This is a genomic window from Rhodomicrobium sp. R_RK_3 (genome assembly GCF_002198715.1).
Lineage (GTDB): Bacteria > Pseudomonadota > Alphaproteobacteria > Rhizobiales > Rhodomicrobiaceae > R-RK-3.
This window is the reverse complement of the sequence record NZ_MWLK01000001.1, coordinates 55,280-112,516: the sequence shown is the minus strand read 5'-3', so window position 1 is coordinate 112,516 and position 57,237 is coordinate 55,280. Positions and strand designations below refer to the sequence as shown.

Sequence of the window (57,237 nt, the reverse complement as noted above, 5' to 3'; positions counted from 1 at the left end):
TAGCGCCCTGATCCCGGCCGACGCGCCGCTGGCCGCGGGCGGCTACCGCATGGTCTGCGACGCCGCCTGGCGCGTCCGCCGCGTGGAGGTCGCCCTTTTGGGCGCGGATGCGGCGCTCGCCTTCTCGGCCGACGGCGCGGGCAATTGGACCGGCGACGACGGCCGGCCGCTGCCCCATCTGAGCGGCGCCATCGACGTCGACATCACCGCCACGCCGTTCACTAACACTTTGCCGATCCGGCGCTGCGGCTTGGATGTCGGGCAGTCGGTGGAAATCGCCGTGGCCTATGTCAGTTTCCCCGAGCTGCGCCTCACCGCCGACCCGCAGCGCTATACGCGGCTCGATGACCGCCGGTACCGCTTCGAAGCATTGGCGAGCGGGTTCGCGGCGGAGATCGAGGTGGATGCGGACGGGTTGGTCACGGATTATCCGGGGCTGTTCCGCCGGGTGGCTTAGACGGCATTCGAAGCGCCGCCGCTCAAGGCCACTTCACCACCGGCGGCATCGAGCTCAAAATGCTGGCGACATTGCCGCCGGTCTTCAGCCCGAAAATCGTGCCCCGGTCGTAGAGCAAATTGTATTCCACATAGCGGCCGCGCCGGATGAGCTGCTCCTCGCGCTGCGCCTCGGTCCAGGCCGTCGCCATGTTCCGCCGCACGATCTCCGGATAGATCCCCAGAAACGCCCGGCCGACATCCTGCGTGAACGCGAATTCCGCCGGCCAGTCGCCCGTATTCAGGTAGTCGTAAAAAATCCCGCCGATGCCGCGCGGCTCCTTGCGGTGCGGCAAGTAAAAGTAATCGTCGCACCATTTCTTGTACTTCGCGTAGTCCGCCACCGGATGTTTCTCGCAGGCGGCCTGCATCGCCGCGTGGAAGGCGACCGTGTCGGCATCCTCTTGCGTCCGCCGCGCATTCAGCACCGGGGTCAAATCCGCGCCGCCGCCGAACCAGCTTTTCGTCGTAATTACGAAGCGCGTGTTCATGTGAACGGTCGGCACATGCGGGTTGCGCGGATGCACGATCAGCGAAATGCCCGAGGCCCAGAAGCGGGGGTCGGCATCCGCGCCGGGGATCTGACCGCGGAACTCCTTGGAGAATTCACCGTATACGGTCGAAACATGCACGCCGGCCTTCTCGAACAGCCGGCCGTGCAGCATCGACATCACGCCGCCGCCGCCGTCACTGCCGTCCTCGCCGGTGCGCGCCCAGTCCTTGCGCTCGAAGCGCCCGGCCGGCATCTCCGCCATCTGGCCGGCGCCTGCCTCGTCCTCGAGCCGCTCCAGCGCGGCGCAGATGTCGTCGCGCAGCGCCGAGAACCAGACTTTTGCCTTCGCCTTCTCCTGCTCCAGTCCGCTCGCATGGATGTTCAAGTCGGCTGCATCGTTCATCGTCATGGCTCACCTGTTTGACCGCCCGCCGCAAGAGGCGCGAATCCGCCTGTCTGCCGCAGTGCCTCACCCAATACCATCGCCGCCGCGACGGCGACATTGAGCGAGCGCAAACCGGGCTTTATTGGGATGGCGACGCGCGCATCGGCACTCTCATGCACCGATTGCGGCACCCCGGCGCTCTCCCGCCCCGCCAAAAGCACGTCGCCCGTGCGAAACGCGAACTCCGTATACGGCACCGCGCTTGCCGTCGTCATCAGCACCAGCCGCGCACCCCGCGCGCGCCGCTCGCGCTCGAAATCGGCGAAGGCGGCATGGCGGATGATACGCACCGCGTCCAGATAGTCCAGGCCCGCCCGGCGGAGGCTCCGATCGGACATGTCGAAACCGGCCGGGCCGATGACCTCGACCGCGACATCAAGGCATGCCGCCATCCGCAGAATCGTACCCATATTCTGGGGGATGTCGGGCTGGTAGAGCGCAAGTTGCATCAGCGAAATCCTCACCTTCAGGATGCGGCGTATTTGTCACGGCGTTGCGCCGATTTGTCCGGCTCCGCCAACTGGACATCTAGAGGTGGACAATGCCATAAGCGGGTTTTAGATACCGGCTCGCAGAAGAATAAAGCTGAACGACGCAAAACCCGGCGCCAGGGACCATAAAACCCGGCCCGGCTGGGGTGCGTTCGGCAGAGGAAAGGGAACATCATTCATGGCCACGACGCTGGATGAACCTGTAACCAGGCGCGACTTCATTCACATCGCAGCCACGGCCTTCGTCGGGGTCGGTGCCGCCGCCGCGCTCTGGCCTTTGATCGATCAGATGAACCCGGACCAGTCCGCGCTGTCGCTCGCCAGTGTCGAGATCGATCTCGCCCCGGTTCAGACGGGTCAGGCGATCACCGTGATGTGGCGCGGCAAGCCCATTTTCGTGCGCAACCGCACCCCCGAGGAGATCAAGGCGGCGCGGGACGTGCCGCTGGATCAGCTCAAGGACCCGGTCGCGCGCATCATGGGCGTCAACGTCGAGGCACCGGCGACCGACGAGAACATCACCAAGAACGGACATGAGAACTGGCTGATCGCCATCGGCATCTGCACCCATCTCGGCTGCATTCCGAAGGGGCAGAAGACGGGTGACGATCGCGGCGAATTCGGCGGCTGGTTCTGCCCGTGCCACGGCTCGGTCTACGATACGGCCGCCCGTATCCGCAAGGGACCGGCTCCGCGCAATCTGGAAATCCCGCCTTATACATTCACGTCCGACACCAAAATCAAGATCGGCTAAGCCCGCGGGGGCCTTCAATCATGGCACATCAATCGACTTACGAGCCGACGAACGGTTTTACGCGCTGGATGGACAGCCGGCTGCCGGTCATCCGCTTCGCCTATGACACCATTCTGGATTTCCCGACGCCGCGCAATCTGAACTACATGTGGACTTTTGGCGGCATTCTCGCCTTCTGTCTCGGTGTGCAGATCGTCACCGGCATCGTCCTGGCGATGCACTACGCCGCCAACACCGCCGTCGCGTTCGATTCGATCGAGCATCTGATGCGCGACGTGAACTATGGCTGGCTGATGCGCTACACCCATGCGGTCGGCGCCTCGATGTTCTTCCTCGCCGTCTATCTGCACATCTTCCGCGGCCTCTATTACGGCTCCTACAAGGCGCCGCGCGAGGTCTTGTGGATCATCGGCGTGCTGATCTTCCTCGCCATGATGGCGACGGCTTTCATGGGCTACTCGCTGGTCTGGGGCCAGATGAGCTTCTGGGCGGTGACGGTGATCACCAACCTGTTCTCCTCGCTCGACACGGTCATCCCTGGCCTTGGCACGATGCTGGTAGAATGGATTTGGGGCGGCTTCTCGGTGAACAACGCCACGCTCAACCGCCTGTTCAGCCTGCATTACCTGCTGCCCTTCGTGATTGCCGGCCTCGTCGGCCTGCATATCTGGGCGCTGCACGTGCCGGGCAACAATAATCCGACAGGCGTCGACCTGCGTGATCCCGCCAAGGAGACGGTGCCGTTCCACCCTTATTACACGACGAAGGACCTCTTCGCCGTGACGGTATTCGGCGTGCTGTTCGCCTATTTCGTCTTCTACCTGCCGAACTATCTCGGCCACCCGGACAATTACGTCGAAGCCAACCCGTTGCAGACGCCGCCGCATATCGTGCCGGAATGGTATTTGCTGCCCTTCTACGCCATCCTGCGCTCGATCCCGTCGAAGCTCGGCGGCGTGATTGCGATGTTCGGCGCCATTGCCGTGCTGTTCTTCATCCCCTGGCTCGACACCTCGCGCGTCCGCTCGACCCGCTACCGGCCCATCTATAAGTGGTTCTTCTGGCTGCTGGTCATCACCTGTCTTGGCCTCGGCTTCATCGGCGCCAAGCCTCCGGAAGGCGGCTATGTGATCATGGGGCAGATCTTCACCGCCTATTACTTCCTGCACTTCCTGGTTGTCATGCCCGTCGTCGGCATCATTGAGACGCCGAAGGCCCGGCCCCGCAGTGTCGCGGATTCGATCTTCGGTGAGGGCGGCGGCGGGCATACCGGAGCAGGCCGTGTGAACCAGCCCGCGGCGGCAGCCGCTGAAAAGCGCTAGTGAGAGGATAGGATGATGACGCTCTTTTCACAGCGCGGCTGGCGCAAATCCCTGACCCTGTTGGTCGCGGCATCGGCCATCGCCTATGCCGGCCCGAGCCGGGCCGCCGAGGGTGAAGGCAGCCACGGCGCCGAAGCCTCGCGACAGGATTGGACCTTTGGCGGGCTGACCGGCCACTTCGACCGTGCCCAGCTCCGGCGCGGCTATACAGTCTACAAGAATGTCTGCGCGGCCTGCCACGGCATGCGGCTGATGTATTTCCGCAATCTGTCGCAGCCGGGCGGTCCGGAATTCGCCACCGGCAATGTCGAGCAATTCGCCTCCGAAGCCCAGGTTCAAGACGGTCCCGACGACAACGGCGATATGTTCACCCGGCCGGGCAAGCCCTCCGACCGCTTCCCCTCGCCCTACGCGAATGCCAAAGCGGCGGCCGCCGCTCAGAACGGCGCGGTGCCGCCGGATCTGTCGGTGATGGCGAAGGCGCGGGCCGTCGAAAGCTCGGGCGCCTGGTACATGTCGCCCTTCCACTGGATCCGCGACATCGTCACCAATTATCAGGAGGGCGGTCCGGACTATATCTACGCCCTGCTGACCGGCTATGCCGAGCCGCCCGCCGGTTTCAACCTGACGGCGGGGATGAACTACAACAAGGCGTTTCCGGGCCACCAGATCGCCATGCCCCAGCCTTTGACCGACGGTTCGGTGGAATACACCGATGGTACCCCCGGCACGGTCGACAATTATGCGCGGGACGTCACGGCCTTCCTGATGTGGTCGGCCGAGCCCAAGCTGGAAGAGCGCAAGCGCATGGGCCTCAAGGTGCTAATCTATCTGGTGATCCTGGCTGGATTGCTCTATCTTTCGAAGCGCGCTTTGTGGCGGAACGTCAAGCATTAGCGGAGCGTTTCCACGCGGGGACGCGGCGGCGAAAACGGCGTTTTCGTGTCGGCCGCGACCGGAAAATGCCGCAAGCGGCATACAAGTTACGCCAACCGGAAAAGCCCTGTCACGCAGGGCTTTTTTATTGCGTCACCGGCTAAGTTTTGCAACATCGCCTGGGTTTGGGGGAGACAAGGTATGATCAAGTTTTCGTTTCGCGTCACGGCGCTCGGGGGAGCGCTTGCGGCACTCATGCTGATGGCCGGCGCAGGCGTCGCCGAAGAGAAACCCGCAACCAAGGGCAATGTCATCGTGACGCTCGCGGGTAAGATCGCCCATTGGAATCGCGGTTCGGCCAGCACCGAAACCGATCCCGCCTTTAAGGAGCAGAAGATCAGCTTCGAAAAGGCAATGGCGTTTGACGGCGAGACCTTCTCGGGCCTGCCGGTGCATGAGCTCCGCGTGTCGACACCAGGCGGCGACAGCACCTTTGCCGGTCCGCTGCTCGCCGATGTTCTTCGCGCAGCGGGCGCGGATGTCGGCGCGATCAAGCTGACCGCAAGGGACGGCTCGACCGTCGATCTCACTGCCGAAGAAGTGAAGACGAAAGAATGGATTCTGGCGCATCTTGTCGATGGCAAGCCAGTCACAGGCGGCGATTTCGGACCGCTCTGGCTTCTCCACAAGCCGGGCGCGGGCGAGACGCCGTCCAAAGAGGAAATGCAAAGCTGGGTTTCGTCGGTATTCTATATCGAGGTTCTCTAAACCTCGCGGGAGGCGTTTCTCGGCGCTTGTCCCGCGAGCCAACCCTTGCGGGAATTTGCGCATGACGAAAGCGGTTCTTGGCATTATCGGCGGTTCGGGCCTTTACGAGCTGCCGGGGCTTGAGAAGAAGCGGCAGGCGCCGATGGCAACGCCCTGGGGCGAGCCATCGGGCGATCTGTCCTACGGCGAAATCGGCGGTCTGCCGGTGGTTTTCCTGGCCCGTCACGGCCAGGGCCACCGGCTGCCGCCTTCCGCCATCAACTACCGCGCCAATATCGACGCACTGAAGCGCGCCGGCGTCACCGATCTCGTCTCGGTCTCGGCCTGCGGCTCGTTCCGCGAAGAGCTGCCCCCGGGGAGCTTCGTCTTCGTCGACCAGTTCATCGACCGCACCTTTGCCCGTGAGAAGAGCTTCTTCGGGGCGGGCTGCGTTGCCCATGTCGCCATGGCCGACCCGATCAGCCCCGGCCTCGCCGACAAGCTGGAAGCGGCCGCCAAAGCCGAGCGCATACCCTATCAGCGCGGCGGCACCTATCTGGTCATGGAAGGCCCGCAATTTTCGACGCGCGCCGAATCCTTCCTCTACCGGAGCTGGGGCTGCGACGTCATCGGCATGACCAACATGCCCGAGGCCAAGCTCGCCCGCGAGGCCGAGATCTGCTACGCCACCGTCGCCATGGTCACCGATTTCGACTGCTGGCACGACGATCACCGCGATGTCGACATCACCGACATCCTGCGCGTCATGGGCGGCAATTCGGAGAAGGCCGGGCGGCTGATCGCGCATCTGGCGCGTGAGTTTCCGCGTGAGCACGAGCCCTGCCCGATCGGTTCGGACAAGGCGCTGGAATTCGCCATCATCACCGCGCCCGACAAGCGCGACCCAGCGCTTCTCGCCAAGCTCGACGCCGTCGCCGGGCGGGTTCTGAACAAGGCCGGCTGACGCTGGCGATGTACGATACGCGCATAGCTTAAGGTCATGCGCGTACCGACTTCCTGGCGTTGTGGCGCCGCGGGATGACATAGCAGTCTCCGCCGAATTCGATCCCGCTCCAGGCGCAGCACCCGCGCGCTTACGGAAAATCCGGCCTGCGGCCACCCGTATTCTTGCTCTCAACCCGGACAAAGGCTAAGCACGAAGACGACGAGCGATTCAGTTGCGCTCGAGGAGGCGGCTGCTTTGGGGGAATTCCATGAGCCAACGGGTTGAACTCGATCTGAAGGCGCTCGTGCGCTCCATTCCTGACTATCCCAAGCCCGGCATCATGTTCCGCGATGTGACGACGCTGCTGAAACACGCGGCGGGCTTCAACGCCTGCATCGAACGCCTTGCCGAGCCCTATCGCACCGCCGGCATCGAGGCCGTCGCGGGCATCGAGGCGCGCGGCTTCATCCTGGCCGGCGCCGTCGCGGACCGCCTGGGCACGGGCTTCGTTCCGCTGCGCAAGAAGGGCAAGCTGCCTTCCCGCACCATCGGCCAGGAATATCAGCTCGAATACGGGACCGACGTGCTCGAAGTGCATGACGACGCGATCTCGGCTGGAGAGCGCGTGCTCATCGTCGACGACCTGATCGCGACCGGCGGCACGGCCGAGGCCGCGCACAAGCTGGTGACGCGCGTCGGCGGCATCAGCGTGGGCGCCGCCTTCATCATCGACCTTCCCGAACTCGGCGGCATTGCCCGGCTTGAATCGCTCGGCGTCCCCTGCCATGCACTGATCGCCTTCGAGGGCCATTGACTCCCAGCCGGGCTTCGCGGCAGCCGGGAAAACGCGGAGTGGCGGCAGTCCTCGGCGGCCGCCGCCTTTTCGGTCCCCGCCCGAACTCCCTTAAGCCTGTCTCCCGACCCGCCGGAACCATTACCTGCCGGCGATTGTTGCCGGGGCAGATTAAACCTCGCAGCGGGGTGTCTTGACGAATATGTCCCGAGATCATTCACCGGCGCGGACGGTCTTGACCGGCAGGGCTGGCCTCGCCATCTGTTGCCCATCGGTCGCGAGCGAATAAATCGACCGGAGCGGGCCTCCACGCAGCAAACGTGATTGTTAAAGCATCGCCGAACGGTATAGAAGTCCGGCGGTTCGCGAGCGATCGGGCGTTGTGATGTGGCTCGGTTTGCTTGGGAGAGCGCGCCCATTTTTAAGCGGCCTGCCGAACGCTACGGCACCGTCGCACGGCTTCATGTCACGATGATAACACCCATTGCCGCGACGGCGGAAACGCCCGCCAACAGCAAACCCGGCGTCATACCGGTGCCTGTGCCAGCTTCGATGGCGGCGCTGGTCGTCGGCAGCATCGGCGTCGTCTATGGCGATATCGGCACGAGCCCGCTTTACGCCTTCCGTGAGGCCGTGACCGCCGCGCAGCACAGCGGCCTGCATGGGCGCGAAGCCGTACTTGGCGTCCTATCGCTCATCCTGTGGGCGCTGCTGTTGGTCGTCACCGGCAAATATGTTCTGCTGCTGCTGCGGGCCGACAACAAGGGCGAAGGCGGCACCTTCGCGCTGATGGCGCTCGTCCAGTCCAGCGCCGGGCGATATTCCCCGCTGATCCTCGTTCTCGGCCTCGTGGGCGCCTCATTCTTCTATGGCGACTCGGTCATAACGCCCGCAATATCGGTGCTGTCGGCGGTGGAAGGGCTGAAACTGCTGCAGCCCAGCCTTGAGGTGGCGGTGCTGCCGATCTCCATCATCATCCTGATCGGCCTGTTCGCGGTGCAGCCCTACGGCACGGCCAAGGTCGCGGCGCTGTTCGGCCCGATCATGCTGTGCTGGTTCGCCATGCTTGCGATAGGCGGCCTGATCCACATCGCCGACAATTTCGACGTCTTCAACGCCATCAACCCGCTTTACGGCATCCGCTTTCTGGCGACCAACGGGCTGAACGGCATCTGGGTGCTCGGCTTCGTCTTCCTTGCGGTCACCGGCGCCGAGGCGCTTTACGCCGACCTTGGCCATTTCGGCCGCAAGCCGATCCAGACGGCATGGCTCAGCCTGGTGCTGCCGGCGCTCGCCCTTAACTATTTTGGCCAGGGCGCCCTGGTGCTCTCCGACCCGGCGGCGGTCAAGGATAGCTTCTACCACCTGTATCCGAGCTGGGCGCTGTTCCCGGTGCTGCTGCTGGCCACCATGGCGACGGTCATCGCCAGCCAGGCGGTCATCACCGGCACTTTCTCGTTGACCCGGCAGGCGATCCAACTCGGCCTGCTGCCGCGCGTCAACATCCTGCACACTTCGGCGACGATGGCGGGCCAGATCTACATCCCCCGCGTCAACATAATGCTGATGGTCGCCGTCATCCTCGTCACTCTGATGTTCCGCACCTCCAGCAACCTCGCCGCCGCCTACGGCGTGGCGGTGACGGCGGACATGATCATTTCCTCCGTGCTGGCCTTCTTCCTGCTCTGGCGGGTGTGGAAATGGACGCTCTGGCGGGCGGCGATGCTGATGGTGCCGATCGTCATCATGGAGCAGGTGTTCTTCGCCGCCAACGCCGTCAAGCTGTTCGAAGGCGCCTGGCTGCCGCTCGTCATGGCGACCGCCATCGCAACGGTGATGGCGGTCTGGATCCGCGGTTCGCGGGCGCTGACCAAGGCGACGCAGCGCAGTGAGATCGATCTCTGCTGGCTGGTGCGCAAGCTGGAGGCGAGCCCGCCGCACCGCGTCCCCGGCACGGCGATTTTCCTGACCTCGACGGCCAATCTGGCGCCGACCTCGCTCATGCATAACCTGAAGCACAATCGCGTCCTGCATGAGCGCAACGTCATCCTGACCATCGTGACGAAAGACGTGCCGCGTGTGCCCCGCAAGGAGCGCGTCGAGGTCTCCAAGATCGACGACACCTTCACCCGCGTGACGGCGTCCTACGGCTTCATGGAGACGCCGAACGTCCCGAAGATCCTGATGCATTGCAAGCAGCGCGGGCTCGGCATCGAGGCGAACGAGGCCTCCTTCTTCCTGTCCCGCCGCTCCTTGCGCCTCGGCAAGAACGGCCTGCCGCGCTGGCAGAAGCGCCTGTTCATCTGGCTCGCCTCCTCCGCCGAGGATGCCACCTCCTATTTCCAGATCCCCCGCGACCGGGTCATCGAGATCGGCACGCAGGTGGCGATTTAGGCGCGTTATCGGGCAAAACCGCCGTCAGCCATTGCCTCGCGCGGCATCATCCGCTAAGAGCCGGGGATCAGTCCATCCGCCGTGAAGCCCGGGAGCGCCTTCCATGCGCATGAGCCGCTATTTTCTGCCGATCCTGCGCGACGATCCCAAGGAAGCCGAGATCGTTTCGCACCGGCTGATGCTGCGCGCCGGCATGATCCGGCAATCGAGCGCAGGCATCTATTCCTGGCTGCCGCTGGGCCTGCGCGTCCTGAAGAAGATCGAGCAGATCGTGCGCGAGGAACAGGACCGCACCGGCGCCATCGAAGTGCTCATGCCGACCATCCAGTCCGCCGATCTGTGGCGCGAAAGCGGCCGCTACGACGATTACGGCGCCGAGATGCTGCGCATCAAGGACAGGCACGAGCGCGATATGCTGTTCGGCCCGACCAACGAGGAGCAGATCACCCAGATCTTCCGCGACAGCGTCAAGACCTATCGCGACCTGCCGCGCAACCTCTACCACATCCAGTGGAAATTCCGCGACGAGATCCGCCCGCGCTTCGGCGTCATGCGTGGCCGCGAATTCCTGATGAAGGACGCCTATTCCTTCGATTTGACACCCGAGGCGGCGCGGCACTCCTATAACAAAATGTTCGTCGCCTATCTCAGGACCTTCGCCAGGCTCGGACTGAAGGCGATCCCGATGAAAGCCGATACCGGCCCGATCGGCGGCGATCTCAGCCACGAGTTTATCATCCTCGCCGAGACCGGGGAGAGCCAAGTTTATTGCCACCGTGACCTGATCGAAATGGCCGTTCCGGGCGAGGAGACCGATTACGATCAGGATCTCTCCCCGATCATCGCGCAATGGACCAGCCTTTACGCCGCGACCGACGAGATGCACGACGCGGCGCGCTTCGACAAGGAGGTGCCCGAAGCGGCGCGCATGGACGCGCGCGGCATCGAGGTCGGGCACATCTTCTTCTTCGGCAGCAAATATTCGAAGCCGATGAAGGCGCAGGTGCAGGGTCCGGACGGCCAGTGGACGCTGGTCGAGAGCGGCTCCTACGGCATCGGCGTGTCGCGGCTTGCGGGCGCCATCATCGAGGCGAGCCATGACGAGGCGGGCATTATCTGGCCGGCGTCGGTCGCGCCATTCACCATCGGTCTGCTCAATCTGAAGGCGGGCGATGCCGCCACGGACGCGGCTTGCGAGACGCTCTATCGGGGGCTGACCGCCGCCGGCATCGAGGTGCTCTATGACGACACCGACGAGCGCGCGGGCGGCAAGTTCAAGACCATGGACTTGATCGGCCTGCCGTGGCAGGTGGTGGTGGGGCCGAAAGGGCTCGAAAAGGGCGAAATCGAACTGAAGAACCGGGCGACCGGCGAGCGCGAGACGCTGAAGCTCGACACCGCCTTAAAAACGCTTCAAAAGAAGACCTCATTACCGCCGATCACGGCAAGGAAAGCTTAAAAAGTGGCTGAAGTCGCCGAAACGAGGCCGTTCGCGCCTTTCGAATGGATGCTTGCATCGCGCTATCTGCGCGCGCGCCGCAAGGAAGGCTTCATCTCGGTCATCGCCGGCTTCTCTTTCATCGGCATCATGCTGGGGGTCGCGACCCTCATCATCGTGATGTCGGTGATGAACGGCTTCCGCAAGGAGCTGTTCGACAAGATCCTCGGGCTGAACGGCCATGTCCTCGTCCGCCCGCTGGCACGCGACTTCACCGACTATGCCGACATCGCCGAGCGGCTGAAGCGGACGCAAGGCGTGACGCAGGCTTTTCCGATCGTCGAGGGCCAGGCGCTGATGAGCAGCAACCTCGCCTCGAACGGCGTCTTCGTGCGCGGCGTGCGCGAAGAGGATCTGAAGAGCCTCGAGGGCATCGCCTCCAAGGTCATGTACGGCTCGCTCGACGGCTTCGACCTCAGCGGCGGCATCGCCATCGGCACGCGGCTCGCCAATACGCTGAACGTGCGCCTCGGCGACGAGATCACCGTGGTCGCCCCGCGCGGCGCCTCCACCCCCTTCGGCACCACGCCGCGCATAAAACGCTATCCGGTCACGGCGATCTTCGAGATCGGCATGTCGGAATATGACGCGACCATCGCCTTCCTGCCGCTCGATGAGGCGCAGAAATTCTTCAACCTGCCGGGCGCCGCCCATGTCATCGAGGTGCTGGTCGAAAATCCCGACCGCATCGACCAGATGCGGCCGCTGCTCTCGGCCGCGGCCGGCGGCGACATGCTGCTGACCGACTGGAAACAGCGCAACGCCACCTTCTACAACACGTTGCAGGTCGAGCGGAATGTGATGTTCATCATATTGACGCTGATCGTGCTGGTCGCCGCGCTGAACATCGTTTCCGGCATGATCATGCTGGTGAAAGACAAGGGCCGCGACATCGGCATCCTGCGCACCATGGGCGCGAGCCAGGGCGCGGTGATGCGGGTGTTCTTCATCACCGGCGCCAGCATCGGCGTCGTCGGCACGCTGGCGGGCCTTCTGCTCGGGGTGCTGGTCTGCGCCAATATCGAGGAAATCCGTCAGTTCATCTCCTGGCTGACCAATACCAGGATTTTTCCTGGCGAGATCTATTTCCTTTCGCGCATGCCGGCCGAGATCGATACCGGCGAGGTCACCTCGGTGGTTGTGATGGCGCTGTCGCTGTCGATTCTCGCCACGCTTTATCCGTCCTGGCGCGCCGCGCGCCTCGATCCCGTCGAAGCTTTACGATACGAGTAGTGCCGTGGACAAGCGCGTGCGAACCCCTATTCTGCAGCTCATCAATCTCAAGCGCTCCTTCAAGCAGGGCGACCGCGAGATCCATGTGCTCGACGGCGCCTCGGCCGAGCTTTACGAGGGCGAGACCGTCGCGCTGGTGGCCCCGTCCGGCGCGGGCAAGTCGACGCTGCTGCAGGTCGCGGGGCTGCTCGACAAGCCCGACGAAGGCTCGATCATGCTGGGCGGGCGCGACTGCGCCTCGCTGGGCGATGCCGAGCGCACCCGCATCCGGCGCACCGATATCGGTTTCGTCTACCAGTTCCACCACCTGCTGCCCGAATTCACCGCGCTGGAAAACGTCGCCATCCCGCAGATGATCGCCGGTCTGAAGCGCGGCGAGGCGGTGAAGCGGGCGACCGACCTGCTCAGCATTTTCGGCCTGAAGGAGCGGCTGACGCATCGCCCCTCCGAGCTGTCCGGCGGCGAGCAGCAGCGCGTGGCGATCTCGCGCGCGGTGGCCAACGCCCCGCTTGTCCTGCTGGCCGACGAGCCGACCGGCAATCTCGACCCCGAGACCGCCGAGCGGGTGTTCCAGCAATTGCTGCAATTCGTGCGCAAGGCCGGGCTCGCGGCGCTGATCGCCACGCATAATCACGAGCTGGCGCAGCGCATGGACCGCGTGCTGCGGCTCGACGGCGGCAAGCTGATCGAGGAAAAGGCGTTCACGCCGGCGGTCGTGGCGCGGGAAGCGTCGTAGCCGGGCAGAGCCGGGCACCGCATATCGTTTCATCGCACCTCCGGGCAGCACCGAACGGCTCGCCGGGTTTTGCCCGCGAGGCTTTGCTTCACTTCGTTTTCCGCCCCCTTGAGGGACGGCGCGGGCCGCCGTGAGGCTGGTCCTTATATTTTAGTGGCAACCTCCCGGCTGCCCGCGCGCGGCGATATTTTGGCCCATGTCCGCTCTCTTCTCGAAACTGGCCATGCACGCCCGGCTCTTTCTGCACGCGGCGCATCACATGGGGTGTAAGCCCCATGTCACATGACCTATGTCCCGCGCATTCCAGCCAACGGGAGGGTCAGCTCCAGGACCCCTGAGTGCGGGTTCGTTACACCCACCGTGAGGCCGGCCTGCGTTCGCCACCCGGCCAGATCCCTCGCGGATTCCTCAGGCACCGCATTCCTGCCCCAACGTAGGCGAGCCGGTCTCGAGCCCCGCGTCCCTCTGGGGAAGGAACGGGGTGAGTTTACGGGAGGTGGGGAGGGCGGGGATAAGTTTGGCGGGGCCCTAGCAGCATTGCGTATTTTGCCGGGGCAGGGCGCGGCGCAGATTGCGCGGCTGAGTGCCAGGGCGCCCGCAATGCACTTCGTCTATGTCCTCACCAACCGCAAGCACGGCACGCTCTACATCGGCGTGACCAATGATCTGCCCGCGCGGATTGCATCGCACCGTGCAGGATCGGGTTCCGAATTCGTCCGGAAGCACGCTTTGTCTCGGCTCGTCTGCGTCCAGCCCTTCAGCACCGCGGCCGAGGCTATCGCCCAGGAAAAGCGTCTGAAGAAGTGGCATCGGAGTTGGAAAATCCACCTGATCGAGGCCGACAATCCCGAGTGGCGCGACCTCTACGAGACGCTGATGTGTTGAGCCTTCAAGCTTTATTCCGTCGCCCCGGCCGTAAGAGCCGGGGCCCACTCGCATATCCTCTTGCCGCAGCGATCGCGGATCAGCCATTGGGTCCCGGCTCACCGCTTCGCGGCGTCCGGGACGACGGGAGGGGGTAGCCCGTCTCATGAAAACGCTGAGATGTGAACAATGTGAATCCCCTTACTCCGTTGCCTCGGCCGAGAGAGCCGGGGCCCACTCGCCTAACGGCTGGCGAAGCGGCAGCGGAGACGGGATTGGGTCCCGGCTCACGCTTCGCGGCGTCCGGGACGACGGGTTGGCAGATGGGCCGATCACAATGAGGCGCTACGAGGTGGAGTACAGGTGTGTCCTACTCCCCGTCGCCCCGGCCGTCAGAGTTGGGGCCTACTCGCATCTCCGCTTGCCGCAGTGCTCGCGGATCGATGATTGGGTCCCGGCTCGCCGCTTCGCGGCGTCCGGGACGACGAGATGATGACAAGGTTTATCCGCCGCGCCACCCCCGTCACACTCCCCATTGAATAACCCGCACATCCCCCTTTAATATCCGGCCCTGGGCCTTCAAGCTTGCACCTCACGATTCGATGAGGGCGAAACGGCAATGGCGGCAACACCCGGCTTCATACATTTGCGCCTCCACTCGGCCTATTCGCTGCTGGAGGGGGCGCTGCCCGTCAAGGCGCTGGCCAAGCTCGCCGCCAAGGACGCCCAGCCCGCGCTCGCCGTCACCGACCGCAACAATTTGTTCGGCGCGCTCGAGATCGCCGAAACCCTCGTCGGCGCGGGCATCCAGCCGATCACCGGCTGCACCCTCTCGATCGCCGCCGCCGATCCCGAGCCCGACGCCGCGCGCAAGAACGGGCAGGCCCCCGGCATCCAGCTCGCCGGCTCCATCGCCCTGCTGGTCAAGGACCAGGAGGGCTACAAAAACCTGCTCAGCCTCACCAGCGCCGCCTTCATCGACCATCCGGACGACACCCAGATCCACGTCACCTGGGACGAGATCGCCCGCCATAACCAGGGCCTGATCGCCCTGACCGGCGGCCCGGACGGCCCCATCGACAGCCTCCTGCGCGAGGACAACCACGCCGCCGCCCGCACCCAGCTCGAGGCGATGCACGCGCTCTTCGGCAACCGCCTCTACATCGAGATCCAGCGCCACGGCACGGCCGAGGAAAAGCGCGTCGAGGCCGAGCTGCTGAAGCTCGCCTACGCCCTCAACATCCCGCTCGCGGCAACCAATCAGTGCTACTTCCCCGCCCGCGAGGATTTTGAGGCGCACGAGGCCCTGATCTGCATCGCGGAGGGCCGCTACATCTCCGAGGACGAGCGGCGCAAGCTGACGCCGGAGCATTATTTCAAGTCGCGCGCGGAAATGATGGCGCTGTTCGCCGACCTGCCGGAGGCGCTGGACAACACCATCGAGATCGCCCGCCGCTGCGCCTTCCGGCCAAAAATGCGCAGCCCGATCCTGCCGCAATTCACCGCGACCGACGGCGACAAGGATGACGCCAACGCCGCCGAGACCGCCGAGCTGTGCCGGCAGGCGCGCGAGGGCCTCGCCGAGCGGCTGCGCGTCGTGGGCCTCGCCGAGGGCGCGAGCGAGGAGGACTACCGGACCCGGCTCGAATTCGAGCTGAACGTCATCGCCACGATGAAATTCTCCGGCTACTTCCTCATCGTCTCGGACTTCATCAAATGGGCCAAGGCGCACGGCATTCCGGTCGGGCCGGGGCGCGGCTCGGGCGCGGGTTCCGTCGCGGCATGGTCGCTCTCGATCACCGATCTCGACCCCTTGCGCTTCGGCCTGCTGTTCGAGCGCTTCCTCAATCCCGAGCGCGTCTCGATGCCGGATTTCGACATCGACTTCTGCCAGGACCGGCGCGACGAAGTCATCCGCTATGTGCAGGAGAAATACGGCCAGCGCCGCGTCGCCCAGATCATCACCTTCGGCAAGCTGCAGGCCCGCGCCGTGCTGCGCGACGTCGGCCGCGTGCTGCAAATGCCCTACGGCCAGGTCGACCGGCTCTGCAAGCTGGTGCCGAACAATCCCGCCAATCCGGTGACGCTCGCCGAGGCCATCGAGGGCGAGCCGCAGCTCCAGGACCAGCGCGACAGCGATCCGGTGGTCAAGCGCCTCTTGGAGATCGCGCAGAAGCTGGAAGGCCTCTACCGGCACGCCTCGACCCACGCGGCGGGCGTCGTCATCGGCGACCGGCCGCTGATCGAACTCGTCCCGCTCTACCGCGACCCGCGCTCGACGCTCCCCGTCACCCAGTTCAACATGAAATGGGTGGAGCCGGCCGGCCTCGTCAAATTCGACTTCCTGGGCCTCAAGACGCTGACCGTCATCCAGAAGGCGCTGGCGCTGATCAAACAGCGCGGCATCGAGCTGGATCTGGCGACGCTCGGCCTCGACGATACCAAAACCTACGAACTTCTGGCCAAGGGCGACACGGTCGGCGTGTTCCAGCTGGAATCGACGGGCATGCGCGAAAGCCTGCGCAAGCTAAAGCCCGACCGTTTCGGCGACATCATCGCCATGGTCTCGCTCTACCGCCCCGGCCCAATGGACAACATCCCGACCTATATCAACCGCAAATACGGGCTCGAAAAGGTCGATTACATGCACCCGCTGATCCAGCCGGTGCTGGAGGAGACCTACGGCGTCATCATCTACCAGGAGCAGGTGATGCAGATCGCGCAGCGGCTGTCGAGCTACTCGCTCGGCGAAGCCGACCTGCTGCGCCGCGCCATGGGCAAGAAGATCAAGGCGGAGATGGACAAGCAGAAGGCGCGCTTCATGGAGGGCGCCATCAAGAACGGCGTCGACAAGGGCCGCGCCGACTACATCTTCGAAATGGTGGCCAAATTCGCCGGCTACGGCTTCAACAAGTCCCACGCCGCCGCCTATGCGCTGCTCGCCTATCACACCGCCTTCCTGAAGGCCAATTACCCCGTCGAGTTCCTGGCCGCCACCATGACCTACGACATGGGCAATACCGACAAGCTGTATTTGTTCGCCCAGGAGGCGCGGCGCAACAAGATCAAGGTGCTGCCGCCTTCGGTGAATTCATCCGGCGGCGAATTCCTGCCCGAGGACGGCGCCATCCGCTATTCGCTGGCGGCCTTGAAGAATATCGGGCGCGGCGCGGTCGAGCAGATCGCCGCCGAGCGGGCAGGGCAGGGCGGCTACCGGACGCTCGCCGACTTCGCCGAGCGGCTGAACCCGAAAGTGCTGAACAAGCGCGCGCTGGAAACGCTGGCGGCGGCCGGCGTCTTCGACGCGCTGGAGCCCAACCGCGCCCGCGTCTACGCCAATATCGAGCAGATCCTCTCCTTCTCCGGCCGCCTGGCCACCGATCGCGCCTCGGGCCAGTCCAGCCTGTTCGGCGGCGGCGGCCTGGAGCTGGCGACGGCGTCCAGCCTGCAACTGCGCGAGGTGCCGCGCTGGGACCTGATGGAAACGCTCAGCCACGAGCTGGACGCCATCGGCTTTTACCTGTCCGGCCACCCGCTCGACGACTATTCCGACGCGCTGACCCGCCTCAACATCATGCGCTGGTCCGAGCTGGAGGCGAAATTGCAAGGGCAGCCCCGCGCCGAGGCCCGCATCGCCGCGACCGTCACCTATAAGCAGGAGCGCCGCTCCAAATCCGGCAACCGCTTTGCCTTCGGCGGCTTCTCCGACCCGACCGGCCAGTTCGAGGCCGTCATCTTCTCCGACACGCTGGCGCTCGCCGGCGAGGCGCTGGAGCCCGGCAAGGCCGTGCTGCTCACCGTCGAGGCAGAGCTCGACGGCGAGAACGTCAAGACGCGCGTGAAGACCGTGCAGGATCTGGACGCGGCGCTGGGACGGTCGCGGTCGGGGCTGTGCATCGTCGCGGATGGGCGGCTGTCGGTCGAGCAGATGGTGAAGACGGTCGGCGACGGCGGCGCGACGGTGCTGAAGCTGCGCCTGCGGCTGGGCGATCCGGCGCGCGAGGTGGAGCTGAACCTGGGCGGGAATTTTGACGTGACGCCCCGGCAGGCCGGTGCGCTGAAGGCGCTGCCGGGGGTGATTGAGGTGGTGGCTTTTTGAGAGGAATTTCCTAAGGCATCCACTTCCGGGGAGCGTCAGATCTGAGCGCTGAATTCCCTCGGATAGCCCTTACGTAGCCGTTCGGAGTCTTGCCCGTCTATGATGCATATCCAGACGGGTTTGCCCGTACTTAACGACTTCGCGACAGCGAGCACACGCATTAACTCAATAACGCTCGGATCGATCTCCCGCCAATGTTGAGCTACAAATACCTCCGCAGGAAGAGTAAAGAGGCGTTGTGCCTGATCGCCGTTCTTTCCCATCCGGCCCGGGACTAAGCGCCCACTTTGCCCAGGCCCCTTGAAGGCAAAGGCTGCGTTCCGCCTTTGGCCATCCACCCTAAGGCGAGATGAAAACAAATCGCAATTCTCTCCACCCCAATCTTTAAATTGCCCGGCGTCACCTAATATATTTTGAATTCCGCGCTTGAAATGTTCTTCGCTGATCTCTTTTGACAAAGAATCTCCGACCGGAATAGACTTAATCCGATCAAAATTGGGGATTTCGTCAATCGTTAAATTCCTAACATCTGCACCTAGTGTCGGTAACCGCACCGTTAGAGGAAGGGGTGCTGCGATCAAATTCTTCCGTTTGGTCGGCCAAGCGTTAAGAGCTTTGGGGTCCCGGGCTAGCCTTAAGATTTTTGCCTTATTCACTTGGAAGAAGGTGATCATTTCATAAGCGGTCTCGCCTCCCTTTTTTGTCTGAGTCACGATAGTCCGCTTGGCAAGATCACTTCCGCATTGCAGGACCCGCGTCCTAGGCAAGCCGGTGACGGCAACAATGTCCGAGACAGTCTTGATTGGACTTTTGTGATGGTAAATTGCTCTGAACACGGCTTGCCGATGGCCTTTACCGATCGCCTTTGCAGCTTCCTCAATGTGTTCCGGCGTATTTGAAAGGTGATCGCGAACCGCAATTGCCATGACTACTGCCTGGGCTCCACTGTTCCCTTCGATGTTTTTGGAAACATTTTACTAATCTGGCTTTGAGAAGTGCCGAGGGCACCAGCAACCTGTGATTGGGTCGCGCCGGATCGCAACAGCGAAAAAATGAGAAGGCGCCTAATGTTGGTCAACTCTTCAAGTAAAGCTTCTTCGATTTTCGTGCCCATTAGGCTGCGTCCTCAATGTCCAAGGCCTTAACCCTACCGGTATTTTTCTTAGCCTTGTATAGTGCCACGCTTACTGCGTTCGGAGTAGAATCGCACAACATTGCGATCTCTTTAATCTGCAGACCCGCCTTGCTGAGTAAGATTGCTTTATCCTTGATCGAGCTAATATCTAAAGTAATGTTTAGCGCAATCAACCGGATCAAGGTATCTAGCTTGCCTTCGAGGCGACTGGAATCCTCATTGTCTAGCTTCATTTCGAACGCTCTTTCGGCATGACATCAGGTGGCAATGGATAGAGGTGCAGCAATTTAGCGTCACGTGCATCGCCAATTCGGAACAACGCGCCCGCATCGATCCATCGTGCAACTGTGCGGCTGAAGTTTCCTGGATCAATATTACTGGCTTTTGCTATGTCACCTTGACTCCGAGTACCATCACACATGTTGTACGCTAGCAGTTGCGCATGTTGACTGGTGCTGGGAGCGACTATTTTCGCGAGTTGGTCGGGTGGAAGTGCCTGACGGGCGACCATACTCAATATGGCGCGCAGATATGTTTCAGAACTCATGGCGATCGCTTGTGGCCGTTAAAAATAAGACATATTTAATCATAAACTGATTCGACGCCCAATATGTGCCCCATATGCAACACTTACGTACATTGTAATATGTATCGTCCGGATTTCCGCTGCCACGTGTTGCCCCTGAATCGGTTGCACGCCCCGCAACGCACACACGCGCAGTTTTCCCATGAGGGCCTCGGGAGAGGCCCCATTCATTCGCTCCGGCGGCCGGCTTCAAACTTGCCCGGCCCCACCGCCCTTAGCGCCGCCAAATCATACCCATCCCTCACCGACCGCTCCCCCGCGCCCGTCACCAGCTCAATATGCTCCCGCAGCACCCGCCGCTGCTCCTCGTCCCGTGCCTGCTCCAGCAGCGGCGTCAGCGTGCTCACCAGCCGGATCAGGATCGCCGGCTCCCCTTCGCCGGCCTGACGGATCTGGTTGAAGGCGACGTCCGCCAGGCCGCGAAAGGTCGTCGTCTCAGTCAGCAGCCGGGGTCGGCCCTCCTCGTCGCGCCAGACCCCGGTTTCCATGTCGCGCCGCATGATCGAGGCGACCGAAACGCCGAGCCGGTCGATGACGGCGATGGCGGTGAACGGGTCGTTGACGCCCGGCGACAGCGCCCGCAGCGCGATCTCCACCAACTGGCGGATCAGAAATTCCAGATCGCCGTTGCCGGTGCGCTCGCCAGCCAGCACCACATGGTTCGAGACGGCGCGCAGCAGCGTGTCGGTCAGCGCGGCGGCGGGATGGATTCGCCCATGCGCCCCGTGCGGCAGGATGTGCTGCCCCGGCCGCAGGTCGAGGTCGATCACCGCCCCGGCCTCCCTGGCGCATTCGACCAGGGCGCCGTGGTCGATGCCCTCGATATAGCCGCCGCGCTTGAATCGCAGGATGGCGCCGCCGTCGCCGAGGGCGGGCCGCTCGCCCGCCGCCGGTGCCGCTCCGGCGTCCGGCAGCATCTCCGCCGCGGCGGCGTCGAGGTCGGTGCCGATGCGGTTGATGATGGTGTCGGCGACGATCGAGCGGGCGAGGTGGTTGATGAAAAACAACAGCAGGAAGACGCAGGCCAGCACCATCGCCGTGCCGACCGACACGGCCAGGTTGGGCACCTTGCCGGCGCTGAGTTCACTGTTGATGCTGCGCAGCACGAGCACGACGTAGACGATGGTGGCGAGAAAGAAGCCCAGCATGGTCTGCGTGCGCCGGTCGGCCATGAAGATGCGGATCAGGCGCGGGCCGAGCTGGTTCGCGGCCAGCGTCAGCACCACCATGGTGATGGAGATGGCGAGCGTCGCCATGGTGATCATCGAGGCGAGCAGGCTCGACAGCAGCGAGGCGGCGTCGGAGGCGCTGCCGCTATGCAGCCACCACACCGTGGACTGCCCCAGATTGAGCCGGGTCCCCAGCGTCAGCCAGGCGAGCGCCACCGCGGCGAGGGTCATCAGCAGGGGAAGGAACCAGAGACCGGTACGCACCTGTTCCCAAAGCGAATTCAGGCGGACGAGCATGGCGGCCTCCCGGCTCTGCGCGGCATGGCGCTGACCGGGTAACGGCCCGGGGCGCGCAAGGTTCGGGGACGGGGCGGGCGCCCGCGCGTGCCGCCGACTCAACCTGTCCTGGCGGAGCCATGAAATCTTGCACCAGATCTTGCTATTTGCCCCGGCGCACCCTATAAGCAGCTCCATCACACACGCGGAATTTTCGCATGAAGGGCCTCGGGAGAGGCCCCATTCATTCGCTCCGGTGGCTGGCGTCGAACCCGGCCGCATGTTCCGCGGAGGATTTAACCGGAAAAGAAGGAGGGCGAGCCCATGGCTTTGCCACAGTTTACGATGCGTCAGCTCCTGGAAGCGGGCGTCCATTTCGGCCATCAGACCCATCGCTGGAACCCCAAAATGGAGCGTTACCTCTTTGGGGACCGCAACAAGATCCACATCATCGACCTCGCCCAGACCGTGCCGCTGCTGCATCAGGCGCTGGTCGCGGTGAGCGATATCGTGGCGCGCGGCGGCCGTGTGCTGTTCGTCGCGACCAAGCGCGCGGCGTCGGACGTCATCGCTGATGCGGCAAAGCGCTCGGCCCAGTATTACGTCAATCACCGCTGGCTCGGCGGCATGCTGACCAATTGGAAGACCATCACCAATTCGATCAAGCGCCTGCGCCAGCTCGACGAAATGCTCTCCAGCGGCACGGCGCACGGTTTCACCAAGAAGGAGCTGCTGCAGCTCACCCGCGAGCGCGACAAGCTCGAACAGGCCCTCGGCGGCATCCGCGACATGGGCGGCCTGCCCGACATGATGTTCATCATCGACACCAACAAGGAGTCGATCGCCGTCGCCGAAGCCAAGAAGCTCGGCATCCCGGTGATCGCGGTGGTCGACAGCAATTCCAACCCCGACGGCATCGACTTTTTGGTGCCGGGCAATGACGACGCCGGCCGCGCCATCACGCTCTATTGCGACCTGATCGCCCGCGCCGCCATCGACGGCATCGAACGCGGCGCATCGCGCGGCGGCGCTGACCTCGGCGCTTCGGCCGAGCCGCTCTCGGAAGACCTGTCCGGCGAGCCGCGCAAGGGCCGCCGGGCTCCGCGCGAGGTGGTCGAGACCGAACCGGCCCAGCTCTCCGGCTTCACGCCGCTGGCGGCAGCCGAGGGCGAGGCGGACGATCTCACCAAGCTGGCGGGCGTCGGCAAGGGCTGGGCGCGCAAGCTGAACGAGCACGGCATCTACCATTTCTGGCAGATCGCCGAGTTCACGCCGGACAATCTGGAAGAGCTGGACGAGTCCTTCAACGCCAAGGGCAAGATCAGCAAGAGCGGCTGGATCGAACAGGCCAAGACGCTCAAGGCGGAAGCCGCAGCACCGGCCGAGGCGACGGCTTAACCAGCCGCGCCTCAGGCGAGAGCTTGAATGTGCAAAACGCCCGTCCCCCCAAGCGGGGGGCGCGGCGTTATTGCAATATTCAGGTTCAGACACAAAGTAACAGCCCCGTTCCCTGACGTCGGAACGGATAACGCTCGAAAAGAGCAAAGCCCGAAATCTTAGGTTCAATGAGGCGGACATGGCAATAACGGCACAGATGGTCAAGGATCTGCGCGAGAAGACCGGCGCGGGCATGATGGACTGCAAGGCAGCCCTCACCGAGACGGGCGGCGACATGGAAGCCGGCATCGACTGGCTGCGCGCCAAGGGCCTGTCCAAGGCGGCCAAGAAAGCCGACCGCGTTGCGGCCGAAGGCCTGATCGGCGTCGCCGTCGAGCCCAAGGCCGGCACGGTGGTCGAGGTGAATTCGGAGACTGATTTCGTCGCCCGCAACGAGCTGTTCCAGTCGATGGTCAAGGAGATCGCGACGCTGGCTCTGAAGGCGAAGGGCGACACCGCCAAGCTCGCGGCCTCGCCCATGCCGGGCGGCAAGGCGGTGACGGACCACATCCAGGAGATGGTCGGCAAGATCGGCGAGAACATGAGTCTGCGCCGCACGGCCTATCTGACGGTCGGCGACGGCGTCGTGGCGAGCTATGTGCATAATTCGGTGGCGCCGGATCTGGGCAAGATGGGCGTGCTGGTCGCGGTCGAATCGACCGGTGACAAGGGCAAGCTGATGGAGCTCGGCCGCCAGATCGCCATGCATGTCGCGGCGACCAACCCGCTCGCTTTGACCGCCGAGGACATCGACCCGGTCGTGGTCGAACGCGAGCGCGCCGTACTCACCGAGCAGGCCCGTGAGCAGGGCAAGGGCAAGCCCGACGCGGTCATCGAGAAGATGGTGCAGGGCCGGCTCGACAAGTTCTTCAAGGAGTCGGTGCTGCTGAAGCAGATCTTCGTCATCGACGGCGAGAACACCGTCGAGCAGGCGATCGCGCTGGCCGAGAAGAAGATCGGCGCGCCTGTCAAGGTGACCGGCTTCGTGCGCTACGCGCTCGGCGAAGGCATCGAGAAGGCCGAGAGCGATTTCGCCGCTGAAGTCGCGGCGGCGGCGGCAGGTTAAGGGCTGAACAAGCAGCCCCCTCACCCGGTCGCCTCCGGCGCCCGCCCTCTCCCTCAAGGGGAGAGGGCAAAAAAAACGAGAGGCGCCCCGCTTGCCCTCTCCCCTCGAGGGAGAGGGCTCCGGCCGAAGGCCGGTGGGTGAGGGGGCCTTTTTTCCAGCAGCGGAAACCAATTGGGTCTTGCAATGGCGGACAGTCTGAGGAGCCCCAAACATGGCCGCTGAATCGCCTCGCGCGCCGCTTTACCGGCGGGCCCTGCTAAAACTCTCCGGCGAGGCTTTACTCGGCGATGCCGCCTATGGCGTCGATCCCGCGACCGCGCTGCGCTTTGCCCGCGAGATTAAGGCCGCCTCGCTCGGCGGCACGCAGATCTGTGTGGTGATCGGCGGCGGCAATATCTTTCGCGGCATGGCGGGCGCCGCCTCCGGCATGGACCGGGTCAAGGCCGATTATATCGGCATGCTGGCGACGGTGATGAACGCCGTTGCGCTCGGCAATGCACTGGAGCGGGCAGGGGCAGCGGTTGCCATCCACTCGGCGATTCCCGTCGAGCAGGTCGGCGCCGAGCTGTTCCAGCGCGACCGCGCGCTGCGGGATCTCGCCGCAGGCAAGATCGTGATTTTCGCCGGCGGCACCGGCAACCCGTTCTTCACGACGGACACCACCGCCGCCTTGCGCGCCGCCGAAATGGGCTGCGACGTCATCCTCAAGGCCACCCAGGTCGACGGCGTCTATTCCGCCGATCCCAAGCGCGACCCGAATGCGGTGCGCTACGAAAGGCTGACCTATGACGAGGCGCTCGCCCGCAATCTGAAGATCATGGACGGCGCGGCCTTTGCGCTCGCGCGCGATGCGGCGATCCCGATCCTGGTCTTCTGCGTCGAAGGCGAGGGCAGCATCGAGCAGGTGCTCTATGGCGAGCTGGCCTCGACCCTGGTGACGGCGGGCTGAGCCGCGCCGCGCCCGGCGACGGCCCCCGGGGCCTTGCGCGGAACACCTAAACCGGCGGGGATGATATTGCGCTCCGCCCCGCAAGGCATTACCACAGAATCGATTTACGGCGTCAAAACCGCGAAGCAAGGATCAAGACCATGGCGGACGGCAATTTCGACCTCAAGGATATCGAGAAGCGGATGCGCGGCGCGCTCCAAATTCTCAAACAGGAATTCGGCGGTCTGCGCACCGGCCGGGCCAGCGCCAGCCTGCTCGATCCGATCATGGTCAGCGCCTATGGCTCGAAGATGCCGATCAACCAGGTGGCGACGGTCTCGGTGCCCGAGCCGCGCATGATCTCGGTCTCGGTCTGGGACAAGAGCATGGTCAACGCCGTCGACAAGGCCATTCGCGAGAGCGATCTCGGCCTCAACCCGGTCATGGACGGCACCACGCTGCGCCTGCCCATCCCGGAGCTGAACCAGGAGCGGCGCACCGAGCTCTCCAAGATCGCCGCCAAATATGCCGAGCAGGCGCGGATTTCGGTCCGCAATGTCCGCCGCGACGGCATGGACCTGCTGAAGCGCCTCGAAAAGGATCATTCCATCGGCGAGGACGATCATCATTCGCTGTCGGCCAAGGTGCAGGAGCTGACAGACAAGATTATTAAGGAAATCGACGGCACGCTTTCGACCAAGGAAGCCGAAATCATGCAGGTCTAGGCCCGCGGCCGGTTTCTTTCGTGTTCTAGGTTCATAGTGGACGGGTTGGCACTTGCGATGACGCCACCAGAAAATGCGGTTTCGATGGATGCGGCGGGGCCCGTCCCCGCTCATATTGCGATCATCATGGACGGCAATGGCCGCTGGGCCAAGCAGCGCGGCCTGCCGCGCGCCGAGGGCCACCGGCGGGGCGTCGAGTCGGTGCGCGCCTGCGTCCGGGCGGCCATCGAGCTCGGCATCGGCCATCTGACGCTCTACACCTTCTCGTCCGAGAACTGGCGCCGCCCGCAGGACGAGATCACCGACCTGATGGGGCTTTTGAAGCTGTTCATCCGGCGGGACCTTGCCGATCTGCACGAGCAGAATGTCCGCATCCGCGTCATCGGCACCGAGGAAAAGGTCGAGCCTGAGGTGGTGAAGCTGATCCGCGACGCGGTCGAGATCACCAGGAACAACACCGGCCTCGGCCTCACCACGGCTTTCAATTACGGCTCACGCGACGAGATCGCGCGGGCGGCGCGGGCGCTCGCGCTGAAGGCGGCGCGCGGCGAGATCGACCCCGCCGACATCAGCGCCGAGATGTTCGACGCCCAGCTCGACACGCACGGCCTGCCGGAGCCCGACCTGATGATCCGCACCGGCGGCGACAAGCGCATCAGCAACTTCCTGCTCTGGCAATGCGCCTATACCGAATTCGTCTTCTTCGATGCCTATTGGCCGGATTTCTCCAAGGAGATGCTGGTCAAGGCCGTCTCCGACTTTCAGAGCCGGGAGCGCCGCTTCGGAGGATTGAGCGCAAGATGCAGCGCGTGACGGGTGAACCGATTTCATCCGAAAACGGGCAGGGCACGGCACATCAGGGCAAGACACGGGAATTATCGGTCCGGATCTATTCGGCGCTGATCCTCGTCGCCGTCGCGCTCTTCCTCACCCTCACCAGCCTCGAAAGCTTCGCCGTGCTGATCACCCTGTTCATCGCCGCCATGGCGTGGGAATGGGGCCGGCTGGTGCGCAATTCCGGCTTCGACGCCGCCTTCTTCGTCCAGCTTGCCGCGACCGCCATCGCCTCCTGGGCGACGGTGCGCGGCTGCCTGAGCTGCGCCCTTTTCGCCGTCATCCTTGGCACCATCGGCGTCTTCGCCGTGCGCGCCTTCAAGGACGAGCGCCCGCAAGCCTGGTGGTCGGCGGCGGGGGTCTATTACGCGGGGCTGCCCGCCATCGCCCTGATCTGGCTGCGGAGCGACGCCGCCTATGGCTGGCAGGCGATCCTCTACATCTTCGCCATCGTCTGGACCACCGACAGCGCCGCCTATGTGTTCGGCCGCTGGCTCGGCGGCCCGAAGCTTGCGCCGCGCATCTCACCCAAGAAGACATGGTCCGGCCTGATCGGGGGCGCGCTGGCGGCCGGGCTCGCCGGCCTCATCTTCGGCATCCTGATCGGCGAGAGCAATGGGCGGCTGGCGCTGCTCGCCATCGGGCTCGCGGCCGTCGCCCAGCTCGGCGATCTCGGCGAATCGGCGCTGAAGCGCGTCTTCGGCATGAAGGATTCCAGCGGCCTCATTCCCGGTCATGGCGGCGTGCTCGACCGCATTGACGGCCTCGTCGTCGTCGCGGTGGCGGCGGGCATCATCGCCTGGAGCCTCGACCCCGCCAATCCCGGCCGCGCATTATTGCTCTGGCCATGAAACAGTTTAAAGGCAATGATCCGTCGGCAAGCGGAGGGCTGATTCTCAATGAACCCGCGTAAAGTCACCGTCCTGGGCGCAACAGGCTCGGTCGGGCAAAGCACGCTCGACCTGATCGGCCGGACGCCTGAGCAATTCGAAATCGTGGCGCTGACGGCGGGCACGAACGCCGAAAGCCTCGCCGAGCTGGCGATCAAACACCGCGCCAAGCATGCGGCGCTTGCCGACCCCAGCCAGTTCGGCAAGCTGAAGAAACTGCTGGCCGGCACCGGCATCGAGGCCTCCGCCGGCGAGGACGCCGTCTGTGACGCGGCCCGCATTCCCGCCGACTGGATCATGGCGGCCATCGTCGGCGCCGCAGGGCTCAGGCCGACATTTGCCGCCGCCACGCAAGGCACCTGCGTCGCGCTGGCGAACAAGGAATGCCTGGTCTCGGCCGGCGAAGTCTTCCTCTCGGCGATCAAGGCGGCCGGCACCCGGCTCCTGCCCGTCGACAGCGAGCATTCCGCCGCCTTTCAGGCCATCGACGGCTCGCCCTCGCGCTGCATCGAGTTCATCACCCTGACGGCCTCCGGCGGCCCGTTCCGCGACTGGAGCGCGGCGCAGCTCAAGGCGGCCAAGCCCGAACAGGCGCTGAAACACCCCAACTGGTCGATGGGCCGCAAGATCACCATCGACAGTGCCACGCTGATGAACAAGGGCCTTGAAATCATTGAGGCCTATCACCTTTTTCCGGTCGAGGTGGACCAGCTCCGCGTGCTGGTGCATCCGCAGTCGATCATCCATTGCCTCGTGCAATATTGCGACGGCTCGGTCATCGCGCAGATGAGCGCGCCCGACATGCGCACGCCGATTGCCTACAGCCTGTCCTGGCCCGAACGCATGGCGGCGCCGACCGAGCGGCTGGATCTGGTCAAGCTCGCGCAATTGACCTTCGAGGCGGCCGACGAGACGCGCTTTCCCGCGCTGCGCATCGCCCGCGAGGCGCTGCAGGCGGGCGGCATCGCGCCGACGGTGCTCAATGCCGCTAACGAAATCGCAGTAGAAAGCTTTCTTGCCGGACAAATCGGCTTTATGACTATACCGACAGTCGTGGAAGCCGCGCTCGAGGCATCGCTTGCTGAATACGGGACATTCGTCGCCAAGACGCTGGACGATGTTCTCGAAGCCGACCGTGCGGCCCGGGCGCTCGCCACGCGGCTCTGCGCCGCCTGATGCACGAGCCGCTTGCCGGGACGTGATCCCGCCGGGCGCGCGGCGCCCGTTAACCGGAGTTGCATTCGCATGACCAATCTAGCCGATACGGCGATGTGGACGGGCGCCTGGTACTACCTCTCATGGGTTGTACCGTTCCTGTTCGTTCTGGGCGTTGTGGTTTTCGTCCATGAGATGGGGCATTTCCTCGTCGCGCGATTTTTCGGCGTCAGCGTGGAGGCGTTCTCCATCGGCTTCGGCCCCGAAATCGGCGGCTTCTACGACCGCTACGGCACGCGGTGGCGCCTCGCCTGGGTGCCGCTCGGCGGCTATGTGAAATTCAAGGGCGACGAGAATGCCGCGAGCGTTCCCAGCCAAGGCGATCTGGCGGCGCTCTCGCCCGAGGAGCGGGCGGGGAATTTCCACGCCAAGCCGGTCTACCAGCGCGCCGCCGTCGTCGCCGCCGGGCCTTTGGCCAATTTCCTGCTCGCCATCGTCATCCTGACGGCCTGGTTCATCTTCATGGGCAAGCCGATCCTGGAGCCGCGCGTCGCGACGGTCGAGCCGGACAGCGCCGCTGCCGAGGCCGGTTTCCAGCCCGGCGACGTCATCCGCGGCATTGACGGCACCAATATCCAGAGCTTCGACGACATCCAGCGCATCGTCATGCTGAATGCCGAAACCCCGCTCCACGTCACGGTCGACCGCAATGGCCAGCCGCTGACCCTCGTGGCGACGCCGAAGCTGAAGGAAACCAAGGACCGATTCGGCAATCTGGTTCAGATCGGCCTGCTCGGCATCGGCCGCAAGAACGAGGACGTTACCTACAAGCAATTCGGCCCCGTCGAGGCGTTTTCGCAGAGCCTTTCCGAAACGTATTTCTGGATGAAGCAACCTCTGGTTTTCATTCAGAAACTCGCGGTCGGACAGGCTTCCGGCGATCAGGTTCGCGGCGTGGTCGGTATTGCACAACTTTCGCGCGAGGTCGCCTCGATCGGCTTCGTGGAGTTGTTCCGCTGGATTGCGATCATCTCGATCAATATCGGCCTTCTGAACCTGTTTCCTATCCCGATGCTCGATGGCGGCCACCTGCTGTTCTATGGCATAGAAGCCATACGCGGCCGGCCATTGAGTGAAAGGGTCATGGAAATCGGTTTTAGAATTGGCTTCGCATTGGTGATCATGTTAATGCTTTTTGCGACACGGAACGATGTGATTCATCTGATCCGTCAAATGGGATAAAGGATGAAGGTTCAAGGCTTTATTGGTGACAAGCCGGAATCGTTCATCGGTGGTGAGAAACGGGAAGGCGGTCGTGGCCGGGGGGCCACATCCGCGGAGGATCTTGAGACGTCGCGGCCTGGGCCAAATTGCAGACACAAACCGGTGGCTGATAATTGGGTGAGCTGACGTCTTGGGGGACCGGCGTAACGGGGGCAAAGAATTACCAATGCTGCGCATGGCAATGATCAGACTGAAACTTCTGGCAAGTCTGCTGGCAGCCGCGTGCGTTTGGTCCGGGGGGATCCAGACGGTCGTGGGCAGCGAAGCATATGCTCAGTCCGGGCCTGTGATCCGTGAGATCAGGGTCGTCGGGTCGAAGCGCATCGCGCCGGAGACGATCAAGAGCTATCTGACCTTCAATCAAGGCGATCGCTACGATCCGTACCAGGCCAATGAAAGCATCCGGGCGCTCGTCGCCACGGGGCTGTTCGAGAATGTCAACATTCAGCAGAATAACGGCGTCGTCACCGTTACGGTGCTGAACGAAAACCCGATCATCAACCAGGTCGTGTTCGAGGGTAACAAGGACATCAAGGACGAGACCCTCGCTCCTGAAGTCCAGTTGAAGCCCCGCTCGGTCTTCACCCGCGCCAAGGTGCAATCGGACGTCCAGCGCATTCTGGACGTGTACCGCCGCTCCGGCTATTACGCGGTGCAGGTCGACGCGCAGGTGATCCAGCTCGACAATGAGCGCGTGAACCTCGCCTTCGTCATTCAGGAAGGTCCTGAGACCAAGGTTCTGAACATCACCTTCATCGGCAATCGCGCCTTTTCGGACTCTCAGCTCCGCAGCGTGATCACCACGACCGAATCGAATTTCCTCAGCTTCCTGAAGTCGACCGACGTCTACGATCCGGACCGGCTCAATCTCGACCGCGAATTGCTGCGCCGCTATTATCTCAAGAGTGGCTATGCCGATGCGCGCGTCGTCTCCGCCGTCGCCGATCTGGACCGGGAAGGCAAGGGCTTCTTCATCACCTTCACGGTGGAAGAGGGCGAGCTCTACAATTTCGGCAAGGTCGATATCGAATCGACGCTGCCCTCGATCGATCCGGCCAGCCTGAGGGGCGAAGTTCTCACCCATCAGGGCGCGACCTACAATGCCGAATATGTCGACAACACCACGGAAAAGCTGACCATCGCCGTCGCCGAGCAGGGCTATGCCTTCGGGCAGATCCGGCCGCGCGTCGAGCGTGACCCGATCAGCCGCACCATCGGCATCGTCTATGTCGTCGAGCAGGGCCCGCGGGTCTATATCGAGCGCATCAACATCGTCGGCAACGCCCGCACTCGGGATTACGTGATCCGCCGCGAGCTGCGTCTGGCTGAAGGTGACGCTTACAACCGGCTGCTGGTCGACCAGGCCCGCGTCCGTCTGCAGAAGCTGGCCTTCTTCAAGAGCGTGAAGGTGAACCGCGAACCCGGTTCCGCGCCTGACCGCGTCGTGCTGAACTTCGTCGTCGAAGAGCAGGCAACGGGTGAACTCTCGCTGGCCGGTGGTTACTCCTCCAGCGTGGGCGCCATCGCCGAAGTTGCCTATACGGAGCGCAACCTGCTCGGTAAGGGCCAGTTCCTGCGGGTGAAACTGTCGGGCAGCCTGGAAAGCGGCCAGATCGACCTCAGCTTCACCGAGCCGCGCTTCCTCGACCAGAACATCTCGGCCGGCTTCGACGCCTTCCACAAGGAAAACGACTTCAGCGACGAGTCGGGCTACGAGCAGCGCAAGACGGGCGGTTCGGTCCGCGTCGGCTTCGCCCTGACCGACAATGTCTGGCTGCAGCCGAGCTACAGCCTGGTGCAGGACGAAGTGTTCAACGTCGACGACGACGCTTCGGAAGCCATCAAGCAGGTCGAAGGCGAACGCTTGATCTCGTCGGTCGGCTACTCCTTGACCTGGGACTCGCGCAACAACCGCCTCAACCCGTCCAAGGGCGCCTATTTTGCCCTTACCCAGGAACTGGCGGGTGTCGGCGGCGACGTGAACTACATCCAGACCGTGGCTGAAGCGCGTGGCTACTATCCGATCTATGAGGGCATCACCCTGGTCGGCCGGTTGATCGGCGGTCACATTGCCGGCTTCGGCGGGCAGGACGTGGTCGCGGTCGACGCCTTCTTTAAGGGCGGTGAGACGATCCGCGGCTTCGACACCTCCGGTATCGGCCCGCGCGCTCAGCGGACGGACGGCAGCGGCGATTTCGACGCCATCGGTGGTAATATCTTCTACGCCGGTACGCTGGAAGTGCGCTTCCCGATCCCGTTCCTGCCGGAAGAGCTTGGCTTCAGCGGTGCCGTCTTTGCCGACGCCGGCTCCTTGTTCGACAGCGACTTCTCGGGTGCGGTCAACAATGACGACGTGCTTCGGTCTTCGGTCGGTGCAAGCTTGCTCTGGAACTCGCCGGTCGGCCCGCTCCGCGCAGACTTTGCCTATGTCATCAACAAGGCAGATCTCGACGAAGAGGAATTCTTCCGCTTCGGCGCGACGACCAAGTTCTAGGAGCGCTTGACGAGCAAATTTGCGAAGGCCCCGATCGGCGGGGCCTTCGGCATTTCAGAAGCAAGAAAAACCAATGGAACATCCAGGCTTCTACCACCGCGCCGGCCCCTTTCCCCTGGCCCGCATCGCCGAAATCGGCGGCGCCGTTCTTGCCGACGAGGCGCTCGCCGCCCGCGAGATTTCCGACATCCGTCCGCTCGACGCGGCGGGCCCGTCCGACGTCGCCTTCCTCGACAATCCGAAATATCTGCCTCAGCTCGCCGGCACGAAGGCGGCGGCCTGCTTCATCCAGGCCAAATTCGCCGAGCGCGTCCCGCCCCGCACCGCCGTGCTGGTCTCGCCCGAGCCCTACCGCGCCTATGCCAAGGCGCTCGGCCTGTTCTATCCCGAGGCGGCCCAGCCCAAGGCGGCCGCCCCGACGGCCCCCGGCGGCGCCCATATCGACCCAAGCGCCGTGCTGGAAGCCGGCGTCATCGTCGAGCCCGGCGCCATCATCGGCCCGGAAGCCCAGATCGGCGCGGGCACCCGCATCGCGGCCGGCGCGGTCATCGGCTATCGCTGCGCCATCGGGCGCAATTGCTTCATCGGCCCGCGCGCCGTCATCACCCATGCGCTGATCGGCAACAACGTCATCATCCATTCCGGCGCGGCCATCGGCCAGGACGGATTTGGCTTCGCCATGGGCCGCGATTTGCACTACAAAGTGCACCAGATCGGCCGCGTCATCATCCAGGACTGGGTCGAGATCGGCGCCAACAGCGCCGTCGACCGGGGCGCCTTGCGCGATACCATCATCGGCGAGGGAACGAAGATTGATAATCTCGTTCAGATTGGCCATAACGTCATCATCGGCAGGCATTGCGTGCTGGTGGCGCAGGTCGGGATTTCGGGCTCCTCGGTTCTGGAAGATTTCGCCGTGATGGGCGGCCAGAGCGGCACGGTGGGACATATCACCATCGGCGCCGGGGCGCAGGTCGCGGGCAATAGCGGCGTCGCCGAGAGCGTGCCGCGCGGCGAACGCTGGGGCGGCACGCCGGCCAAGCCGCTGCGGGCCTGGGCGCGCGAAATCGCCCTGATGAAGCGCTTGACCGACAAGCTGAGCGGCAAGCATCTGAAAGACTTGACGAAACTTGGTGAGTGAGATGACGGCAGGACAATTGCAGCAGATCGGCGGGGAGTGCGCGGCATGACCGAGGAAAATTCGGCGGCCCCGGCGACGAAGACGCTCGGCACGGCGGACATCGCCCGCGTGATGAGGCTGCTGCCGCATCGCTATCCCTTTCTGATGATCGACCGCATCATCGACATCGACGGCGACCGCTCCGCCACCGGCATCAAGAACGTCACCATCAACGAGCCCTGCTTCCAGGGCCATTTCCCCGGCTTTCCGGTGATGCCGGGCGTGCTGCTGATCGAGGGCATGGCCCAGACGGCGGGCGCCATCTGCGTCGCCGAGCTCGGCGAGACCTACGAGCCGCGCGTCGTCTATTTCATGTCGATCGACCGGGCCAAATTCCGCCGCCCGGTGCTGCCCGGCGACTGCCTCCACTATCACGTCAAGAAGATCCGCAATCGCGGGCCCGTATGGCGGTTCCAATGCGAGGCCAAGGTCGAGGGCGCGCTGGTCGCCGAGGCCGAAATCAGCGCCATGATCATCGATCCCAACAAAGCACGAGAGGCAGCCGCTGGCTGATATGCACATTCCGAGTTCCCAAGCGTCCGTGCATGCCGGCGACGGCACCCTTATCCACCCCGCCGCCATCGTCGAGGCCGGCGCCCGGGTCGGAGCGAATGTGGAAATCGGCCCGTTCTCGGTGATCGGTCCCGAAGTCGTGCTGGCCGACAATGTGCGGATCCATTCGCACGTCGTCATCGCCGGCAAGACCGAGATCGGCGAGGGGACGCAGATCTTCCCCTTCGCCTCGATCGGCCAGTCGCCGCAGGACCGCAAATTCCGCGGTGAGGACAGCCGGCTGATCGTCGGTTCGAACAATGTCATCCGCGAATATGTGACGATGAACCCCGGCACCGAGCAGGGCGGCCTCATCACCCGCGTCGGCAATAACGGCCTGTTCCTGACCGGCGCCCATATCGCGCATGACTGCCACATCGGCAACAATGTGCTCCTGGTCAATAACGCGACGCTCGGCGGCCATTGCGTCGTCGGCGATTTCGCCAGCGTCGGCGGGCTGTCCGCCGTGCACCAGCATGTGCGCATCGGCGCCCACGCCTTCATCGGCGGCATGTCGGGCGTCGAGAACGACGTCATCCCCTTCGGCATGGCGCTCGGCAACCGCGCGCATCTGGCCGGCTTGAACATCGTCGGCATGAAGCGGCATAATTTCGACCGCGAAAAGATCCACAGCCTGCGCAAGGCCTACCGCATGCTGTTCGCCACCGAAGGCACGATCAGCGAAAGGCTGGACGACGTTGAGAAGATGTTCAGCGAGGACGCCCATGTCCAGCGCATCGTGCAGTTCATCAAGGCCGAGTCGAGCCGTTCGCTCTGCGTGCCGCGCAACGGCGGCTGAGCCGGAGATGCTGGGGCGGGGCAGCGGCATGAGGTGCGCATATGCCGGCTAGGCCGCTTCCGACGCGCCTCGGCATCGTCGCCGCCGCCGGCTCGATCCCGGTCGCGGTCTGCGAGGCGGCGCTCGCCAAGGGCATCGAGGTGCAGGTGGTGGCGCTGAAGGGCCAGGCCAGCGCCGATATCGCGCGCTTCCCCCATCGCTGGGTGCGGCTCGGCGAGCTCGGCGGACTGCTCGGCGCGCTGCGCGAGGCCCGTTGCGCCGAACTCGTCATCGTCGGCAGCCTGCGCCGGCCCGATCTGCGCAAGGTCGGCGTCGATTTCGGCCTGATCCGGCACCTGCCCACCATCCTCACCCTGACGCGCGGCGGCGACGACACCGTTCTGAAGCGCGTCGTCCGCTTCTTCGAGGCCCAGGGCTTTACCGTGCGCGGCGCGCATGAGATCGCCCCCGCGCTGCTGGCGCCCAAGGGCCCCTGCGGCGGGCTCGCGCCGGGCGACGAGGATGAGCGCGACATCGCGCATGGCTTTGCCCTGCTGGCAGCCCTCGGGCCGTTCGATGTCGGTCAGGCCGCCGTCATCGCGCGCGGCCATGTGCTGGCGGTCGAGGCGGCCGAGGGCACCGACGAAATGCTGAAACGCTGCGCCGGGTTGAAGCAGTGGGGCGGCCATAAGCGCGCCGGCGTGCTGGTCAAGGCGCCCAAGCAGGGGCAGGAACTCCGCATCGACATGCCCGTTGTCGGACCACGCACCGTCGAATTAGCCGCGGCTGCCGGCCTCGCGGGGATTGCGGTTATGAGCGGACAAGTTATGATCGCGGATCAGGCGGAGATGGTCAACTTGGCCGACCGCCACAAGCTTTTCGTGACCGGCGCCGACATGACGGTCTGATTCCCGGCCACCCGGATCACGATCGGGGGAAGGCGCGTTCGGCTTTTCCCCAAAAATCTTGCGCAATCATTATCGGCCATTTTCGATCCTCCCCGGCCGCAAGGAGACGGTTTTGAAACCCAGAGCGCGCCGCATCTTCATCGTCGCGGGCGAGCATTCCGGCGACCTGCTCGGCGGCAAGCTGATGGCGGCCATGAAGGCCAAGTCCGACACGCCGATCCTGTTCTCCGGCGTCGGCGGCGAGGCCATGGAAGCCGAAGGGCTGCGCTCGATCTTCCCGCTCGCCGACATCGCCGTGATGGGGCCGCTCGCCATCCTCGCCCGGCTGCCCAAGCTGGTGCGCCGGGTCTATCAGGCGGTCTCGGCCGGGCTGCTCGCCGATCCCGACGGCGTCATCATCATCGACAGTCCCGAATTCACCCATCCGGTCGCCAAGCGCATCCGCAAGCGCCTGCCGATGATCCCGATCATCGACTATGTCTCGCCGAGCGTCTGGGCCTGGCGTCCGGGCCGCGCCAGGAAGATGCGCCCCTATGTGGACCATCTGATGGCGATCCTGCCCTTCGAGCCGGAAGCTCATCGCCAGCTCGGCGGGCCGCCTTGCTCCTATGTCGGCCATCCGATGATCGAAAAGGTCGATTGGATCAACAGTCTGGATGCGGCGGAACTTGCCGTCCGGCTGGGGCTCGATCCGGCCAAGCCGGTGCTCTTGGTGCTGCCCGGCAGCCGGCCGACCGAAGTCAAGCGCCTGATGCAGCCCTTCGGCGAGGCCGTGCGGCTGCTCCTGGAGCGCAACGGGCCGATGGAGGTGATTATCCCGGCGGTCGCCTCGGTGCGCGGTCTGATCGAGGCCGGGCTCGCCGATTGGCCGGTTCGGCCGCATCTGGTGATGGGCGAGAGCGACAAGTTCAAATCCTTCCGGCTGGCCAAGGCGGCGCTCGCCGCTTCGGGCACGGTGACATTGGAGCTCGGGCTGTCCGGCGTGCCGATGGTGGTCGCCTACCGGGTCGACGGGCTGGCGGTGCATTTGCGGCGCTTCATCAAGGTGCCCTCGATCGTGCTGGCCAATCTGGTGATCGGCGAGAACATCTTCCCGGAATATATCCAGGAGGATTGCACCGGCGAGAAGCTGACCGAAGCGCTGCTGCCCCTCCTCTCCGACACCGCCGAGCGCCAGCGCCAGGAAAGCGGCATCAACCGCATAGCAGGCAAGATGCTGCTCGACGGCACCACGCCGAGCGAGCGCGCCGCCGAGACGGCGATCGCCGTGATCGAGCAGGGGATCAAGAAGCGGCTGTCGGTGCCGCGTTAGACTGAGCCAATCAGCGCGAAATCCCCGCGCAGGCGGGGATCCAGTATTCAATTCGAAATTGGCATGATGCCCGACCGCTGGCGCTGAGGGGTACCGGATCCCCGCCTGCGCGGGGATTTCGAAGACTATGGATATCGGGAATTGCCCCGGCCTCAGCCCCATGATTGTCATACCCGTGAAGCGGGAATCCAGTACGCCGCAGCGTGTGTAATTACGGCTGTGCTGAACGGCTAAGTTTGCCCTTTACTGGATCCCCGCCTTCGCGGGCATGCAAGGAAGAGGCATGACGGCGTCAGCATTCGGGCGCGGCGCCCGCAACGGGGTCTCTTCACTCTCTGACACAACTTCTCCGCCGCCCCGGCCGTAGAGCCGGGGCCCACTCGCCCCTCCGCGAGCACGGTGCCAACTGTTCCGCCAATGGGTTCCGGCTCACCGCTGCGCGGCGTCCGGGACGACGGAAGAGGCGCAAAGGTCTCGGCAAACCAAACTCATTTGGGCTGCCCCTGCACCTCATTGCGTTTGGGGTCGGCTTTGCCTTCGTCGTCGGTTTTCCAGTTGCCGCCCCAGCCGGTTTCGTTGCCCTGCTTGTCCGAAGGGGTGGGCTTGGCGTCGGGATTGGCGGGCGCGGGCTTTTCCTCCGGCGCTGGCGTCGCGGTCTTGTCCGCGGGAGGCGGCAGCGTCACCGAGGGCTGGGTCTGAGCGAAGGCGGGAGCCGCGATCAGCGTGCAGGCAAGGGCGAGACAGGTGATCTTCAAATGCATATCCTCCGGTCAGTGGGTCAGAAATGCGTGGCCGGATGGGTTGGTTCCCGCTCAAGCAAAAAGGACGGCGGAGACTTGCCCCGCCGTCCTCTATAATTCTTAGCAATAATCAGCGCTTGGTGATCGGCACATATTCGCGCAAGCCCGGGCCCGTATAGAGCTGGCGCGGGCGGCCGATGCGCTGATCCGGATCCTCGATCATCTCTTTCCATTGCGCGATCCAGCCGACCGTGCGCGCGATGGCGAACAAAACCGTGAACATCGAGGTCGGGAAGCCGAGCGCCTTCAGCGTGATGCCGGAATAGAAGTCGATGTTTGGATAGAGCTTCTTCTCGATGAAATAATCATCCTCGAGCGCGATGCGCTCCAACTCCATCGCCACCTGCAGCAAGGGATCGTTCTTGATGCCGACGATGTCGAGCACTTCGCGGCAGGTCTGCTGCATGACGCGGGCGCGCGGGTCGTAATTCTTGTAGACGCGGTGGCCAAAGCCCATCAGGCGGAACGGGTCGTTCTTGTCCTTGGCCTTCTTCACATATTCCGGGATGCGGTCGGGGGTGCCGATCTCCATCAGCATCTTCAGCGCCGCCTCGTTCGCGCCGCCATGCGCCGGCCCCCACAGGCAGGCGATGCCGGCGGCGATACAGGCGAAGGGATTGGCGCCCGAGGACGAGGCCAGCCGCACCGTCGAGGTGGAGGCGTTCTGCTCATGATCGGCGTGCAGGAGGAAGATGCGGTCCATGGCGCGCGACAGCACCGGGTTGACCCGGTATTCGTCGCAAGGCACCGCGAAGCTCATATAGAGGAAGTTCGACGCGTAATCGAGGTCGTTACGCGGATAGATAAAGGGCTGGCCGATGGAATATTTATAGGCCATCGCCGCGATGGTCGGCATCTTGGCGATCATGCGGATGGCCGCGATGTCGCGCTGCACGGGATCGGTGATGTCGGTGGAGTCGTGATAGAAGGCCGACAGCGCGCCGACGACCCCGACCATCACCGCCATCGGATGCGCGTCCCGGCGGAAGCCCGTATAGAACCGGTTCATCTGCTCGTGCAGCATGGTGTGATAGGTCACACGGTTCTTGAAGTCGGCATATTGCTCCTCGTTCGGCAGGTCGCCGTAGAGCAGCAGGTGACAGGTTTCCAGGAAATTCCCCTGTTCCGCGAGCTGCTCGATCGGATAGCCACGATGCAGGAGAATGCCCTTGTCGCCGTCGATGAAGGTGATGTCGGAGCGGCAGGCGCCGGTCGAGGTGTAGCCCGGATCGTAGGTAAACGCCCCCGTCTCGGCGTAAAACTTTGAAATGTCGACCACATCCGGGCCGAGCGTGCCGGAATAGACCGGAAAGCTGTGTTGCTGTCCCTTGATTGCAAAGCTGGCTTGGCCGGTCGGCTCAAGCTTATCCTTATCCTGCGTTGGAACCGCCCCCGGAAGGGTCATCGTTCGTCTCCTCACTCATTTGAGATCGTTCGCTTGTGGCGAGTGTGCCAGGACATTGCTGCAGCGCATATCGGCCTGTTTTTGCAACGCAATATAAAATGGTCCGTTTTCGTGCCGCGCGCAAGGGGGAGCTGAAGCTCACATGAACGAGACCTCCGTCCCCGCGAATTTTCTCGGAAAATCGTGCAAAAACAAGGCCGCTATTCGGCGGTCTTGACAGGCGCGGCCTGGTCCTCGATGCGGCCCAGCGCTTCCTCGCGGCCGAGAACGAACAGCACGTCGAAGATTCCGGGCGAAACCGTGCGGCCGGTGAGTGCAGCGCGCAATGGCTGGGCGAGGTCGCCGAGCTTGATGCCGAGGGCCTCAGCCTGGGCGCGGGCGGCGGCTTCGATGCCGGCCGCCGACCAGTCGTTGAGCCCGAGCAGCGAATCATGGAAGGCGGCTAGCCGGGCGCGGGCCTCCGGATTGAGCAGCTTGGCGGCTTTTTCCTCGATCTTGAGCGGCCGTTTGGCGAACAGGAAGCGCGCGCCGTCGATCAGCTCGACCAGCGTCTTGGCCCGCTCCTTCAGCCCCGGCATGGCCAGCTCGAGCCTGCGCCAGTCCTCATCGCTGAGGTTTGCGGGCAGGGACTTGTCCGCCGGCAGATGCGGCAGCAGATCGCGCAGGGCGGCGATCAGCTCGGCGTCGCTCGCCGCGCGGATATAATGGCCGTTGAGGTTTTCCAGCTTGGCGAAATCGAAGCGCGAGGGGGATTTGCCGAGCGCGTCAGTGCCGAACCATTCGATCATCTGGGCGGTCGAAAAGATCTCGTCATCGCCGTGGCTCCAGCCGAGCCGGGCCAGATAATTGCGCATCGCGGCTGGCAGATAGCCCATTTCGCGATAGGCGCCGACGCCGAGCGCGCCGTGGCGCTTCGACATTTTTGCCCCGTCCGGCCCATGGATCAGCGGAATATGGCCGAAAACCGGGATGTCCCAGCCGAGCGCGGCATAGATCTGCGACTGGCGGGCGGCATTGGTCAGATGGTCGTCGCCGCGGATGATATGGGTGACGCCCATGTCGTGATCGTCGACGACGACGGACAGATTATAGGTCGGGGTGCCGTCGCTGCGCAGGATGATGAGGTCGTCGAGATCCTTGTTGGGGAAGGTGACGCGCCCCTGCACCTTGTCGTCGACCACGGTCTCGCCCTCGTTCGGCGCCTTGAAGCGCACGGCGAAGGGCGCGTCCTTCGGCGCCTCGGACGGGTCCCGGTCGCGCCAGCGCCCGTCATAGACAGGAGAGCGGCCCTCGGCGCGCGCCTTCTCGCGCATCGCCTCCAGCTCCTCCGGCGTCGCATAGCAGCGATAGGCCTTGCCCTCGGCCAGGAGCTGGCGCGCGATCTCGGCATGGCGGTCCATGCGGGCGAACTGGAACACCGGCTCGCCGTCCCAATTCAGCTCCAGCCAGCGCAGGCCGTCCAGAATTGCCTCGACGGCGGCATCGGTGGAGCGGGTGCGGTCGGTGTCTTCGATGCGCAGGAGGAATTGGCCGCCGGTCGCCTTGGCGTAGAGCCAGTTGAACAGCGCCGTGCGGGCGCCGCCTATATGTAGGAACCCTGTCGGGGAGGGCGCAAAGCGCGTCACGACTTTACCGGGCATAGCGCAAGTTCCATAAGTCAGAATGAAGGGCAATCGATTTGCCGCCGGTTTAGCATAGGGACGCCGCGTGCGTAAGGCGGGCTTTCGGCGATGTCACTGAGCGAAGCGGCGATGGGCAGCGTGGCCGCGCCGCCGCCGGGCGGTTTTGGCTGGGCGGCCCCGCCCCAGACGCCGGGCGTGCTCGGGCGGCTTGAGGCGGCGCTCGATGCCGAGCGGGGACGCTGGTTCCTGTGGCTGCCGGTGCTGTTCGGCCTCGGCATCGCGCTCTATCTGGGCGCGCCGGACGAGCCGCCGCTCGCGCTCGCCATCGCCGCCGCCATGATCGCCATCGCGCTGCGGCTGTTCTTTCGGCTGACCACCTTCCGGCTGATCGTCAGCAGCACGGTGCTGATGGTCGCATTCGGCTTCCTGAATGCAAAGCTCCATGCGCTCGCCGTCGATGCGCCCGCCTTGCAGCGGACCTTGCGCTATGTCGAGCTCGAAGGCTGGGTCGAGCGGGCCGAGATGCAGGAGAAGCGCGTGCGGCTGACCATCCGGCCGGTGCGCATCAACGGCCTCGCGCCCGAGGCGATGCCCGGCCGGGTCCGCATCAGCCAGCGCGGCAAGGGCGCGCCGCCCGAGACCGGCGACGCCGTGCGCCTGCGCGCGACGCTGATGCCGCCGCCCGAGCCGACCATGCCCGGCGGCTTCGATTTCGGCCGCTATTACTGGTTCTCCGGTTTTGGCGCCAGCGGCTATGTCACCGGCAAGATCGAGCCGCTGGCCGGCGCCGGTCCGGCGCCCTGGGATTTGCGCCTCCGCGCGCCGCTGGAGCGGCTGCGCCATGCCATTGCCGCGCGCGTCGGCGCAGCGCTGAGCGGCGATCGCGGCGCCATCGCCAAGGCGCTCATCATGGGGGAGGGCGGCCAGATCTCGGAAAAGGCCTGGCAGCAATTGCGCGACTCGGGGCTCGCGCATGTGATTTCGATCTCCGGCCTGCATATGGCGCTGACGGCGGGCGCGATGTTCTGGCTGATCCGGGCGCTGCTGGCACTCTTCCCGGCGATCGCGCTGCGCTTTCCGATCAAGATCTGGGCGGCGGTCGGCGCGCTGATCGTCGCCAGCCTCTATCTGGCGATCTCCGGCTCGGCGGTGACGGCGGTACGCTCCTATATCATGATCGCCATCATCTTCATCGCCGTCATCCTCAACCGTCCGGCGATCAGCCAGCGCAATCTGGCCTTTTCCGCGCTTCTGATCCTGATCGTGCTGCCGCAGAGCCTGACCGATGCCGGCTTCCAGATGTCCTTCGCCGCGACCGCCGCGCTGATCGCCTTCTATGAGGCGCGGCCCGCATTCCGCTTCTTCGACGGCTGGCCCGGGCTCGTGGCGGTGCCGCTGATGCTGGTGGTCGATGCGGCGATGACGACCTTGCTGGCGAGCGCCGCCGTCGATCCGCTCGCCGCCTATCATTTCCACCGTCTCGCCACCTATTCCGTCATCGGCAATGTGCTGTCGACGCCGTTCGTGTCGCTCTTGGTCATGCCGATGGCGCTCGTCGCGCTGGTCGCCATGCCGTTCGGGCTGGACTATTGGCCGCTGATGGCGATGGACAAGGGCATCGAGGGCATGCTTGGCGTCGCCGCCTTCACGGCGGGGCTGCCGGGCGCGGCGATCGGCGTGCCGAGCTTTGCCGAAGGGGCGCTGCCGCTGATGATGTTCGGCGGGCTGTGGCTGGTCGCCTGGCGCGGGCGGTGGCGCTGGGCCGGGCTCGCGGCGGTCGGGGCGGGACTGGCGCTGGCGCCGTTCGGCGAGCGGCCGGACATCTGGATCGAGCGCGAGGGCAAGATCGTCGCCATCCGCGACGCCAAGGGGCTGATCGCGACGGGTGACAGCCGCAAGGCGACCTATAGTCTGGAGCGCTGGATGGAGGCGGATGGCGATCTGCGCCCGGCCAAGGCGGCGCGCGGGTCGAAGCTTTTTCAGTGCGACGGGCAGAGCTGCATAGCGCTGGTGAAGGGGAAGCTCATCAGCCATGTCAGCCACCCGTCCGCGCTGGCGGATGATTGCCGGCGGGCGGCGATTTTGATCGCCGATTTTCCGTTGCCGGCGGGCTGCACCCAGCCGGAGCTGGTGATCGACAGCCGCGATCTGCGCGAGGGCGGCGCGCAGACGCTGCGGGTCGGGGAGGGGCGGATCAGCGTGCGCACGGTCGCGGAGGATCGGGGGCGGCGGCCCTGGGCGATCGGATACCGGCGGCGGCAGACGATCCCGGCCGTCGCGCCGGATCAGGAGCCGGAGCCGGAGGGGGGCGAGGCGACGGCGGCGGTCGAGGGTGTGGATATGCGGTAATGGGTGCCGGCTGAGGGGAGGCGAGCCCAACGGCGCGGAAACGCTGCACGCGGCGCGGATAGGGCGTGGCCCGGAAAGTGGAAGCGCTTCATACAGCGCCGGAAGGTCGGAAGGCGCGTTGCCGACCCCACAGTCGTCGATTCCGCGAAAGCGGGGATCCAGTACTCAGCAGCATTCATGGCAAGGCATTGCCCGACATCAACTTTGCCCTTTACTGGATCCCCGCCTCGCGGGGATGACAAAAAGCTGGGGCGTTTCCGCAAGTTGCATCGGCCTCGCGGTGGCTGCCCACTTCGGCACAACCTCCGCCTCATCCGTCGCCCCGGCCGTCAGAGCCGGGGCCCACTCGCATCACCGCTTGCCGCAGCGCTCGCGGATCAGCCAATGGGTCCCGGCTCGCCGCTTCGCGGCGTCCGGGACGACGGCCGGGGCGGGCACGCCGTCTCAGTAGCGGGGCGGCAGGCCGACCGGCCTGCCCTGGATGCAGGTGCAGGCGGGGCCGATCGGCGGCGGGGCATCCGCCGTGATTCGCCTTCGCCGTCAGCACCGGGGCCTGCCCGATTGGGGTGAGATTTGATGGCCCCCATTGCTAAGACGAAATCCCCGCGAATGCGGGGCTCCAGTCCGCCGCAGCATTCATGGCAAGGCTTTGCCCGACATCAACTTTGTCCTTTACTGGATCCACGCCTCGCGGGGATGACAAAAAGCTGGGGCGTTTCCGCAAGTTGCATCGGCCTCGCGGTGGCTGCCCAATTTGGGCACAACCTCCGCCTCATCCGTCGCCCCGGCCGTCAGAGCCGGGGCCCACTCGCATCGCCGCTTGCCGCAGCATGCGCGGATCAGCCAATGGGTCCCGGCTCGCCGCTTCGCGGCGTCCGGGACGACGGCCGGGGCGGGCAACGCCGTTTCGGTAGCGGCGCGGCGGGGCGACCGGTTTGTCTCCCGGATGCGGGGGGTGGCCTTCGGGGCCGATCCGCGGCGTGGCATCCATCCGTGCCGTCAGACCCGGGACCCGATGGGAGATTGGATCGAGCTGCCAATTGCTAAAAACGAAATCCCCGCGAAGGCGGGGATCCAGTACGCCGCAACGTAAGCGGTTTGGCAGAAAGCCAATTTCGAGTTTGTGAATACTGGATCCCCGCCTTCGCGGGGATTTCGAAACGGTTAATCTTTTCAAGCTCTTGGTTCATCGCTTCGGCAGTGCTCGCGGATCGGCCATTGGATCCCGGCTCGCCGCTTTGCGGCGCCGGGACGACGGCTGGGGCGGGCACGCCGCTCAGTAGCGGCGCAGCAGGCCGACCAGTTTGCCCTGGATGCGGATGCGGTCGGGGCCGAAGATGCGGGTCTCGTAGGCGGGGTTGGCGGCTTCCAGCGCCACGGACTGGCCCTTGCGGCGGAAGCGCTTCAAGGTCGCCTCCTCCTCGTCGACCAGGGCGACGACGATGTCGCCATTGGTGGCGGTGTCGGTTTTCTTGATGACGACGGTGTCGCCGTCGAGGATGCCGGCGTCGATCATCGAATCGCCTTTCACCTCAAGCGCGAAATGCTCTCCGGGGGAGAGGATGTCCTCGGGGACGTTGATGGTATGGCTGTGATTCTCGATGGCCGAGCGCGGCACGCCCGCCGCGATTCGGCCCATCACGGGCACGCCCGAGGCATAGCCGCCGCCGTCGGGATCCTCGCTAAACCCTCGCCGCCCGCTGCCCTCGATGACCGATGGCGAAAAGCCCCGGCTGGCGGCCGGTTTGAAGCTGGATTGCGCCATTTCCGGCAGCTTGATGATCTCCAGCGCTCTTGCCCGGTGGGGCAGGCGGCGGATGAAGCCGCGCTCCTCGAGGGCGGTGATCAGCCGGTGGATGCCCGATTTGGAGCGCAGATCGAGCGCTTCCTTCATTTCATCATAGGAGGGCGGCACCCCGGATTCCTTCAGCCGCTCATTGATGAAGAGGAGAAGCTCTTTCTGCTTGGGCGTGAGCATTATGGTTCCTCGAAGGGGACGGCGGGGCGATGCGGCCGCCCTCAAGACCCGGTTGTACAAAGCAGGAACATCTATACTTGTTCTAGTTGTGTTCCGCAAGCGATTCGAGGGCCGCTTTGACGCTTTTTACAGCAGGAGAGATTTTCCATCGGTTAAAGCGGCAGGACCTGTACGAAATCACCTGCATGCGCGGCGGGCGCGAAGGGCGGCCGCACGATCAGGCAATCGGCGGCGGCAAGCGTCGCGACGAGCGCGCTGTCCTGCTGGCCGAGCGCTTCGACGGCGCTCTCGGCAAGGCGGGAGACGTAACGGGCGCGCATATAATGCTGGCGCGGGCCGTTTTCGGGGAGGGGCGCGGCGAGCGGCAACTCGGCCGGCGTGGGCGAGATCGGGTTTTCGCCCAGCAGGGCAGCGATCAGCGGCAACAGGAAGATCTGGGCGCAGACCGCCGCCGAAACGGGGTTTCCGGGCAGGCCGATGACGCGCTGGCGCCCGCGCGCGCCCGACATCAGCGGCTTGCCGGGGCGGATGGCGACCTTGTGGAAAGCGATGCCGTAGCCCGCGCTCTCCAGCGCGCCGCGCACGAGGTCATGGTCGCCGACCGAGGCGCCGCCGATGGTGACGAGGATGTCGGCGTCTCCGGCGGCGGCGATGTGCTCGGCAAGGCTTTGCTGGGTGTCGCGGGCGATGCCGAGCGGGATGGGGTCGGCTCCGGCCTTGCGCAGCATGGCGGCGAGCGCATAGGGGATCGAGGAAATGATCTGGCCCGCGCCGGGCGTCTCGCCGGGGCGGACCAGCTCGTCGCCCGAGGCGAGGATGGCGACCCTCGGACGCCGACGCAGCGGCAGCACGGCGTGGTTCATTTGCGCGGCGAGCATCAGATCGCGCGCGGACAGGCGCTTTCCGGCGCGCAGCAGCACTTGCCCCAGGCTGAAATCGCTGCCTTCGGCGCGGATCGACTCGCCGCTGCTCAGCTCATGGATGTCGACGCTGCCGCCGAGAGCGCTGACATTTTCCTGGATGATGATGTAATCCGCGCCGTCGGGGACTTCCGCGCCGGTGAAGATGCGTACGGTCTCGCCGGGCCCGACCTGGCCGTGGAACGGGTGCCCGGCGGCGGATTCGCCGATCAGGCGCAGGCGCGCGGGCAGGGCGGTGAGGTCGGCTTGCCGGGCGGCGTAGCCGTCCATGGCGGAGGAGCGGAAGGGCGGCTGGGTCAGGCGCGCGGCGAGATCTTCGGCCAGAACGCGCTCATGGGCTTCGGCGAGCGGCACGTCTTCAGCGGGGAGCGGATTCGCCTCCGCGACGACCAGCGCCAGGGCTTCGGCGACGGACAGCATGTTAGCGCCCCTTGGCCTTGTATGTGCCGGAGCGGCCGCCGGATTTCTCGATGACGCGGATGCCTTCGAAATGCATCGCCTTGTCGGCGGCTTTCAGCATGTCGTAGATGGTCAGGCAGGCGACCGAAACAGCCGTCAGCGCTTCCATTTCGACGCCGGTCTGGCCGCTGACCTTGACCAGCGCTTCGACACGCAGGCCCGGAGGCGTCGCGGTTTCCTCGAAATCGACCGTGACCTTGGTGATGGCGAGCGGATGGCAGAGCGGGATCAGCTCGTGGGTGCGCTTGGCGGCCATGATGCCGGCGATGCGGGCGGTCGCCAGCACGTCGCCCTTGGCGGCGGCACCTTCGCGGATCAGCGCCAGCGTTTCCGGCTGCATCACCACGAAACCCTCGGCGATGGCGGAGCGGGCGGTGACGGCCTTGTCCGAGACATCGACCATGTTCGCCTCGCCCCGCTCGTTGATATGGGAGAGGCTGGAGGTCACGCTGACGCCTCGCGATAGGCTGCGGGCGAGGTTTTGGGCGCGCCTTCGCCGGCCAGCAGCAGACGCGTCGCGCCCGCGACATCGGGCTGGCGCATCAGGCTTTCGCCGACCAAGAAGGCGTGCGCGCCGGCTCCGGCGAGACGCTGGATGTCGGCATGGGTGAAGATGCCGCTTTCGCTGACGGTGAGGCGGCCGCGCGGGATCAGCGGCATCAGCCTTTCGGTGACGCCGAGCGAGGTCTCAAAAGTCTTCAGGTCGCGATTGTTAATGCCGATCAAGGAGGTGGGAAGGCTGAGCGCGCGGTCCAGCTCGTCCTCATTGTGGACTTCGGCGAGCACATCCATGCCCCAGGCGTTCGCCGCGCCGGCCAGTTCCATGGCGAGGAAATCGTCGACGGCGGCCATGATGATGAGGATGCAATCGGCCCCGAGCGCGCGCGATTGCGGCACCTGATAGGGGTCGAGCATGAAATCCTTGCGCAGCACGGGGAGGGCGCAGACTTCGCGGGCGGCGAGCAGATGCTCGTCATCGCCGTGGAAGGAGGGGCCGTCGGTCAGGACCGAGAGACAGGCCGCGCCGCCCGCGGCATAGGCCAACGCGAGCGAGGCCGGGTCGAAATCCTCGCGGATCAGGCCGCGCGAGGGGCTGGCTTTCTTGATTTCGGCGATGAGGGCGTAGCGGCCTTCCTCGGCACAGGCCATTACGGTGGCGGCGAAGGGGCGGACATTGGGGGCATCCCCGGCCATCCGCTCGATCTCGGCGAGCGGGATCTTGGCCTTGGCCGCCGCGATTTCCTCGCGCTTGTAGCGGGCGATCTGTGCCAGGATTGTCGTCATGAGGTTACGTCTTGCCTCGCGCGATCAGCCGCTTGAGCGCCGCCGCCGCCTTGCCCTCGTCGATGGAGGCGGCGGCCAGTTCGGCGCCCTCGGCCAAGCTTTCAGCCTTGCCGGCGACGATCAAAGCCGCCGCGGCGTTGAGCAGGACGATGTCGCGGAACGGCCCTTTCTGCCCGTCGAGCAAGGCCAGGATCGAGGCCGCGCTTTCGGCGGGGGCGCCGCAGATCAGTCCTTCCAGCGTAACCCGGGCGAGACCAGCCTGTTCCGGCGTCACCTCGAATTGGCGCAGCTTGCCGTCCTTCAGCTCGACGACCTTCGAGACGCCGGTGGTGGACAGCTCGTCCAGCCCGTCCGCGCCATGCATGACCCAGACATGTTCCGCGCCAAGGCGCCGCATCACTTCGGCCAGCGGCTCGATCCAGACTTCCGAGAAGACGCCGATGAGCTGGCGCTTGGTGCCGGCGGGATTGGACAGCGGCCCGAGCAGGTTGAAGATGGTGCGCAGCTTCAGGCCGGCGCGCACGGGCGCGGCGTGGCGCATGGCGGAATGATAGGTCGGCGCGAACAGGAAGGCGATGCCGGTTTCGGCAAGCCTGCGCTCGGCTTCCTCCGGCGTCATGGCGAGGTTGATGCCGAGATGTTCGAGCACATCGGCGGCGCCGGACCGGGACGACACCGCCCGGTTGCCGTGCTTGGCGACGGGCACACCGAGGCCCGCCACGACGAAGGAGGTGGCGGTCGAGACGTTGAAGGTGCCCTTGGCGTCGCCGCCGGTGCCGACCACGTCGATGGCGCCGGCAGGACCGGCGATCTTGCGCATCTTGCCGCGCATCGAGCGCACCGCGCCCGCGATCTCGTCCACCGTCTCGCCGCGCGCGCGCATGGCGACCAGGAAGCCCGCGAGCTGCATTTCCGGCACGCCGCCTTCCATGATGGCGTCGAAGGCGCTGGCGGCGTCCTCCTCGCTCAAACGGCCGCCGGATGCGACCGTCTCGAAATGCGGCCGGAAGCGGGCGGCCGCGTCGTCGGTGGTCATCGCATCGCCTCCGGCGAGGTGCCGGTCATGACGGTGCGCGGCAGATCGAGGTTTTCCTTGATCGGGCGCCAGTTGATGCGGGCCATGCGCAGGAAATTCGCCAGCATGGCGTGGCCATAGGAGGAGGCGATGCTTTCCGGGTGGAACTGCACGCCGAAGACCGGCTGGCTGCGGTGCTGCAGCGCCATGATGAGCCCGTCCGAAGTGCTGGCGGTGATGCGCAGCGAGGAGGGCAGGGACTTTTCCTCGACCAGCAGCGAGTGATAGCGGGTGGCGCCGAATTCGGTCGGCAGGCCCTGGAAGATGCCCTCACTGGAATTGTAGATGGTCGAGACCTTGCCGTGCATCAGCTTGGGCGCACGGATGACCTTGCCGCCATAGGCATGGCCGATGGCCTGATGGCCGAGGCACACGCCGAGTAGCGGCACCCGGCCGTCGTTTTTCTCGATCAGCTCGAGGCAGATTCCGGCTTCGACGGGCGAACAGGGGCCGGGCGAGAGCACGATGGCGCGCGGCTCCTCGGCCAGCACGGCCTCGGCCGAGATCTTGTCATTGCGATAAACGCGGCAGGCCACGCCCAGATCGCCGAGATAGTGAACGAGGTTGTAGGTAAAGCTGTCGTAATTATCGATGAGCGTGATCATAACTCGCCTCCGCCGTGCCGGAGAGAACAGCAAAATTAGGCGCGGGCGTCCAGAGGAAAGCGCAGGAATTATGAGCGGCTTCCGCTCAAGGGCGCCGGAAGCTGCCTTGGCGCCATGAAAAACAGGAGGTGCCCGCCGCCCGGCTGGACGGCGGACCAGCCCGCCGCGTCGAAGCTCATCGCGGCGATGGCGGCCGAGGGAAATTTGTGGGCAATTTCGCGCCGGCCATCGGGATCGCCGCCGCCGATCAGCTTCAGCGCCAGGGCCTGGAGGCCCGGATTATGGCCGATCAGCATGAGGTGGCGGGTGTCGGCGGGCGCGGCGCGGATGATGGCGAGGAGGGCCGGGACGGTGGCATGGTAGATGGCGTCGAGGAATTGCGTTTCCGGGCGGGGCAGGGCGGCGAAAGCCAGATCGTGGGTTTCGCGGGTGCGCCGCGCGGTCGAGCAGAGGATGAGATCGGGGACGAGGCCGCGCCCGGCGAGGAATGCGCCCATGCGGGGCGCGGCCTCTTCGCCGCGCGGGGCGAGCGGGCGGTCGAAATCGGGCATCGACGGCTCCGCCCAGCTCGATTTGGCGTGGCGGAAAAGGGTCAGGGTGAGCATGGGTCAGCTTCGCGTGTGGGCGTTGAGCGGTCGCCGTAGCATCATATGGAGCAATCGCGACGAACACATCCCCCTTCACGCGGAAGCCAGCGCGCCTCATTCGCCCTTCTTGGCGACCCTTGCCGGCGGCTTGGGTTCATGCTCCTTCACGAATTGCGCGAGCTGGTCGAATTGCTGCAGATCGCAAATCAGCGCGTCTTGCGGGCAGAACCCGTCCTGCTTGGGCTTGCCGTGTTTCTTGATGATCTGGGCATAGCCTTCCATGAACGACTTGAGGCAATGTTCGGATATGCCGGTATCGACGGTCTTGGAATTGATCAGCTTGGCCGCGGCGTCCAGGTAATTGACCGAGATCAACAGATCGTTCTTCAGGGCCGCCCATTCCGCCTGACTGAGAAGCGGGGCGAGGTCGTCATATTGGCGCAGCAGCGGCAGCGCCCGCCGCACATTGCCGTGGCTTTTGGTCAGCACCTCCGATGTCAGAAATGTCTCGCAAATCCTGAAGGCATTGCGCGCCTGCTCCTCTTTCTCCTGGCTGGACGATTGCATCAGGCTGACCGCCAGCGAGACGATGCTGAACATCAGCGACAGAATAACCCCGTCGGCGAGCCAGGCGATCTTGCTTTTGGACGATTGTGCTTGGGAATCGGGCATCTATATCTCCAAGAATATCAATTGAAGAATACAGATGCATTTATACCACGGCGGCGAAGCAACGGCCCGGCGGAAAGGGGTGGTGTCAGCCGAAAGGGGAGTGTTCGGGGTTTGTGGTGTGTCCAATGTGCGTAGGGCGTGGCGCCAGCATTGGTCGAAAGGGCATCGACGGCTGCCGCCCGTCGATTTGTCTTCGCATTATGGAATACGCTTCTTGGCACTAAGCCAATATTTATGGTAAAATCGCAGCATCGTCATTTTCTGCCGACATGGAAGCGTCTTTGACAATACACCGCAAGGGGCTTAATCTAGACTCATCTCAGATCTCAATCGTATTTTTTGCGCTATTAATAATCGCGGTTATTTGCAACGCACGTGAGACCGGATTTTCTTACGGATTATTATTGTTAACAACTGTCATTCTTCCGATGCTGGTCCTTACGTGGTGGGATACCCGCCAAGTAACATCTCAAAACTGGCACATGCTTCTTATTGGTTTTTCGCAAAACGTGATTTTTGTGTTCTTTCTATTCGTGGCAACGACTTCAATTTTGGCATCGTATTATGGTATTAACGAGCTAGAAACGCCCCAAGAGCTTGAAGAAATCGCATCCTTTCATCGAAAGCTATTTCGTGCTCTGCCTTTTCCTGCCGATGATCTACTCAAGGATATCATCGCGTCGATCATCTCAACGCTTATTGGAGGCTTCATTACAAAACGGATGTTGAAGGGCTAATTGGCTCCGACAAAGCCGGTTAGCCTACTGCCCCCGCCTCGCCTCGCTCGCAAACCGGACCGCCTCTTCCGCCGCGCGGAACAGCGCCATGGCCTTGACCTCGCACTCGCGCTGCTCGCTGGCCGGTATCGAATCCGCGACGATCCCGGCGCCGGCCTGAACATACATCGTCCCGTCCTTGATCAGCGACGTGCGCAGCACGATGCAGCTATCCATTTCCCCGGTCGCGGAGAAATAGCCCACGCAGCCCGCGTAAAGCCCGCGCTTTTCCTTCTCCAGCTCGTCGATGATCTCCATCGCCCGCACCTTCGGCGCGCCCGACACCGTGCCGGCCGGAAAGCCCGCCATCAGCGCGCCGACGGCATCATGCTCCTCGGACAATTCGCCGATGACGTTGGAGACGATGTGCATGACCTGGCTGTAATATTCCAGGAAGAAGCTGTCGGTCACCTTCACCGTGCCGATCTTGGCGACGCGGCCGACATCGTTGCGGCCGAGATCGAGCAGCATCAGGTGTTCGGAGCGCTCCTTCTCGTCGGAGAGCAGGTCCTCGGCCAGCCATTTGTCCTCTTCCGGCGTCTCGCCGCGCCGCCTGGTGCCGGCGATCGGGCGGATGGTCACCTGGCCGCCGCGCACCCGCACCAGGATTTCCGGGCTCGATCCGGCCACCGCATAGTCCCCAAAATTGAGATAATAGAGGAATGGCGAGGGGTTGACCCGGCGCAGGGCGCGGTAGAGCGCGAAGGGCGGCAGGTCGAAGGGCGCGGAAAAGCGCTGGCTCAGCACCACCTGGAACACGTCGCCCGCCGCGATGTACTCCTTCGCCTTCTTCACCATGGTCTCATATTGGCGGGGCGTGGTGTTGGAGGTCGCCTGCGGCACGGCTAGGCTCGCCCCGTTCGGCGCGGCGGAATGGGCGAGCGGGGCGTCCAGCGCATCGACCACGGCGGAGAGCCGGTCGACGGCGCGGGACCAGGCGGTTTTCGCCGTCTGCCGCTTCTGCGGGCGCACCGGCGTGACGACGAAAATCTCGTCCTTCACATTGTCGAAGATCGCCATCACGGTCGGTCGGATCAGCACCGCGTCGGGAATGCCGATGGGGTCGGGATTGGGCTCGGGCAGGCTCTCGATCAGCCGCACCGTGTCGTAGCCCATATAGCCGAACACGCCGAGCGCCATCGGCGGCAGGCTGGCGGGCAGCTCCATGCGGGATTCGGCGAGCAGCTCGCGCAGCGAGGCCAGCGTGCCGCCCTTGCATTTGGTGAATTTGTTCGGCGACTTGCCTGGCGAGCGGTTGATCTCGGCCGCGTCGCCCTCGGCGCGCCAGACGATGTCCGGATCGAAGCCGAGCACGGAATAGCGCCCGCGCACCGCGCCGCCCTCGACCGATTCCAGCAGAAAGCTCATCGGCCGGTCGGCGCCGAGCTTCAGCATGGCCGAAACCGGCGTTTCGAGATCGGCGACGAGGCGCGTCCAAACCGCTTGCGGCTCGCCTCGATCATATGTCTCGGCAAAGTCTTCGAAACCGGGATAGAGCCGCATGGAACGCGCCTGTGATGGGGAGCCGCGCGGACAGGAGGCGTCCGCGCCTGTTGCTGCCGGGATTATTGTCCGATGATGGAGGCTATAGCGTTCTGGTTGATCTGCACGCCATAGCTCTTTTGCAACCCGCCGACATATTCGGTCAGAATATCCACACCAAGGCTGCGGCGCAGTTCGTCGCCCAGCGTCTTGGCCTGGGCCTCGTCGAGCGGGCCGGCCGAGGTGGTCTCGGTCACCTGCAGGATGGCCTGGCTGAGCCGGTCGGGCATCTGCACGGTGCCGACGCCGTCCTTGGGCAAGGTGAAGGCGAGCGAAACGGCGGTGCGCGGCAGACCCTGCGGCGCGGTCTCGCGCTTCACCGGCGGCGTGGTCACGACGGTCGCCTTGGCCTCGGCGGCGACGGCGTCGATGCCGGAAATGCGGGCCTTCTCGACCAGATCGTCGGCCTTGGCGCGGACGCGCTTGCGCGTCTCGTCCTGGATCCAGGCGGCCTTCACCTGATCCTTGACCTCCTCGAAGGGCTTTTGCCGCTGCGGCGTGATCTCATGCACGTCGACGAAGGCGTAGCCGTCGCCGAGCGTCACCGGATTGTTCTCGACGCCGACATCGCTCTGGAAGGCGAGATTGACGATGTCGCGCGTCGCCACCGCCGGATCGGCGGGCTTGCCGTCCGGGCCGATGCCGCGGCTGTCGAAGCTGTATTCGGCGTAATTCAGATGCAGCTTCTGCGCCGCCTCCGAGGCCTTGGAGCCGTTGGCGCGCTCATCCTCGACCGCGTCGTAAAGCTTGGCGATCTCCTGGGCCGCCCGGCTCTTGGCGAGCGTGTCGCGCACCTTGTCCTTGACCTCGTCGAACGTCTTTTCCGAACCCGGCTCGATCTTAGTGACGCGGACGATGACCGGCGAAAAGCTGTCGACCGGCGCGCTCGGCTTGTCGAGCGTCACGGAGAAGGCGGCCTCCGCCAGCTTCTTGTCGGCGAGCTGCGACTTGGCGAAGGTGCCGAGCGACATGTCGCTGTCCTTCAGGCCGAGCTCTTTGCCGAGCGCCAGGAAATCGGTGCCCTTGGCGAGCTTGTCGGCGCCCTCGCGGGCGGCGGCCATGTCCTTGAAGATGATCTGCTGGATGGTGCGGCGCTCGGGCGTCGAATAGCTGGCCTTGGTCGCCTCATAGGCCGCCTTGACGTCGTCATCGGTCAGCGAAATGGTGTCCTTGATGGCGTCCGGCGTCAGCAGCAGCACGCCGATCTTGCGGATCTCAGGCGCCGTGTAGCTGGTCTTGTTGTCCTCGTAATAGCTGGTGAGCGCGGCATCGTCCGGCGGCGTCACCTCGCCGACGGACGACGGCGGCAGCACGAAATATTTCAGCACCCGCTCGTCATTGCGGTAGTGGTTGACGGCGTCGAGCAGCGTCTTGGGCACGAAGGCGCCGCGGCCGAGCGCGCTGACCACCTGCTGGCGGATCATCTCCTCGCGCTGCAGATTGACGAAGCCCGGCTCGCTCATGCCGATATTGCGCAGCACCTCCTGGAAGCGCTGCGGGTCGAAACTGCCATTGGCGCCCTGGAAGGACGGCTCCGCCTTGATGGCATCGGCGACGGCGGTGTCGGAGATGCCGAGCTTGAGCGCATCGGCATGGATGTCGATGGCGGTGGTGCCGATCAGGTTTTCGAGCACGCGCTGGCCGAGGCCATAGCTGCGCGCTTCCTGGCTGGTCAATTGCCGGCCGAGCTGATTGCTGACCATGGCGATCTGGTTCTGATAGTCGCGCTGGAATTCCTGCGGCGAGATCGTCCGGCCGCCGACTTCGGCCAGATGGGTCTGCCCGCCCATGCGAAAAATATCGGCGACGCCCCAAACGGCGAAGCTGATGACAAGAATGCCGAGCAGGCCCTTGACGACCCAGCTCCCCGCACTTTTTCTCAGAGCGTTCAACATGTTTTTATCGTTTCCATACCAGCTATGGGCAATGATGCGCTGGCGGACGGCGAAGGTCCGCGGCGCTTGCCTGAAAATTGTCTTGGAATTAGATCAAGTCTGCGGCGAACATAAAGTCAAGGCCGAAAGGCGGGGAAATCAATGGCTGAGATCAGGCCGCTCATTGCCGGCAATTGGAAAATGAACGGGGTGGCCGCGTCACTCGCCGAACTCGACGCCTTGCGCGAGGGCGTAAGCGAGGGAGGCTTCGGCCAGGGCGTCGATGTGATGGTCTGCCCGCCCGCCACGCTGCTCGCGGCGGCGGCTGCGCGGGTCAAGCATACGCCCGTCGCCATCGGCGCGCAGGATTGCCACATCAAGGCGTCCGGCGCCTTCACCGGCGATCTGTCCGCACCGATGCTGGCCGATAGCGGCGCCGTCGCCGTCATCGTCGGCCATTCCGAGCGCCGCTCCGGCCATGGCGAGCGCGACCAGGACGTGCGGGCCAAGGCCGAGGCCGCCCATGCGGCGGGCCTCACCGCCATCATCTGCATCGGCGAGACCGCCGGCGAGCGCCGGCTCGGCCTGACGCTGCCGGTGATCGGGCGGCAATTGGCGGGCTCGCTGCCCAAGGCCGCGACGGCGGCCAATACGGTCATCGCCTATGAGCCGGTCTGGGCCATCGGCACCGGCCTGACGCCGACGCTGGCCGATGTCGCCGAAGTGCATCAATTCATCCGCGCCGAACTCGCGCGCCTCGCCGGCGCCGATATTGCCGGGGCGACGCGCATCCTTTACGGCGGCTCGGTGAAACCCGATAATGCAGCCGAGCTGTTGACAATCGAGGGCGTCGATGGCGCACTGGTCGGGGGGGCCAGTCTCAAGGCCCGGGACTTTCTGGCGATCATCGCGGCGGGGGCCGCGCCGTCCCGCTCGCCCGCATAGGCTTTTCGCCATGGGCCGGGTGAGATTACGGGTTCTAGATTTAGGTGTTCACATGCTCTTGCGTCCGCTCTCGCGACCTCTTCCGTCGCTGCTCCTCGGCTTTGCGGTGACCTTTTTGGCGGCCGCGCCGCGCGGCGCCGGCGCCCATCCGCTCGATGAGGAGACCTGCAACCGCCTGCGCACGGAGCGCCAGTCGCTGGCGACCTTGGGCGCCGACAAGAATTTCGAACGCGGCGCGGACTGGGCCAAGGTCAATCTCAAACCGGCCGATCTCAATCTGGTGAAGCGCTATCTCGACGTCTTCGAGCAGATCAAATTCCGCTGCGAGAAGATCGCCGCAGTGGCCGAGCCGGAAGAGAAGGACGAGGACGACGATGAGGGCGAGGCCGGAGGGCTCGGCGCGCCGCCCGTGCCCGAGCGCAACGGGACGCGCCCGGCGCCGGCCAAGGCCGCCCTGCAGCCGCCGCCGGCCCTCGCCATGCCGGAGGCCGACGAGCCGAATTCCACCGAGATCGTCAAATCGCCCGGCAAGCGCCCGACCAACGCCAGCGCCGTGCAGCTCGGCGCCCGCAAGGACCTGCCGACACGGTGAATCCTGCCTGTTCAGGGGCCGCCAGGATCGATTTGCCGTCTAGGGCTGGAAAAACGCGCCGCCGGCCCTAATCTCTGGTCATCGCCGGTGAAATGCTGTACACCGCACCAAATTCCGCAAATAGAAGAAGACACATGACGACGGTCATACTCGTACTCCATCTGATGATCGCAGCGGCCCTGGTGGCCGTCGTTCTGATTCAACGCTCCGAAGGCGGCGCGCTCGGCATCGGCGGCGGTGGCGGCGGCTTCATGACGGGGCGCGGCGCCGCCAATCTTCTCACCCGCGTGACCGCCGTGCTCGCGGCCGCTTTCTTCGGCACCAGCATCCTGCTCGCCGTGATGGCCAGCAGCAGCCGCGGCCCCAGCTCCATCCTCGATCCGGGCGGCCAGCCCGCCAGCAACGCCCCCGCTCCGGCGAGCGACGGCGGCCTGCCCAAGCTCAGCCCGCTGATCCCCTCGGCGCCCCCCGCCGCCCCGGCCCCGACCGGGCCGCAGGTTCCCAAGTCGCAATAGGGTTTTGCGCCGGGCGCAGTGCCGTTGGCTCTGATTTTTGCCATCTCCGCGCGAGCGGGGATGGCATTTGCGTTTCTGCGCTCACGATCGAGCGAACGGTCCGGGATCGCCGCCCGTGCCTTTAAAGGCTCTCCCCTTGAGGACGGGTGGCTCCGGCAAGGGTCAACGCGTTGCATCCGCACTCTCGCATCCCGGCTCGCGGCTCGCACTGTGCCCCGGAAGGCGCGCTCGTGCAGCAAGTTTGCCCGAGCCGGCTTTGCCGGGCCTTCCGGGGTTGGCCGCGTCACTCCAGCCTCATAATATGACGCCCAAGACATTCTCCAGCTTAATCGCGGCATGACG

The 57,237-nt window shown here is 64.7% G+C and carries 51 protein-coding genes (1 of these 51 running past the window's edge); 32 read left to right on the top strand and 19 right to left on the bottom strand.

All coding sequences use genetic code 11. The features are described 5' to 3' along the window. A protein-coding gene (locus tag BLEFHOIH_RS00510; RefSeq protein WP_088342533.1) for a putative glycolipid-binding domain-containing protein crosses the window boundary here: on the top strand, positions 1 to 457 show its 3' portion. Its footprint begins 95 nt before the window's first position; the window shows 457 of its 552 coding nt (coding positions 96-552); its start codon lies beyond the left edge, outside the window; the stop codon is at positions 455 to 457. A gap of 22 nt (positions 458 to 479) precedes the next feature. Here BLEFHOIH_RS00510 and hemF read toward each other — a convergent pair whose 3' ends face one another. Together hemF and BLEFHOIH_RS00500 are read right to left on the bottom strand one after the other, a co-directional pair. Further along, complete coding sequence (hemF, locus tag BLEFHOIH_RS00505) at positions 480 to 1,391, bottom strand: oxygen-dependent coproporphyrinogen oxidase (protein ID WP_170936924.1); 912 nt, start codon at positions 1,389 to 1,391, stop codon at positions 480 to 482. A 2-nt stretch (positions 1,392 to 1,393) separates the two neighbouring features. Beyond that, a complete protein-coding gene (locus BLEFHOIH_RS00500) occupies positions 1,394 to 1,885 on the bottom strand; it encodes a tRNA (cytidine(34)-2'-O)-methyltransferase (RefSeq protein WP_088342643.1) in 492 nt (163 codons plus the stop codon). Between the two features lie 217 nt (positions 1,886 to 2,102). On the opposite strand from BLEFHOIH_RS00500, the gene petA reads away from it, so the two are divergent. From petA to dnaE, 12 genes are all read left to right on the top strand, one after another. After that, entirely contained in the window at positions 2,103 to 2,678 is a 576-nt protein-coding gene (gene petA / locus BLEFHOIH_RS00495; RefSeq protein WP_088342531.1) for a ubiquinol-cytochrome c reductase iron-sulfur subunit, read from the top strand. A 20-nt stretch (positions 2,679 to 2,698) separates the two neighbouring features. Beyond that, positions 2,699 to 4,000: a cytochrome b/b6 gene (locus tag BLEFHOIH_RS00490; RefSeq protein ID WP_088342530.1), complete on the top strand. Its 1,302-nt coding sequence runs from the start codon at positions 2,699 to 2,701 to the stop codon at positions 3,998 to 4,000. Positions 4,001 to 4,015: 15 nt separating this feature from the next. Then, the gene (locus tag BLEFHOIH_RS00485; protein ID WP_088342642.1) at positions 4,016 to 4,897 is read left to right on the top strand and encodes a cytochrome c1; all 882 of its coding nucleotides are present in this window, start codon (positions 4,016 to 4,018) and stop codon (positions 4,895 to 4,897) included. 45 nt (positions 4,898 to 4,942) lie between these two features. Continuing rightward, complete coding sequence (locus BLEFHOIH_RS00480) at positions 4,943 to 5,644, top strand: hypothetical protein (RefSeq protein WP_125461522.1); 702 nt, start codon at positions 4,943 to 4,945, stop codon at positions 5,642 to 5,644. Positions 5,645 to 5,705: 61 nt separating this feature from the next. After that, positions 5,706 to 6,587, top strand: a complete 882-nt coding sequence (locus tag BLEFHOIH_RS00475; RefSeq protein WP_088342528.1) for an S-methyl-5'-thioadenosine phosphorylase — start codon at positions 5,706 to 5,708, stop codon at positions 6,585 to 6,587. A 250-nt stretch (positions 6,588 to 6,837) separates the two neighbouring features. Then, positions 6,838 to 7,383: an adenine phosphoribosyltransferase gene (locus BLEFHOIH_RS00470; protein WP_088342527.1), complete on the top strand. Its 546-nt coding sequence runs from the start codon at positions 6,838 to 6,840 to the stop codon at positions 7,381 to 7,383. 450 nt (positions 7,384 to 7,833) lie between these two features. Beyond that, entirely contained in the window at positions 7,834 to 9,756 is a 1,923-nt protein-coding gene (locus BLEFHOIH_RS00465; RefSeq protein ID WP_088342526.1) for a potassium transporter Kup, read from the top strand. 103 nt (positions 9,757 to 9,859) lie between these two features. Beyond that, on the top strand, positions 9,860 to 11,215 hold the full coding sequence (gene proS, locus BLEFHOIH_RS00460) for a proline--tRNA ligase (protein WP_088342525.1): 1,356 nt from the start codon (positions 9,860 to 9,862) through the stop codon (positions 11,213 to 11,215). A gap of 48 nt (positions 11,216 to 11,263) precedes the next feature. Then, on the top strand, positions 11,264 to 12,487 hold the full coding sequence (locus BLEFHOIH_RS00455) for a lipoprotein-releasing ABC transporter permease subunit (protein ID WP_088342641.1): 1,224 nt from the start codon (positions 11,264 to 11,266) through the stop codon (positions 12,485 to 12,487). A gap of 4 nt (positions 12,488 to 12,491) precedes the next feature. Beyond that, positions 12,492 to 13,223, top strand: a complete 732-nt coding sequence (locus BLEFHOIH_RS00450; RefSeq protein ID WP_088342524.1) for an ABC transporter ATP-binding protein — start codon at positions 12,492 to 12,494, stop codon at positions 13,221 to 13,223. A 600-nt stretch (positions 13,224 to 13,823) separates the two neighbouring features. Further along, entirely contained in the window at positions 13,824 to 14,108 is a 285-nt protein-coding gene (locus BLEFHOIH_RS00445; protein WP_088342523.1) for a GIY-YIG nuclease family protein, read from the top strand. A 598-nt stretch (positions 14,109 to 14,706) separates the two neighbouring features. Next, positions 14,707 to 18,186 (top strand): DNA polymerase III subunit alpha, encoded by a 3,480-nt coding sequence (gene dnaE / locus BLEFHOIH_RS00440; RefSeq protein ID WP_088342522.1) that lies wholly within the window; start codon positions 14,707 to 14,709, stop codon positions 18,184 to 18,186. 35 nt (positions 18,187 to 18,221) lie between these two features. On the opposite strand, the gene BLEFHOIH_RS25995 is transcribed toward dnaE, so the two are convergent. The 4 genes from BLEFHOIH_RS25995 to BLEFHOIH_RS00430 all read right to left on the bottom strand — a co-directional run bounded on the left by BLEFHOIH_RS25995 (position 18,222) and on the right by BLEFHOIH_RS00430 (position 21,373). Beyond that, positions 18,222 to 19,112: a hypothetical protein gene (locus BLEFHOIH_RS25995; protein WP_125461521.1), complete on the bottom strand. Its 891-nt coding sequence runs from the start codon at positions 19,110 to 19,112 to the stop codon at positions 18,222 to 18,224. Between the two features lie 187 nt (positions 19,113 to 19,299). Next, positions 19,300 to 19,554: a hypothetical protein gene (locus BLEFHOIH_RS00435; protein WP_088342521.1), complete on the bottom strand. Its 255-nt coding sequence runs from the start codon at positions 19,552 to 19,554 to the stop codon at positions 19,300 to 19,302. Further along, positions 19,551 to 19,868 (bottom strand): helix-turn-helix domain-containing protein, encoded by a 318-nt coding sequence (locus BLEFHOIH_RS25990; RefSeq protein ID WP_125461520.1) that lies wholly within the window; start codon positions 19,866 to 19,868, stop codon positions 19,551 to 19,553. The genes BLEFHOIH_RS00435 and BLEFHOIH_RS25990 overlap by 4 nt, the downstream gene beginning before the upstream one ends. A gap of 206 nt (positions 19,869 to 20,074) precedes the next feature. Further along, a complete protein-coding gene (locus tag BLEFHOIH_RS00430) occupies positions 20,075 to 21,373 on the bottom strand; it encodes a DUF2254 domain-containing protein (protein ID WP_170936923.1) in 1,299 nt (432 codons plus the stop codon). 303 nt (positions 21,374 to 21,676) lie between these two features. On the opposite strand from BLEFHOIH_RS00430, the gene BLEFHOIH_RS00425 reads away from it, so the two are divergent. The 14 genes from BLEFHOIH_RS00425 to lpxB all read left to right on the top strand — a co-directional run bounded on the left by BLEFHOIH_RS00425 (position 21,677) and on the right by lpxB (position 36,895). Next, complete coding sequence (locus BLEFHOIH_RS00425) at positions 21,677 to 22,750, top strand: 30S ribosomal protein S2 (protein WP_088342519.1); 1,074 nt, start codon at positions 21,677 to 21,679, stop codon at positions 22,748 to 22,750. A gap of 178 nt (positions 22,751 to 22,928) precedes the next feature. Continuing rightward, on the top strand, positions 22,929 to 23,855 hold the full coding sequence (gene tsf, locus BLEFHOIH_RS00420) for a translation elongation factor Ts (RefSeq protein ID WP_088342518.1): 927 nt from the start codon (positions 22,929 to 22,931) through the stop codon (positions 23,853 to 23,855). 211 nt (positions 23,856 to 24,066) lie between these two features. Next, positions 24,067 to 24,804 carry a UMP kinase gene (gene pyrH, locus BLEFHOIH_RS00415; protein WP_088342517.1) on the top strand — a complete coding sequence of 246 codons (738 nt, stop codon included), beginning with the start codon at positions 24,067 to 24,069 and terminating at the stop codon, positions 24,802 to 24,804. 140 nt (positions 24,805 to 24,944) lie between these two features. Then, entirely contained in the window at positions 24,945 to 25,508 is a 564-nt protein-coding gene (gene frr, locus BLEFHOIH_RS00410; protein WP_088342516.1) for a ribosome recycling factor, read from the top strand. A 57-nt stretch (positions 25,509 to 25,565) separates the two neighbouring features. After that, positions 25,566 to 26,321 (top strand): isoprenyl transferase, encoded by a 756-nt coding sequence (locus BLEFHOIH_RS00405; protein WP_088342515.1) that lies wholly within the window; start codon positions 25,566 to 25,568, stop codon positions 26,319 to 26,321. Beyond that, entirely contained in the window at positions 26,309 to 27,193 is an 885-nt protein-coding gene (locus tag BLEFHOIH_RS00400; RefSeq protein ID WP_088342514.1) for a phosphatidate cytidylyltransferase, read from the top strand. The genes BLEFHOIH_RS00405 and BLEFHOIH_RS00400 overlap by 13 nt, the downstream gene beginning before the upstream one ends. A gap of 48 nt (positions 27,194 to 27,241) precedes the next feature. Then, positions 27,242 to 28,408 carry a 1-deoxy-D-xylulose-5-phosphate reductoisomerase gene (gene dxr / locus BLEFHOIH_RS00395; protein WP_088342513.1) on the top strand — a complete coding sequence of 389 codons (1,167 nt, stop codon included), beginning with the start codon at positions 27,242 to 27,244 and terminating at the stop codon, positions 28,406 to 28,408. A 69-nt stretch (positions 28,409 to 28,477) separates the two neighbouring features. Next, positions 28,478 to 29,629, top strand: a complete 1,152-nt coding sequence (gene rseP, locus BLEFHOIH_RS00390; RefSeq protein ID WP_088342512.1) for an RIP metalloprotease RseP — start codon at positions 28,478 to 28,480, stop codon at positions 29,627 to 29,629. Positions 29,630 to 29,924: 295 nt separating this feature from the next. Further along, positions 29,925 to 32,165, top strand: coding sequence for an outer membrane protein assembly factor BamA (gene bamA / locus BLEFHOIH_RS00385; protein WP_245296806.1), 2,241 nt, complete (start codon positions 29,925 to 29,927; stop codon positions 32,163 to 32,165). Between the two features lie 73 nt (positions 32,166 to 32,238). Continuing rightward, complete coding sequence (lpxD, locus tag BLEFHOIH_RS00380; protein ID WP_088342511.1) at positions 32,239 to 33,306, top strand: UDP-3-O-(3-hydroxymyristoyl)glucosamine N-acyltransferase; 1,068 nt, start codon at positions 32,239 to 32,241, stop codon at positions 33,304 to 33,306. Between the two features lie 45 nt (positions 33,307 to 33,351). After that, entirely contained in the window at positions 33,352 to 33,858 is a 507-nt protein-coding gene (gene fabZ, locus BLEFHOIH_RS00375; RefSeq protein ID WP_088342510.1) for a 3-hydroxyacyl-ACP dehydratase FabZ, read from the top strand. Between the two features lies 1 nt (position 33,859). After that, positions 33,860 to 34,696, top strand: a complete 837-nt coding sequence (gene lpxA, locus BLEFHOIH_RS00370; protein WP_088342509.1) for an acyl-ACP--UDP-N-acetylglucosamine O-acyltransferase — start codon at positions 33,860 to 33,862, stop codon at positions 34,694 to 34,696. A 41-nt stretch (positions 34,697 to 34,737) separates the two neighbouring features. Beyond that, complete coding sequence (gene lpxI, locus BLEFHOIH_RS00365; protein WP_088342508.1) at positions 34,738 to 35,583, top strand: UDP-2,3-diacylglucosamine diphosphatase LpxI; 846 nt, start codon at positions 34,738 to 34,740, stop codon at positions 35,581 to 35,583. A 112-nt stretch (positions 35,584 to 35,695) separates the two neighbouring features. Further along, positions 35,696 to 36,895: a lipid-A-disaccharide synthase gene (lpxB, locus tag BLEFHOIH_RS00360; protein ID WP_088342639.1), complete on the top strand. Its 1,200-nt coding sequence runs from the start codon at positions 35,696 to 35,698 to the stop codon at positions 36,893 to 36,895. Positions 36,896 to 37,383: 488 nt separating this feature from the next. On the opposite strand, the gene BLEFHOIH_RS00355 is transcribed toward lpxB, so the two are convergent. From BLEFHOIH_RS00355 to gltX, 3 genes are all read right to left on the bottom strand, one after another. Beyond that, a complete protein-coding gene (locus BLEFHOIH_RS00355; protein ID WP_125461519.1) occupies positions 37,384 to 37,650 on the bottom strand; it encodes a hypothetical protein in 267 nt (88 codons plus the stop codon). A gap of 115 nt (positions 37,651 to 37,765) precedes the next feature. Beyond that, the gene (gene gltA, locus BLEFHOIH_RS00350) at positions 37,766 to 39,100 is read right to left on the bottom strand and encodes a citrate synthase (protein ID WP_088342506.1); all 1,335 of its coding nucleotides are present in this window, start codon (positions 39,098 to 39,100) and stop codon (positions 37,766 to 37,768) included. 200 nt (positions 39,101 to 39,300) lie between these two features. Continuing rightward, entirely contained in the window at positions 39,301 to 40,740 is a 1,440-nt protein-coding gene (gene gltX, locus BLEFHOIH_RS00345) for a glutamate--tRNA ligase (RefSeq protein ID WP_088342505.1), read from the bottom strand. 90 nt (positions 40,741 to 40,830) lie between these two features. On the opposite strand from gltX, the gene BLEFHOIH_RS27465 reads away from it, so the two are divergent. Continuing rightward, complete coding sequence (locus BLEFHOIH_RS27465) at positions 40,831 to 43,071, top strand: ComEC/Rec2 family competence protein (RefSeq protein WP_088342504.1); 2,241 nt, start codon at positions 40,831 to 40,833, stop codon at positions 43,069 to 43,071. Between the two features lie 1,276 nt (positions 43,072 to 44,347). Here the strand turns inward: BLEFHOIH_RS27465 and lexA are convergent. From lexA to BLEFHOIH_RS00295, 8 genes are all read right to left on the bottom strand, one after another. Beyond that, positions 44,348 to 45,049, bottom strand: coding sequence for a transcriptional repressor LexA (lexA, locus tag BLEFHOIH_RS00330; RefSeq protein ID WP_088342502.1), 702 nt, complete (start codon positions 45,047 to 45,049; stop codon positions 44,348 to 44,350). Positions 45,050 to 45,201: 152 nt separating this feature from the next. Next, positions 45,202 to 46,389 carry a gephyrin-like molybdotransferase Glp gene (gene glp / locus BLEFHOIH_RS00325; RefSeq protein WP_088342501.1) on the bottom strand — a complete coding sequence of 396 codons (1,188 nt, stop codon included), beginning with the start codon at positions 46,387 to 46,389 and terminating at the stop codon, positions 45,202 to 45,204. A gap of 1 nt (position 46,390) precedes the next feature. Beyond that, the gene (gene moaC, locus BLEFHOIH_RS00320; RefSeq protein WP_280950399.1) at positions 46,391 to 46,876 is read right to left on the bottom strand and encodes a cyclic pyranopterin monophosphate synthase MoaC; all 486 of its coding nucleotides are present in this window, start codon (positions 46,874 to 46,876) and stop codon (positions 46,391 to 46,393) included. Continuing rightward, a complete protein-coding gene (gene trpC, locus BLEFHOIH_RS00315; RefSeq protein ID WP_088342500.1) occupies positions 46,873 to 47,712 on the bottom strand; it encodes an indole-3-glycerol phosphate synthase TrpC in 840 nt (279 codons plus the stop codon). The genes moaC and trpC overlap by 4 nt, the downstream gene beginning before the upstream one ends. Before the next feature lie 4 nt (positions 47,713 to 47,716). Then, complete coding sequence (gene trpD / locus BLEFHOIH_RS00310) at positions 47,717 to 48,748, bottom strand: anthranilate phosphoribosyltransferase (protein WP_088342499.1); 1,032 nt, start codon at positions 48,746 to 48,748, stop codon at positions 47,717 to 47,719. Further along, on the bottom strand, positions 48,745 to 49,392 hold the full coding sequence (locus tag BLEFHOIH_RS00305) for an aminodeoxychorismate/anthranilate synthase component II (RefSeq protein WP_088342498.1): 648 nt from the start codon (positions 49,390 to 49,392) through the stop codon (positions 48,745 to 48,747). The genes trpD and BLEFHOIH_RS00305 overlap by 4 nt, the downstream gene beginning before the upstream one ends. Before the next feature lie 68 nt (positions 49,393 to 49,460). Beyond that, a complete protein-coding gene (locus BLEFHOIH_RS00300; protein ID WP_088342497.1) occupies positions 49,461 to 49,997 on the bottom strand; it encodes a histidine phosphatase family protein in 537 nt (178 codons plus the stop codon). A 96-nt stretch (positions 49,998 to 50,093) separates the two neighbouring features. Beyond that, positions 50,094 to 50,651 carry a hypothetical protein gene (locus BLEFHOIH_RS00295; protein ID WP_088342496.1) on the bottom strand — a complete coding sequence of 186 codons (558 nt, stop codon included), beginning with the start codon at positions 50,649 to 50,651 and terminating at the stop codon, positions 50,094 to 50,096. Positions 50,652 to 50,932: 281 nt separating this feature from the next. On the opposite strand from BLEFHOIH_RS00295, the gene BLEFHOIH_RS00290 reads away from it, so the two are divergent. Further along, complete coding sequence (locus BLEFHOIH_RS00290) at positions 50,933 to 51,388, top strand: hypothetical protein (protein WP_125461518.1); 456 nt, start codon at positions 50,933 to 50,935, stop codon at positions 51,386 to 51,388. 24 nt (positions 51,389 to 51,412) lie between these two features. On the opposite strand, the gene trpE is transcribed toward BLEFHOIH_RS00290, so the two are convergent. Continuing rightward, positions 51,413 to 52,930, bottom strand: a complete 1,518-nt coding sequence (gene trpE / locus BLEFHOIH_RS00285; protein ID WP_088342494.1) for an anthranilate synthase component I — start codon at positions 52,928 to 52,930, stop codon at positions 51,413 to 51,415. Between the two features lie 62 nt (positions 52,931 to 52,992). Further along, positions 52,993 to 54,864: a SurA N-terminal domain-containing protein gene (locus BLEFHOIH_RS00280; RefSeq protein WP_088342493.1), complete on the bottom strand. Its 1,872-nt coding sequence runs from the start codon at positions 54,862 to 54,864 to the stop codon at positions 52,993 to 52,995. A gap of 141 nt (positions 54,865 to 55,005) precedes the next feature. Here BLEFHOIH_RS00280 and tpiA point away from each other — a divergent pair, with 141 nt between their 5' ends. The 3 genes from tpiA (at position 55,006) to secG (ending at position 56,895) form a co-directional block, all read left to right on the top strand. After that, a complete protein-coding gene (tpiA, locus tag BLEFHOIH_RS00275) occupies positions 55,006 to 55,788 on the top strand; it encodes a triose-phosphate isomerase (protein ID WP_088342492.1) in 783 nt (260 codons plus the stop codon). A 52-nt stretch (positions 55,789 to 55,840) separates the two neighbouring features. After that, on the top strand, positions 55,841 to 56,380 hold the full coding sequence (locus BLEFHOIH_RS00270; RefSeq protein ID WP_088342491.1) for a hypothetical protein: 540 nt from the start codon (positions 55,841 to 55,843) through the stop codon (positions 56,378 to 56,380). A 134-nt stretch (positions 56,381 to 56,514) separates the two neighbouring features. After that, the gene (gene secG, locus BLEFHOIH_RS00265; protein WP_088342490.1) at positions 56,515 to 56,895 is read left to right on the top strand and encodes a preprotein translocase subunit SecG; all 381 of its coding nucleotides are present in this window, start codon (positions 56,515 to 56,517) and stop codon (positions 56,893 to 56,895) included. Positions 56,896 to 57,237: the final 342 nt, after the last annotated feature.

Coding starts and splice junctions, on each gene's coding strand:
- BLEFHOIH_RS25990 (WP_125461520.1), bottom strand. CDS start 19,868: ATGAGTTCTGAAACATATCTGCGCGCCATATTGAGTATGGTCGCCCGT.
- BLEFHOIH_RS00280 (WP_088342493.1), bottom strand. CDS start 54,864: ATGTTGAACGCTCTGAGAAAAAGTGCGGGGAGCTGGGTCGTCAAGGGC.
- lexA (WP_088342502.1), bottom strand. CDS start 45,049: ATGCTCACGCCCAAGCAGAAAGAGCTTCTCCTCTTCATCAATGAGCGG.
- trpE (WP_088342494.1), bottom strand. CDS start 52,930: ATGCGGCTCTATCCCGGTTTCGAAGACTTTGCCGAGACATATGATCGA.
- BLEFHOIH_RS00465 (WP_088342526.1), top strand. CDS start 7,834: ATGATAACACCCATTGCCGCGACGGCGGAAACGCCCGCCAACAGCAAA.
- frr (WP_088342516.1), top strand. CDS start 24,945: ATGGCGGACGGCAATTTCGACCTCAAGGATATCGAGAAGCGGATGCGC.
- gltA (WP_088342506.1), bottom strand. CDS start 39,100: ATGACCCTTCCGGGGGCGGTTCCAACGCAGGATAAGGATAAGCTTGAG.
- trpD (WP_088342499.1), bottom strand. CDS start 48,748: ATGACCACCGACGACGCGGCCGCCCGCTTCCGGCCGCATTTCGAGACG.
- tpiA (WP_088342492.1), top strand. CDS start 55,006: ATGGCTGAGATCAGGCCGCTCATTGCCGGCAATTGGAAAATGAACGGG.
- petA (WP_088342531.1), top strand. CDS start 2,103: ATGGCCACGACGCTGGATGAACCTGTAACCAGGCGCGACTTCATTCAC.
- BLEFHOIH_RS00405 (WP_088342515.1), top strand. CDS start 25,566: ATGACGCCACCAGAAAATGCGGTTTCGATGGATGCGGCGGGGCCCGTC.
- BLEFHOIH_RS25995 (WP_125461521.1), bottom strand. CDS start 19,112: ATGGCAATTGCGGTTCGCGATCACCTTTCAAATACGCCGGAACACATT.
- tsf (WP_088342518.1), top strand. CDS start 22,929: ATGGCAATAACGGCACAGATGGTCAAGGATCTGCGCGAGAAGACCGGC.
- BLEFHOIH_RS00475 (WP_088342528.1), top strand. CDS start 5,706: ATGACGAAAGCGGTTCTTGGCATTATCGGCGGTTCGGGCCTTTACGAG.
- BLEFHOIH_RS00305 (WP_088342498.1), bottom strand. CDS start 49,392: ATGATCACGCTCATCGATAATTACGACAGCTTTACCTACAACCTCGTT.
- glp (WP_088342501.1), bottom strand. CDS start 46,389: ATGCTGTCCGTCGCCGAAGCCCTGGCGCTGGTCGTCGCGGAGGCGAAT.
- BLEFHOIH_RS00435 (WP_088342521.1), bottom strand. CDS start 19,554: ATGAAGCTAGACAATGAGGATTCCAGTCGCCTCGAAGGCAAGCTAGAT.
- secG (WP_088342490.1), top strand. CDS start 56,515: ATGACGACGGTCATACTCGTACTCCATCTGATGATCGCAGCGGCCCTG.
- BLEFHOIH_RS00270 (WP_088342491.1), top strand. CDS start 55,841: ATGCTCTTGCGTCCGCTCTCGCGACCTCTTCCGTCGCTGCTCCTCGGC.
- proS (WP_088342525.1), top strand. CDS start 9,860: ATGCGCATGAGCCGCTATTTTCTGCCGATCCTGCGCGACGATCCCAAG.
- BLEFHOIH_RS00470 (WP_088342527.1), top strand. CDS start 6,838: ATGAGCCAACGGGTTGAACTCGATCTGAAGGCGCTCGTGCGCTCCATT.
- BLEFHOIH_RS00300 (WP_088342497.1), bottom strand. CDS start 49,997: ATGCTCACCCTGACCCTTTTCCGCCACGCCAAATCGAGCTGGGCGGAG.
- BLEFHOIH_RS00430 (WP_170936923.1), bottom strand. CDS start 21,373: ATGCTCGTCCGCCTGAATTCGCTTTGGGAACAGGTGCGTACCGGTCTC.
- lpxD (WP_088342511.1), top strand. CDS start 32,239: ATGGAACATCCAGGCTTCTACCACCGCGCCGGCCCCTTTCCCCTGGCC.
- fabZ (WP_088342510.1), top strand. CDS start 33,352: ATGACCGAGGAAAATTCGGCGGCCCCGGCGACGAAGACGCTCGGCACG.
- pyrH (WP_088342517.1), top strand. CDS start 24,067: ATGGCCGCTGAATCGCCTCGCGCGCCGCTTTACCGGCGGGCCCTGCTA.
- dxr (WP_088342513.1), top strand. CDS start 27,242: ATGAACCCGCGTAAAGTCACCGTCCTGGGCGCAACAGGCTCGGTCGGG.
- lpxI (WP_088342508.1), top strand. CDS start 34,738: ATGCCGGCTAGGCCGCTTCCGACGCGCCTCGGCATCGTCGCCGCCGCC.
- dnaE (WP_088342522.1), top strand. CDS start 14,707: ATGGCGGCAACACCCGGCTTCATACATTTGCGCCTCCACTCGGCCTAT.
- BLEFHOIH_RS00295 (WP_088342496.1), bottom strand. CDS start 50,651: ATGCCCGATTCCCAAGCACAATCGTCCAAAAGCAAGATCGCCTGGCTC.
- BLEFHOIH_RS00400 (WP_088342514.1), top strand. CDS start 26,309: ATGCAGCGCGTGACGGGTGAACCGATTTCATCCGAAAACGGGCAGGGC.
- BLEFHOIH_RS00445 (WP_088342523.1), top strand. CDS start 13,824: ATGCACTTCGTCTATGTCCTCACCAACCGCAAGCACGGCACGCTCTAC.
- rseP (WP_088342512.1), top strand. CDS start 28,478: ATGACCAATCTAGCCGATACGGCGATGTGGACGGGCGCCTGGTACTAC.
- trpC (WP_088342500.1), bottom strand. CDS start 47,712: ATGACGACAATCCTGGCACAGATCGCCCGCTACAAGCGCGAGGAAATC.
- hemF (WP_170936924.1), bottom strand. CDS start 1,391: ATGAACGATGCAGCCGACTTGAACATCCATGCGAGCGGACTGGAGCAG.
- BLEFHOIH_RS00490 (WP_088342530.1), top strand. CDS start 2,699: ATGGCACATCAATCGACTTACGAGCCGACGAACGGTTTTACGCGCTGG.
- BLEFHOIH_RS00425 (WP_088342519.1), top strand. CDS start 21,677: ATGGCTTTGCCACAGTTTACGATGCGTCAGCTCCTGGAAGCGGGCGTC.
- BLEFHOIH_RS00455 (WP_088342641.1), top strand. CDS start 11,264: ATGCTTGCATCGCGCTATCTGCGCGCGCGCCGCAAGGAAGGCTTCATC.
- BLEFHOIH_RS27465 (WP_088342504.1), top strand. CDS start 40,831: ATGTCACTGAGCGAAGCGGCGATGGGCAGCGTGGCCGCGCCGCCGCCG.
- lpxA (WP_088342509.1), top strand. CDS start 33,860: ATGCACATTCCGAGTTCCCAAGCGTCCGTGCATGCCGGCGACGGCACC.
- gltX (WP_088342505.1), bottom strand. CDS start 40,740: ATGCCCGGTAAAGTCGTGACGCGCTTTGCGCCCTCCCCGACAGGGTTC.
- BLEFHOIH_RS00485 (WP_088342642.1), top strand. CDS start 4,016: ATGACGCTCTTTTCACAGCGCGGCTGGCGCAAATCCCTGACCCTGTTG.